Source organism: Sphingomonas sp. P2_B6, from assembly GCF_056404755.1.
In genome coordinates this window covers 57,672-114,411 of record NZ_JBFUDK010000016.1, presented here as the reverse complement: position 1 = coordinate 114,411, position 56,740 = coordinate 57,672, and the positions used below count along the sequence as shown (strand labels likewise).

55 protein-coding genes and 1 tRNA gene (2 of these 56 only partly in view) are annotated in these 56,740 nt (G+C 65.9%); 30 read left to right on the top strand and 26 right to left on the bottom strand.

The features are described from left to right. A protein-coding gene (ispH, locus tag AC1DX5_RS19770; protein WP_465174570.1) for a 4-hydroxy-3-methylbut-2-enyl diphosphate reductase crosses the window boundary here: on the top strand, positions 1-445 show its 3' end. The gene continues 530 nt to the left of window position 1, outside the view; only the last 445 of its 975 coding nucleotides appear in the window; the start codon falls outside the window, past its left edge; it ends in the stop codon at positions 443-445. 9 nt (positions 446-454) lie between these two features. Further along, positions 455-1,600, top strand: coding sequence for an adenosyl-hopene transferase HpnH (gene hpnH, locus AC1DX5_RS19765; RefSeq protein ID WP_465174569.1), 1,146 nt, complete (start codon positions 455-457; stop codon positions 1,598-1,600). Here hpnH and AC1DX5_RS19760 read toward each other — a convergent pair. From AC1DX5_RS19760 to hpnA, 7 genes are all read right to left on the bottom strand, one after another. Beyond that, on the bottom strand, positions 1,520-2,197 hold the full coding sequence (locus AC1DX5_RS19760; protein WP_478016949.1) for a phosphorylase family protein: 678 nt from the start codon (positions 2,195-2,197) through the stop codon (positions 1,520-1,522). The two genes, hpnH and AC1DX5_RS19760, sit on opposite strands and share 81 nt — an antisense overlap. Beyond that, entirely contained in the window at positions 2,194-4,110 is a 1,917-nt protein-coding gene (shc, locus tag AC1DX5_RS19755; protein ID WP_478016948.1) for a squalene--hopene cyclase, read from the bottom strand. Before shc ends, AC1DX5_RS19760 begins: the two co-directional genes overlap by 4 nt. A 202-nt stretch (positions 4,111-4,312) precedes the next feature. Continuing rightward, positions 4,313-5,575 (bottom strand): hydroxysqualene dehydroxylase HpnE, encoded by a 1,263-nt coding sequence (gene hpnE / locus AC1DX5_RS19750; protein ID WP_465174566.1) that lies wholly within the window; start codon positions 5,573-5,575, stop codon positions 4,313-4,315. After that, complete coding sequence (gene hpnD / locus AC1DX5_RS19745) at positions 5,554-6,393, bottom strand: presqualene diphosphate synthase HpnD (protein ID WP_465174565.1); 840 nt, start codon at positions 6,391-6,393, stop codon at positions 5,554-5,556. The genes hpnE and hpnD overlap by 22 nt, the downstream gene beginning before the upstream one ends. Beyond that, positions 6,390-7,229 (bottom strand): squalene synthase HpnC, encoded by an 840-nt coding sequence (gene hpnC, locus AC1DX5_RS19740; RefSeq protein WP_465174564.1) that lies wholly within the window; start codon positions 7,227-7,229, stop codon positions 6,390-6,392. Before hpnC ends, hpnD begins: the two co-directional genes overlap by 4 nt. Then, complete coding sequence (locus AC1DX5_RS19735; protein WP_478016946.1) at positions 7,229-8,362, bottom strand: glycosyltransferase; 1,134 nt, start codon at positions 8,360-8,362, stop codon at positions 7,229-7,231. Before AC1DX5_RS19735 ends, hpnC begins: the two co-directional genes overlap by 1 nt. Beyond that, positions 8,359-9,360, bottom strand: a complete 1,002-nt coding sequence (gene hpnA / locus AC1DX5_RS19730) for a hopanoid-associated sugar epimerase (RefSeq protein ID WP_478016944.1) — start codon at positions 9,358-9,360, stop codon at positions 8,359-8,361. The genes AC1DX5_RS19735 and hpnA overlap by 4 nt, the downstream gene beginning before the upstream one ends. Positions 9,361-9,701: 341 nt before the next feature. On the opposite strand from hpnA, the gene hpnI reads away from it, so the two are divergent. From hpnI to AC1DX5_RS19705, 5 genes are all read left to right on the top strand, one after another. Then, complete coding sequence (gene hpnI / locus AC1DX5_RS19725) at positions 9,702-10,856, top strand: bacteriohopanetetrol glucosamine biosynthesis glycosyltransferase HpnI (RefSeq protein WP_478016942.1); 1,155 nt, start codon at positions 9,702-9,704, stop codon at positions 10,854-10,856. Then, on the top strand, positions 10,853-12,298 hold the full coding sequence (gene hpnJ / locus AC1DX5_RS19720; protein WP_465170315.1) for a hopanoid biosynthesis associated radical SAM protein HpnJ: 1,446 nt from the start codon (positions 10,853-10,855) through the stop codon (positions 12,296-12,298). The genes hpnI and hpnJ overlap by 4 nt, the downstream gene beginning before the upstream one ends. Positions 12,299-12,571: 273 nt before the next feature. Next, positions 12,572-13,438 carry a hopanoid biosynthesis-associated protein HpnK gene (gene hpnK, locus AC1DX5_RS19715; protein ID WP_478016941.1) on the top strand — a complete coding sequence of 289 codons (867 nt, stop codon included), beginning with the start codon at positions 12,572-12,574 and terminating at the stop codon, positions 13,436-13,438. A 10-nt stretch (positions 13,439-13,448) separates the two neighbouring features. After that, on the top strand, positions 13,449-14,354 hold the full coding sequence (locus tag AC1DX5_RS19710) for a ferritin-like domain-containing protein (protein ID WP_478016939.1): 906 nt from the start codon (positions 13,449-13,451) through the stop codon (positions 14,352-14,354). A gap of 20 nt (positions 14,355-14,374) precedes the next feature. Further along, a complete protein-coding gene (locus AC1DX5_RS19705) occupies positions 14,375-15,340 on the top strand; it encodes a lysylphosphatidylglycerol synthase domain-containing protein (RefSeq protein WP_465170312.1) in 966 nt (321 codons plus the stop codon). A gap of 72 nt (positions 15,341-15,412) precedes the next feature. Here AC1DX5_RS19705 and AC1DX5_RS19700 read toward each other — a convergent pair. The 7 genes from AC1DX5_RS19700 to AC1DX5_RS19670 all read right to left on the bottom strand — a co-directional run bounded on the left by AC1DX5_RS19700 (position 15,413) and on the right by AC1DX5_RS19670 (position 23,839). Continuing rightward, positions 15,413-15,489: transfer RNA gene (locus AC1DX5_RS19700), tRNA-Arg, on the bottom strand. Between the two features lie 58 nt (positions 15,490-15,547). Next, a complete protein-coding gene (locus AC1DX5_RS19695) occupies positions 15,548-15,919 on the bottom strand; it encodes a hypothetical protein (RefSeq protein ID WP_465174557.1) in 372 nt (123 codons plus the stop codon). Between the two features lie 4 nt (positions 15,920-15,923). After that, entirely contained in the window at positions 15,924-16,586 is a 663-nt protein-coding gene (gene nth, locus AC1DX5_RS19690) for an endonuclease III (protein ID WP_478016938.1), read from the bottom strand. Positions 16,587-16,599: 13 nt separating this feature from the next. Further along, positions 16,600-17,328, bottom strand: coding sequence for a 4-hydroxy-tetrahydrodipicolinate reductase (gene dapB, locus AC1DX5_RS19685; protein WP_465170309.1), 729 nt, complete (start codon positions 17,326-17,328; stop codon positions 16,600-16,602). A 77-nt stretch (positions 17,329-17,405) separates the two neighbouring features. Next, positions 17,406-18,098, bottom strand: a complete 693-nt coding sequence (locus AC1DX5_RS19680; RefSeq protein ID WP_478016937.1) for a phosphatase PAP2 family protein — start codon at positions 18,096-18,098, stop codon at positions 17,406-17,408. After that, complete coding sequence (locus AC1DX5_RS19675) at positions 18,098-20,413, bottom strand: TonB-dependent receptor (RefSeq protein WP_465170307.1); 2,316 nt, start codon at positions 20,411-20,413, stop codon at positions 18,098-18,100. Before AC1DX5_RS19675 ends, AC1DX5_RS19680 begins: the two co-directional genes overlap by 1 nt. A 237-nt stretch (positions 20,414-20,650) precedes the next feature. Next, entirely contained in the window at positions 20,651-23,839 is a 3,189-nt protein-coding gene (locus tag AC1DX5_RS19670; RefSeq protein ID WP_478016936.1) for a TonB-dependent receptor, read from the bottom strand. Positions 23,840-24,184: 345 nt separating this feature from the next. On the opposite strand from AC1DX5_RS19670, the gene AC1DX5_RS19665 reads away from it, so the two are divergent. Then, entirely contained in the window at positions 24,185-25,156 is a 972-nt protein-coding gene (locus AC1DX5_RS19665) for a hypothetical protein (RefSeq protein WP_478016934.1), read from the top strand. Between the two features lie 89 nt (positions 25,157-25,245). Here AC1DX5_RS19665 and AC1DX5_RS19660 read toward each other — a convergent pair whose 3' ends face one another. After that, positions 25,246-25,395 (bottom strand): hypothetical protein, encoded by a 150-nt coding sequence (locus tag AC1DX5_RS19660; protein WP_478016932.1) that lies wholly within the window; start codon positions 25,393-25,395, stop codon positions 25,246-25,248. Positions 25,396-25,514: 119 nt separating this feature from the next. Between AC1DX5_RS19660 and AC1DX5_RS19655 the strand changes: the two genes are divergently transcribed. Together AC1DX5_RS19655 and AC1DX5_RS19650 are read left to right on the top strand one after the other, a co-directional pair. Next, positions 25,515-25,988 (top strand): hypothetical protein, encoded by a 474-nt coding sequence (locus tag AC1DX5_RS19655; protein ID WP_478016930.1) that lies wholly within the window; start codon positions 25,515-25,517, stop codon positions 25,986-25,988. 199 nt (positions 25,989-26,187) lie between these two features. Next, the gene (locus AC1DX5_RS19650; RefSeq protein WP_478016928.1) at positions 26,188-27,033 is read left to right on the top strand and encodes an acyl-CoA dehydrogenase family protein; all 846 of its coding nucleotides are present in this window, start codon (positions 26,188-26,190) and stop codon (positions 27,031-27,033) included. A gap of 41 nt (positions 27,034-27,074) precedes the next feature. Here the strand turns inward: AC1DX5_RS19650 and AC1DX5_RS19645 are convergent, their stop codons facing one another. The 3 genes from AC1DX5_RS19645 to AC1DX5_RS19635 form a co-directional block, all read right to left on the bottom strand. Continuing rightward, positions 27,075-27,437: a hypothetical protein gene (locus AC1DX5_RS19645; RefSeq protein WP_478016926.1), complete on the bottom strand. Its 363-nt coding sequence runs from the start codon at positions 27,435-27,437 to the stop codon at positions 27,075-27,077. 9 nt (positions 27,438-27,446) lie between these two features. Then, a complete protein-coding gene (locus tag AC1DX5_RS19640) occupies positions 27,447-27,713 on the bottom strand; it encodes a hypothetical protein (protein ID WP_478016924.1) in 267 nt (88 codons plus the stop codon). Between the two features lie 150 nt (positions 27,714-27,863). Further along, a complete protein-coding gene (locus AC1DX5_RS19635) occupies positions 27,864-28,370 on the bottom strand; it encodes a GNAT family N-acetyltransferase (RefSeq protein WP_478016922.1) in 507 nt (168 codons plus the stop codon). Positions 28,371-28,414: 44 nt separating this feature from the next. Between AC1DX5_RS19635 and AC1DX5_RS19630 the strand changes: the two genes are divergently transcribed. The 9 genes from AC1DX5_RS19630 (at position 28,415) to speD (ending at position 36,669) form a co-directional block, all read left to right on the top strand. Beyond that, a complete protein-coding gene (locus AC1DX5_RS19630; protein ID WP_478016920.1) occupies positions 28,415-29,161 on the top strand; it encodes an NAD-dependent deacylase in 747 nt (248 codons plus the stop codon). A gap of 639 nt (positions 29,162-29,800) precedes the next feature. Further along, positions 29,801-30,784: an SPFH domain-containing protein gene (locus AC1DX5_RS19625; protein ID WP_478016918.1), complete on the top strand. Its 984-nt coding sequence runs from the start codon at positions 29,801-29,803 to the stop codon at positions 30,782-30,784. A gap of 6 nt (positions 30,785-30,790) precedes the next feature. Further along, positions 30,791-31,462, top strand: coding sequence for a DUF4178 domain-containing protein (locus AC1DX5_RS19620; RefSeq protein WP_478016916.1), 672 nt, complete (start codon positions 30,791-30,793; stop codon positions 31,460-31,462). Next, on the top strand, positions 31,459-32,772 hold the full coding sequence (locus tag AC1DX5_RS19615) for a DUF4178 domain-containing protein (protein ID WP_478016915.1): 1,314 nt from the start codon (positions 31,459-31,461) through the stop codon (positions 32,770-32,772). Before AC1DX5_RS19620 ends, AC1DX5_RS19615 begins: the two co-directional genes overlap by 4 nt. Beyond that, the gene (locus AC1DX5_RS19610; protein WP_478016913.1) at positions 32,769-32,915 is read left to right on the top strand and encodes a hypothetical protein; all 147 of its coding nucleotides are present in this window, start codon (positions 32,769-32,771) and stop codon (positions 32,913-32,915) included. Before AC1DX5_RS19615 ends, AC1DX5_RS19610 begins: the two co-directional genes overlap by 4 nt. A 15-nt stretch (positions 32,916-32,930) precedes the next feature. Further along, a complete protein-coding gene (locus AC1DX5_RS19605; protein WP_465170298.1) occupies positions 32,931-33,137 on the top strand; it encodes a DUF350 domain-containing protein in 207 nt (68 codons plus the stop codon). Further along, positions 33,130-34,665: a polyamine aminopropyltransferase gene (locus tag AC1DX5_RS19600; RefSeq protein ID WP_478016911.1), complete on the top strand. Its 1,536-nt coding sequence runs from the start codon at positions 33,130-33,132 to the stop codon at positions 34,663-34,665. The genes AC1DX5_RS19605 and AC1DX5_RS19600 overlap by 8 nt, the downstream gene beginning before the upstream one ends. Before the next feature lie 4 nt (positions 34,666-34,669). Beyond that, positions 34,670-36,295, top strand: coding sequence for an FAD-dependent oxidoreductase (locus AC1DX5_RS19595; RefSeq protein ID WP_478016909.1), 1,626 nt, complete (start codon positions 34,670-34,672; stop codon positions 36,293-36,295). 8 nt (positions 36,296-36,303) lie between these two features. Continuing rightward, complete coding sequence (gene speD, locus AC1DX5_RS19590; protein ID WP_465174546.1) at positions 36,304-36,669, top strand: adenosylmethionine decarboxylase; 366 nt, start codon at positions 36,304-36,306, stop codon at positions 36,667-36,669. Positions 36,670-36,688: 19 nt separating this feature from the next. On the opposite strand, the gene era is transcribed toward speD, so the two are convergent. The 4 genes from era to lepB all read right to left on the bottom strand — a co-directional run bounded on the left by era (position 36,689) and on the right by lepB (position 39,723). Next, entirely contained in the window at positions 36,689-37,585 is an 897-nt protein-coding gene (gene era / locus AC1DX5_RS19585) for a GTPase Era (protein ID WP_465170294.1), read from the bottom strand. Between the two features lie 142 nt (positions 37,586-37,727). Then, the gene (locus AC1DX5_RS19580) at positions 37,728-38,054 is read right to left on the bottom strand and encodes a PilZ domain-containing protein (protein WP_465170293.1); all 327 of its coding nucleotides are present in this window, start codon (positions 38,052-38,054) and stop codon (positions 37,728-37,730) included. 128 nt (positions 38,055-38,182) lie between these two features. Continuing rightward, positions 38,183-38,896 carry a ribonuclease III gene (rnc, locus tag AC1DX5_RS19575; RefSeq protein ID WP_465174545.1) on the bottom strand — a complete coding sequence of 238 codons (714 nt, stop codon included), beginning with the start codon at positions 38,894-38,896 and terminating at the stop codon, positions 38,183-38,185. Next, on the bottom strand, positions 38,851-39,723 hold the full coding sequence (lepB, locus tag AC1DX5_RS19570; RefSeq protein WP_478016907.1) for a signal peptidase I: 873 nt from the start codon (positions 39,721-39,723) through the stop codon (positions 38,851-38,853). The genes rnc and lepB overlap by 46 nt, the downstream gene beginning before the upstream one ends. Positions 39,724-39,914: 191 nt before the next feature. Here lepB and pgi point away from each other — a divergent pair, with 191 nt between their 5' ends. The 4 genes from pgi (at position 39,915) to AC1DX5_RS19550 (ending at position 43,460) form a co-directional block, all read left to right on the top strand. Then, positions 39,915-41,414 (top strand): glucose-6-phosphate isomerase, encoded by a 1,500-nt coding sequence (gene pgi, locus AC1DX5_RS19565; RefSeq protein ID WP_478016905.1) that lies wholly within the window; start codon positions 39,915-39,917, stop codon positions 41,412-41,414. 110 nt (positions 41,415-41,524) lie between these two features. Further along, positions 41,525-42,880 carry a glutathione-disulfide reductase gene (gor, locus tag AC1DX5_RS19560; protein ID WP_478016903.1) on the top strand — a complete coding sequence of 452 codons (1,356 nt, stop codon included), beginning with the start codon at positions 41,525-41,527 and terminating at the stop codon, positions 42,878-42,880. A 36-nt stretch (positions 42,881-42,916) separates the two neighbouring features. After that, positions 42,917-43,165, top strand: coding sequence for a type II toxin-antitoxin system ParD family antitoxin (locus tag AC1DX5_RS19555; RefSeq protein ID WP_465174542.1), 249 nt, complete (start codon positions 42,917-42,919; stop codon positions 43,163-43,165). Further along, positions 43,158-43,460, top strand: a complete 303-nt coding sequence (locus tag AC1DX5_RS19550) for a type II toxin-antitoxin system RelE/ParE family toxin (RefSeq protein ID WP_478016902.1) — start codon at positions 43,158-43,160, stop codon at positions 43,458-43,460. The genes AC1DX5_RS19555 and AC1DX5_RS19550 overlap by 8 nt, the downstream gene beginning before the upstream one ends. An 8-nt stretch (positions 43,461-43,468) precedes the next feature. Here the strand turns inward: AC1DX5_RS19550 and AC1DX5_RS19545 are convergent, their stop codons facing one another. Both AC1DX5_RS19545 and acs read right to left on the bottom strand, forming a co-directional pair. Then, complete coding sequence (locus AC1DX5_RS19545; protein WP_478016901.1) at positions 43,469-44,536, bottom strand: AbrB family transcriptional regulator; 1,068 nt, start codon at positions 44,534-44,536, stop codon at positions 43,469-43,471. A gap of 523 nt (positions 44,537-45,059) precedes the next feature. Then, a complete protein-coding gene (gene acs, locus AC1DX5_RS19540; protein ID WP_478016899.1) occupies positions 45,060-47,000 on the bottom strand; it encodes an acetate--CoA ligase in 1,941 nt (646 codons plus the stop codon). A gap of 110 nt (positions 47,001-47,110) precedes the next feature. Here acs and AC1DX5_RS19535 point away from each other — a divergent pair, with 110 nt between their 5' ends. Next, on the top strand, positions 47,111-48,124 hold the full coding sequence (locus tag AC1DX5_RS19535) for an SDR family oxidoreductase (protein WP_478016897.1): 1,014 nt from the start codon (positions 47,111-47,113) through the stop codon (positions 48,122-48,124). Positions 48,125-48,260: 136 nt separating this feature from the next. Here AC1DX5_RS19535 and AC1DX5_RS19530 read toward each other — a convergent pair whose 3' ends face one another. Both AC1DX5_RS19530 and AC1DX5_RS19525 read right to left on the bottom strand, forming a co-directional pair. Then, positions 48,261-49,172, bottom strand: coding sequence for a DMT family transporter (locus AC1DX5_RS19530; protein WP_478016895.1), 912 nt, complete (start codon positions 49,170-49,172; stop codon positions 48,261-48,263). Positions 49,173-49,436: 264 nt separating this feature from the next. Further along, positions 49,437-50,825 carry a helix-turn-helix domain-containing protein gene (locus tag AC1DX5_RS19525; protein ID WP_465174538.1) on the bottom strand — a complete coding sequence of 463 codons (1,389 nt, stop codon included), beginning with the start codon at positions 50,823-50,825 and terminating at the stop codon, positions 49,437-49,439. Positions 50,826-51,051: 226 nt separating this feature from the next. Between AC1DX5_RS19525 and AC1DX5_RS19520 the strand changes: the two genes are divergently transcribed. The 6 genes from AC1DX5_RS19520 to bioB all read left to right on the top strand — a co-directional run. Beyond that, on the top strand, positions 51,052-52,578 hold the full coding sequence (locus AC1DX5_RS19520) for an acyl-CoA carboxylase subunit beta (protein ID WP_478016893.1): 1,527 nt from the start codon (positions 51,052-51,054) through the stop codon (positions 52,576-52,578). Positions 52,579-52,658: 80 nt separating this feature from the next. Then, entirely contained in the window at positions 52,659-53,198 is a 540-nt protein-coding gene (locus tag AC1DX5_RS19515; protein WP_465170280.1) for a hypothetical protein, read from the top strand. Next, positions 53,195-53,614 carry a methylmalonyl-CoA epimerase gene (mce, locus tag AC1DX5_RS19510; RefSeq protein WP_465170279.1) on the top strand — a complete coding sequence of 140 codons (420 nt, stop codon included), beginning with the start codon at positions 53,195-53,197 and terminating at the stop codon, positions 53,612-53,614. Before AC1DX5_RS19515 ends, mce begins: the two co-directional genes overlap by 4 nt. Next, positions 53,614-54,396, top strand: a complete 783-nt coding sequence (locus AC1DX5_RS19505) for an enoyl-CoA hydratase-related protein (protein ID WP_478016891.1) — start codon at positions 53,614-53,616, stop codon at positions 54,394-54,396. Before mce ends, AC1DX5_RS19505 begins: the two co-directional genes overlap by 1 nt. Positions 54,397-54,523: 127 nt before the next feature. Beyond that, entirely contained in the window at positions 54,524-56,665 is a 2,142-nt protein-coding gene (gene scpA, locus AC1DX5_RS19500) for a methylmalonyl-CoA mutase (protein ID WP_478016889.1), read from the top strand. Beyond that, positions 56,662-56,740, top strand: the start of a protein-coding gene (bioB, locus tag AC1DX5_RS19495) for a biotin synthase BioB (protein WP_478016887.1). 1,184 nt of this gene lie beyond the right edge of the window; the window shows 79 of its 1,263 coding nt (coding positions 1-79); its start codon is at positions 56,662-56,664; its stop codon lies off the right edge, out of view. The genes scpA and bioB overlap by 4 nt, the downstream gene beginning before the upstream one ends.

The following is a 56,740-nucleotide window of genomic DNA, read 5'->3' as shown; positions in this document are numbered from 1 at the left end:
CGACACTCGCAGCGTGATCGCCGCGCTCAACGAGCGTTTCGCCGATGTGCAGGGCCCGGACGTGTCGGACATCTGCTACGCCACGCAGAACCGCCAGACCGCCGTGCGCGATCTCGCGCGGGTCAGCGAATTGCTGATCGTGGTCGGGGCCGAGAACAGCTCCAATTCCAACCGGCTGCGCGAGATCGGGGTCGAGATGGGCGTGCCGAGCTATCTCGTCGCCGATGGCGACGGGGTCGATCCGGCATGGCTGATCGGGGTGGATGCGGTCGGCATCACCGCCGGCGCGTCGGCGCCGGACGAGCTTGTCGACGACGTCATCGCCGCCCTGGCCCGGCTGCGCCCGATCGAGGTCTCGCAGCTTGACGGCGTCGAGGAAAATATCGAGTTCAGCCTCCCGCCCGAACTGAGAAACGTAATGCCGCGCGCTGCAGCGGCCGAATAGGACGATCCCATGAGCCTCCCGCTTCCCGCGCTCGCGCGCATCGGCGCCTACACCGTCAGGCAGCACATCAAGGGCGGCCGTTATCCGCTGGTGCTGATGCTGGAGCCGCTGCTGCGCTGCAATCTCGCCTGCCCCGGCTGCGGCAAGATCGACTATCCCGATGCGATCCTCAACCAGCGGCTGAGTTTCGACCAGTGCATGGAGGCGATCGACGAATGCGGCGCGCCGGCCGTGTCGATCGCGGGCGGCGAGCCGCTGCTCCACCGCGACATGCCGAAGATCGTGCAGGGCTATATCGCGAAGAAGAAGTTCGTGATCCTGTGCACCAACGCGCTGCTGCTGAAGAAGAAGATCGACGATTATGCGCCGTCGCCCTTCTTCACCTGGTCGATCCATCTCGATGGCGACAAGGGCATGCACGATCACGCGGTCGACCAGGACGGCACCTATGAGGTCGCGATCGAGGCGATCGAACTGGCCAAGGCCAAGGGCTTCCGCGTCCAGGTCAACTGCACGGTGTTCGACGGCGCGTCATCCGAGCGGCTGGCGGGCTTCTTCGACGAGATGGAGAAGCGCGGCGTCGAGATCACCATCTCGCCCGGCTATGCCTATGAACGCGCGGCCGACCAGGAGCATTTCTTCAACCGCACCCGCACCAAGCAGTTCTTCCGCGACGTGTTCGCGAAGGGCGATGGCGGCAGGAAATGGACCTTCACCAATTCGCCTTTGTTCCTCGACTTCCTCGCCGGCAACCAGAGCTATGAATGCACGCCCTGGTCGATGCCGCTGCGCACCGTCTTCGGCTGGCAGAAGCCCTGCTATCTCGTCGGCGAAGGCTATGTGCAGAGCTTCAAGGAGCTGATGGAAGGCACCGAGTGGGACGATTACGGCGTCGGCAAATACGAGAAATGCGCCGACTGCATGGTCCATTGCGGGTTCGAGGGCACCGCCGCGACCGATTCGATCCGCCACCCGCTCAAGATGTTCATGATCGGCCGCAACGGCGTGCGCACGACCGGGCCGATGGCGCCGGACATCGACATCAGCAACCAGCGCCCGGCGCAGGACGTGCACTCATCGCATGTCGAGCGCGAGCTGGAGATCATCCGCAAGGCCAATCCCAAGGCGGCCAAGCACGTCGCGAACGCGGCGTAAGGCGGCAAAGGCGCGCCCGGCATCGCTGCCGGTGCGGATGAGAGCGGGCAGCTGACGAGGGTTCCGGGCGAGCGAGGCCAGGACCGCGCCGAGCGCCATGCTGCCGTCCGGGCGCATGCCGACCAGCGCGGCCGGTGGAAGTGTGTGGTCAGCGGTGTCGGAGATCGCCCTGATGGCCGCGAAGGGCAGGCCGTGGCGTTCCGCCACGCGGGCGGCGATGTGGGATTCCATGTCGACGGCGAGTGCACCGGTTGCTTCGTAAAGCGCCTGCTTCTCGGCCACGCTCGCAACGATCGTATCGCTGCCGATGATCCGACCCACCTGAGCATCGGTCAGGTGTTGCCGCAGTGCTTCAACAAGATCGCTTCCCCGGCCGTCGCCGGGGAAGTATTCAGCTATAACCAGATCGCCTGCCTTCAGGATCGGATTCAGCGCTCCAGCCAGACCACAGGACAGGATCGCCTGCGCCCCCGACGCAGCCGCCTCCAACTCCCGCTCCAGCCGAGCCGCATTGCCGCCCCCGGCCACCACAACTACCCTCGGCCCACGCAGAATCGCGGCCTCTTTCCGCAAGCCGGTCGCGACCAGGATCGTCACATGCCGTACGCGACCTGGCGCGTGTTGGAGCGCTTCAGGTTGCGATAGCGCGCCATCGCCCAGAGCGGGAAATATTTCGGATAGCCATGATAGCGCAGATAGAAGACCCGCGGGAAACCGCCCCCGGTGTACATCTCCTGCCCCCAGAGCCCGTCGGCTTCCTGGTTCGCCGCGAGCCACTCGACGCCGCGCGCGACCACCGGTGAATCTACTCCACCCGCCGCCATCAGCCCCAGCAAGGCCCAGGCCGTCTGCGATGCCGTCGAGGGCGCCGGCCTATGGCCGGTATAATCGAGCGCATAGCTCTCGCAGTCCTCGCCCCAACCGCCGTCCGCATTCTGGATCCGGGTGAGCCAGTCGACCGCCTTCGCCACGATGGGCTCCTCCGGTGCTAAGCCGGCGGCGTTGAGCGCGCACAGCACCGACCAGGTGCCGTAGATGTAATTGACGCCCCAGCGGCCGAACCAGCTCCCATCGGGCATCTGCTCCTTCGTCAGGAAATCCAGCGCCGCGCGCATCCGATCGCTGTCACGCGACTCCCCCAGTTGCGCGAGCATCGACACGCAGCGCGCGCTCACGTCCGAGGTCGGCGGATCGAGCAGCGCGCCGTGATCGGCAAAGGGCAGGTTGTTGAGGTAGTGATAGCTGTTGTCGGCATCGAACGCGCCCCAGCCGCCGTCGCGGCTTTGCAGCCCGACGGTCCACTCCACGCCGCGATCGATCGCCTCTTTGTCGTCCCGCGCCCTGGCGCGGTCCATCGCCATCACCACCACGGCGGTGTCGTCGAGATCGGGATAATGCGCGTTGTTATACTGGAAGGCCCAGCCGCCCGGACGAACGTCGGGCTTTTCCCCGGCCCAGTCGCCTTTCACGTCAAGCACCTGGAGCGGCTTCAGCCAGTCGAGCCCGCGCCCGGCGCGCGCCTCGGCGTCCTCGCCGCCCGCTTCCAGCATTGCGTGCGCCGCCAGCGCGGTATCCCAAACCGGCGAGACGCAGGGCTGGCAATAAGCCTCGTCCTCGCGGATCACGAGCAGCTTCTCGATCGATTGCCGCGCGATCGCCCGGGCCGGGTGATCCTCGGCATAGCCCAGGCAGTCGAACATCATCACGCTGTTCGCCATCGCCGGATAGATCGCGCCGAGCCCGTCCTCGCCGTTCAGCCGCTCGATCACGAAATCGACACAGGCCTTGATCGCGCGGGCGCGCAGCTTTTTCGGCCACAATCCGTTGCCGGCCTTCAGCACCCGGTCGAGCGCGTTGAAGCCGTGCGTCCACAGCCATTTGGGGTCGGCCGCCTTGGTGCCCGGCCGGACATCCTTACCGGTGTACAGCTCGTCGACCTTAACCCCGAGCGCGTTGCGCGCCACCGGCTGGAGCGCGCCAAGCACCAGCAACGGCACCACCACGGTGCGCGCCCAATAGGACATCTTCGACAGATGGATCGGGAACCAGCGCGGCAGCAGGATCAGCTCCGGCGGCATGGTCGGCACGGTCGACCAGGGCCCGGCGGCGAACAAGGCGAGCTGGATGCGGGTGAAGACATTGACCGCCGCCGCGCCGCCCACCGCGAGGATCGCGGCGCGGGCGTTGGCCATATGCGGCGCATCGACCGGGTCGCCGATCATCTTCAGGGCGTAATAAGCCTTTACCGAGGCGCTGACATCGAACGCGCCGCCGTGGAACAGTCCCCAGCCATGATGCCCGGCCGACTGAATGCGGCGTAGATAGGTCGCGATCTTCGCTTCAAGCACGGCATCGACCGGCTCGCCGAGATAATGGCGCAGCAGGACATATTCGGCCGGGATCGTCGCATCGGCTTCCAGCTCGAACACCCAATGGCCGTCGTCGCGCTGCAGCCCGGCCATTGCGGCGGTTGCGCGGTCGACTGCCGCCTCGACAGTGGCGAGGGACATGGCGTCACGCGGTATTTCGGAAAAGCTCTGATGCATCGTTACGGTTCAGGCTCCTGAGAAATAAACATAGATCCCTTCCCGCTTCCCCGGCGAAGGCCGGGGTCCAGGTGGGGGGCGACGGTGACGAAGCGCAGCGCCTTTTTTCTACGGCCTTCCCACCTGGGCCCCGGCCTTCGCCGGGGAAGCAGGAAAGGGGAAACCATTAGCGTCCCAATGTCCGTCGCGCCACGGTTTCTCCCGAGCGCAACGCGCCCTCGATCGTGGCGGGGAGGCCGGTATCGGTCCAGTCGCCGGCCAGGAACAGGTTGCGCCAGCGCGTCGTGGCGGGCGGGCGCTTGGCATTCTGCTCGGGCGTCGCGGCGAAGGTCGCACGCTTTTCCTTGACGATCTGCCAGGCCGGCATCGGCGCATCCAGGCCGAGTGCGGCGCAGATATCGGCCCAGAAGGTCCGTGCGAGCACTTCGCGGTCCCTGTCGACCAGCCGGTCGGCGGCGCTGACCGTGACAGACAGGCGATCGGGAAAGGCGAACAGCCATTCCGCCGTCCCGCCGAACAGCCCCAGCATCGGTGGCGCGCCGGCCGGGGCGGGCAGGGCGAAATGGCCGTTGACGATGGCGCGGAAGTCGTCTGGCGCCTGGAGCCCGGGCACCAGCGAGGTCGCGACCCAGGGCGGCACCGCCAGGATCACCGCTTCGTCCATGCCCACGGGCTCGATCCCGGCGCCCCAGTCGAGGCCCGTGACGCGATCGCCCTCGACCGCAATCGCACGCAGCCGACGCCCGAGCACCACCGCGCTTCCCCGATTGGCGAGCCAGGCCAGTGCAGGATCGATAAAGGCCGCGCCGAGGCTGGGTTCAGCCACACGGGGACGCATCGCGCGGCCGCCCTTGGCGATCGTCTCGCGCAGGACATTGGCGGCGAGCAGGGCCGAGGATTCGCCGGGCGCCGTGTTGAGCGCCGCGAGCAGCACCGGCTCCAGCAGATGCGACCAGGCGGGGCCGCTCGTGGCGATGCGCTGGTCGATCCGACCCTCGCGGTTCGACAGCAGCTTGGCGAAGGGCAGATAATCGCCGATCCGGCTGCCCGGCACGCGCCGGGCCGGCGCGGCGATCCACCAGGGGAGCGCGCCGTCATTGATCCGCACCGTCCAGCGTTTTTCGCTGGTCAGGTCGTGGAACGTGAAATCGGCATGGTCCGGCCCGCCCAGCGGCGTGGTCGCGCCCACCGCCGATCGGAATCGCGCGACGGCGGGATTGCCCGACAGGACGAGGTGATTGCCATTGTCGATCGTCAGGCCAAGCTGCGGATCATGATAGGACCGGCAGCGCCCGCCCGCCTGCGCCGAGGAATCAGCGATCGACACGGCAACACCCGCGTTGCGTAACGCCACGGCGGCGGAAAGCCCCGCGAGCCCGGCTCCGGCAATCGTCGCCCGGGTGAAGCTCAACGCGTCAGCCACAGCCACGCCACGGTCCAGAGCAGCCCGAGCTTGGACACCTTCACCCGCTGGCGCGGTGGCTTCCAGCCGACCGCCTCGGTCCGCCGCAGCACCTTGGCATAGGCCGCCTCCATCAGGCGCGGCGCGATCAGGTGGCCGCGCGGGCGCGCCACGAGTACTGCGTGTGCCTGTCGGTAATGCTCGTGCGCCGTCGCCGCGAGGGCCCGGCAGGCGGCATCGATCCGGGGATCGGCCACGACCTCCAGCGGCGTGGTGAAGGGAATGCCGGCGGCGGTGATCGCCTCGGCGGGCAGATAGACCCGCCCGATTTCCGCATCCTCGTCCACATCGCGCAGGATGTTGGTAAGCTGCAGGGCGCGGCCGAGATGATAGGCCAACGCGATCCCCGGCGCCTCGTCCATGCCGAAGATGCGCACGGAGAGCCGCCCGACCGCCGAGGCGACGCGGTCGCAATAGAGATCGAGCTCGGCCATGGGTGGCCAGCGAATGTCGCGGTCGACATCCATCGCCATGCCGTCGATCACTGCCTCGAAATCCGCGCGGTCGAGGCCGAAGCGTGTCACCGCCTCGGCGACCAGAACCGCCTGACCGGGCGGGCCACCCGCGTAAAGCGCGTCGAGATCGGCGCGCCACGCGTCGAGGGCCTGCATCCTGCCCTCGCGATTGCCCTGCTGATCGTCGGCGATATCGTCGACCAGCCGGCAAAAGCCGTAGATCGCGTACATCGCCTCGCGCTCGGCCTTGGGCAGCACACGCATGCCGGCATAGAAGGAACTGCCCGAAACCTGCTGTTGCAGGGCGGCGGGGGTGGCGTCCGGGTTCATGCGGCGCGCCGGAACAGGCTGCCGACCGCGGCGCCCGCGGCGAGGAAGCCGGCTTCCCACGACTTGTGATGGACGCGCTCGCTGAGCGGGTCGCGCGTTTCGAGGCGCCCGCACAGGCTGATCGCGAGGCGCTGGATGATCGCGACTTCGGCCGCAAGGCGGCGGTCGGAGATCATCGCCGAGAAGCCGGCGGAGGTGTCGAGCAGCATCCGGGTCTTGCCCACCAGCGAGACGATCGCGGCGCGCAGGCCGGGCGTGGCGCGATCGGCGGCGAGATCCTCGATCCGCGCGCCCGTTTCGGCAAAGGTCTCAGCGGGGATATAGACGCGGTCGAGCGTGCGGTAATCCTTCGCGCAATCTTGGAGATGGTTGATCACCTGCAGTGCGGCGCAGAGCGCGTCGGAGGCGGGCCAGGTCGCGCGATCCTCGCCATGTACGTCGAGCACATAGCGCCCGACCGGCATCGCCGAGAGCCGGCAATAGCCGATCAGCCCGTCCCAGTCAGCGTAGCGCGTGACGGTGACATCGCGCTCGAACGCATCGAGCAGGTCATGCGCATGGACGGGGTCGAGCCGGTGATCGGCCATGACCGTGCGCAGGGCGATCGCCTCGGCAGCACCCTCCGCCTTGCCGTCGAGCCCGGCGCGCATCCGCCCGAGCTGGGCGAGCTTTTCCGTCGCGGGCAGGGTTTCGTGATCGGAGATGTCGTCCGCCACGCGGGCGAACCGGTAGAACGCCATCACCGGCGCACGATGCTCGGGCTTGAGCAGGACCGAGGCGACGGGGAAATTCTCGTCGCGATGTCCCTTGCCCGAGGCGAGATCGGCCGCTTCCATCAGCGCGTCCCCGTCGCCTGAGCGCGGCCTTTCCACATTCCACCACGTCCCCGCATATGCTGCCATGCCGATAGCAAGGTGCAGCCGGCGTAGAAAGCGGCGATCAACGGCAGGGCCACGCCCCAGAGCGGGGAACGGCGATAGAAACGCAGCATCGGCTGGAAGGAGATCGCCATCAGCGCCCAGGCGCTCGCGCCCGCGATCTGGGCCCAGCCGGTACCGGCCAATGCGAGGAGCGGCGGCGCGCCATAGACCAGGGCAAGGCCCATCAGCGTGCCGACCAGCAGCAGCGGCGAATAGCCGAGCTGCGCATAAGCCGAACGGGAGATCATCGCGGCGATCACCCCCATATCGTCATAGGCGCGGATGCTGCGCGAGCGATGCGTAAGGCCAAGCCAGATCGGCCCCTGTTTCTTGAGCAGCGCGCCGAGCGTGCAATCGTCGATCAGCGCGGTGCGGATCGCGGCGATGCCGCCGGCCGCCGCCAGCGCATCGCGGCGCACCAGCATGCACCCGCCCGCCGCCGCGCCGGGCCCGTTCGGGCGATTCACCCGGCCGAACGGATAGAGCATCTGGAAAAAGAAGACGAAGGCGGGGATCAGCGCGCGCTCGGCCAGGCTGGTACAGCGCAGTTCGGCCATCAGCGAGACCAGCGTCAGCCCGCCGTCCTCACCGCGCGCGACCAGTGTGCGGAGCGTGTCGGGTTCGTGCGCGATATCGGCGTCAGTCAGCCAGAGATAGCGCGGCGCGGAGCCGGCATGCTCGACGCCTTGCGCGACCGCCCAGAGCTTGCCCGTCCAGCCCGAAGCGAGCGGCTGGCCGGTCAGCACCTCCAGCGAGTGCCGCCCTTGCGCCGCACGGGCGATGTCGGCGGTGCCGTCGCTACTCGAATCGTCGACCAGGATGATGCGGAAGCGCCCGGGATAGTCCTGCGCGCGCAGGCTGCCGATCGCACGGCCGATCACCTCGGCCTCGTCACGCGCCGGGACGATCGCGACCACCTCGGGCCAGTCGGCCGGGTCGGCCGGCACGCGGTTGGTGTCGCGCTCGCGGGCAAGCCAGAAGCCGCCATGCGCGAAGACCAGGCCGATCCAGATGACGAGGGTCAGGCCGCCGATGACGAGGGCGATCACCGGATCATCCCCGCGTCCCTGAACCACGCGATCGCATCGGTCACTGCCTCTCCCCAGGGCCGGGCGCGATAGCCGAGTTCAGCCTCCGCCCTGGCCGAGGTGAAGAACATATGGTGCTTCGCCATCTTCAACCCGTCGACCGTCAGGAACGGGTCCTTGCCGGTGATCCGCGCCAGCGCCTCATTGGCATAGGCCAGTGGGAAGAGCGGCGCGCGGGGCAGGCTGATCGTGGGCGGCCGGCGCTTCATGATCGCGGCGATGGCGGCGAGCATGTCGGCAAGCTGCACGTCCTGCCCACCAAGGATATAGCGCTCGCCGACCCGGCCCTTCTCCATCGCCAGCAGATGGCCGGCGGCGACATCGTCGACATGGACGAGGTTGAGCCCGCTATCGAGATAGGCGGGCATCTTGCCGTTCGCTGCCTCGACGATGATCCGCCCGGTCGGGGTCGGTCGTACGTCGCGCGGGCCGATCGGCGTGGAGGGGTTGACGATCACTACGGGCAGGCCGCGCTCCGCGACCATCTGCTCGACCAGCCGCTCGGCGACGACCTTGCTGCGCTTATAGGCGCCGACGGCCTGTTCGGGCGTGGCGGCGCGGCTCTCGTCGGCCGGGCCTGCGGGATCGGGCTTCAGCGTGGCGACGCTGCTCGTATAGACCAGCCGCTCGACGCCCGCGGACAGCGCCGCCTCCATCACCGCGCGCGTGCTGGCCAGGTTGTTGCGCACGATCTCCTCCGGATCGGGCGCCCAGATCCGGTAATCGGCCGCGACATGGAACAGGTGGCGCACGCCGCGCATCGCGTCGGCCATCGCGGCAGGGTCGCGGGCATCGCCTTCGACGAGCGTTCCGGGAAAGTCGACAAGATTGGCGCGGGGACTGGTGGCACGTACGAGTCCGCGCACCTGCCGCCCCTGCGCGGCGAGCGCCCGCGCCACCGCCGATCCGACAAAACCCGACACGCCGGTGACCAGCACCGCATCCGAACCCTGGCTCACCCCGCCTCCGCGCGTTTCGATCGCGCTCTACACAGGATGCGCGAGCGGCGATAGGGAGGTGGGATGGTGGATGTGAGAAGGCGGTTACACTTTAATCTCCCTCTCCCCTTGTGGGAGAGGGAAGGGGCCCATCGCTCTTGCGATGGGAAGGGTGAGGGGGACACGCGTAGTTGCGGTTTCGAACCTCACTCCCCCTCATCCGGCGCTTCGCGCCACCAGTTTTGGTCGTCCGGCGGGCCGAAATGCCCCCCGGGCATTTCTAAACCATGCTGGGGGCATGGTTTACCCGTCGGTCGCCCAAAACTCCCACAGGGGGAGAAGGGTTTTAGGCTTTCGCCTGGATGCTAGCTCTCGCCATCATCGGGTGGGTGTTGCTGGCGCTTGGGGCGATCGGCACCTTGTACATGATCGCAGGCACGATCGTGTTCCGACGCTTCATGGCGTCGCAAGCAACACCGCCGCTTCGCACCGACGCCGTAACCCTGCTCAAACCACTCCACGGCGCCGAACCCCGCCTCCTCGAAAACCTGGCAAGCTTCCTCACCCAGGATCATGCCGGCCCGATCCAGCTTCTCTGCGGCGTCCAGCGCGCCGACGATCCGGCCATCGCCGTGATCGAGGCCCTGCGCGCCCGCTACCCGCATATCGCCATCGACCTCGTAATCGATCCCGCGAGCCACGGCGCCAATCGCAAGGTCTCGAACCTCATCAACATGATGACGAAGGCCCGACACCCGATCCTCGTGCTGAGCGACAGCGACATGGTCGCGGCGCCCGATTATCTCGCGCGCGTCCTGGCCGCGCTCGACGCGCCCGATGTCGGCGCCATGACCAGCCTTTATCATGGGCGGGGCGATGCCGGCTTCTGGTCGCGGCTCGGCGCGGCGGGGCTCAGCTATCAGTTCCTGCCGGGCGCCGTGTTCGGCGTCGCGCTCGGTCTCGCGCGGCCGTGCATGGGGTCGACCATCGCGATCCGGCGCGACACGCTCGACCGGATCGGCGGGTTCGAACGCTTCGCCGACGTGCTGGCCGATGATTATGCGATCGGCGAAGCGGTCCATGCGCTCGGACAAAAGGTGGCGGTGCCGCCGATGCTGGTCACCCACGCCTCGGCCGAGCGTGGCTTCGCCGAGCTGTGGCGGCACGAGCTGCGCTGGGGCGCGACCGTGCGGGGTGTCGTGCCGGGCGCCTATATCGGCTCGGTGATCGGCATGCCGTTTCCGCTCGCCCTGGTCGGCGCGGCGCTCGTGCCGGCACATATCGCCGGTCTGGCGATCGCCCTCGCAGCGCTCGTCGTTCGCGCCATCGTCGTGCTGTCAGTCGACCGCCGGACCGGTGCACGCGCCGCACCTTTATGGCTTCTGCCGCTACGCGATTGCCTCACCTTCGCGATATTCGTCGCAAGCTTCTTCGCCGCATCGGTTGATTGGCGCGGACAACGGCTTAGAATGGAGAATGACGGCCGCGTTTCGGCTGATCCGGAGATTCCCGCATGATGCGTACGCTGTTCCTTCAGGCTCCCTCGTTCGACGGTTACGACGGGGGCGCCGGCGCGCGCTATCAGATGAAGCGCGAGGTGAAGTCCTTCTGGTACCCGACCTGGCTGGCCCAGCCGGCGGCGATGGTCGAGGGGTCGAAGCTGATCGACGCGCCGGCGCACGACCAAAGCTGGGACGACATCAAGCATGAGTTCGATGACCGCGACCTCGTCATCCTCCACACCTCGACGCCGAGCTTCGGCCAGGACATCCGCACCGCCGCGCTGATCAAGCAGCATAATCCGAACATCCTGATCGGATTCGTCGGCGCCAAGGTCGCGGTCGAGCCCGACAAGAGCCTTGCCGCGACGCCCCATGTCGATTTCGTCGCGCGCGAGGAATATGATTTCACCATCCTCGAGATCGCCCAGGGCAACCCGCTCGCCACCGTCGACGGCATCACCTGGCGCGCGCCCGACGGCGCGTTCGTGCGCAACAGGGATCGCGCGATCATCGAGGACATGGACGTCCTCCCGATGGTCTCGCCGGTCTACAAGCGCGATCTCAAGATCGAGAAATATTTCGGCGGCTATCTGCTCCACCCCTATGTCAGCTTCTACACCGGACGCGGCTGCAAGAGCCGCTGCACCTTCTGCCTGTGGCCGCAGACGATCAGCGGCCATAATTACCGCTTCCGCTCGGTCCCCAAGGTGATCGAGGAAGTGCAGTACATCCTGGAGAATATCCCCGAGACCAAGGAGATCTTCTTCGACGACGACACGCTGACCGACAATCACGCACGCGTCGAGGAACTGGCGATCGCGCTCGGCAAGCTCGGTTTCGGCAAGAAGGGGTTCCCGGTGTCGTGGAGCTGCAACGCCAAGGCCAACGTGCCGAAAAAGACGCTCGAGATACTCAAGGCCAATGGCCTGCGCCTGCTGCTGGTCGGCTATGAGAGCGGCAACCAGCAGATCCTGCACAATATCAAGAAGGGCCTGCGCGTCGATGTGGCGAAGCAGTTCACCAAGGACTGCCACGAGCTCGGTATCGTCATCCACGGCACCTTCATCCTCGGTCTGCCGGGCGAGACCGAGGAGACGATCGAGGAGACGATCAACTACGCCAAGGAGATCGATCCGCATACCATCCAGGTGTCGCTCGCGGCGCCCTATCCGGGCACCTTCCTGTACAAGCAGGCAACCGAGAATGGCTGGTTCGACAACAGCAACGATCTGCTGACCGACGGCGGCAACCAGATCGCGCAGCTCAGCTATCCGCATTTGCCGGCGAGCGTGATCTTCGACAAGGTCGAGGAATTCTACAAACGCTTCTATTTCCGCCCGTCCAAGATCTGGTCGATCGTGTCGGAAATGCTGCGCGACTGGGACATGATGAAGCGCCGCCTGCGCGAGGGTGTCGAGTTTTTCGACTTCCTGCGGCGGCGTAAAGAGGCGGCGTGAGGCGGACTTGCTCTCAATTGGCGTCATGCTGAACTCGTTTCAGCATCCAACCTGCCACCAGCGAGATGCCCTGTGGGGCACATTGGGTCCTGAAACGAGTTGGAGATTGTACCCCTCCGATATGTTTGCTTCCCCGGCGAAGGCCGGGGTCCAGTTGGGGGAGTCCTGGAATGGTCGCTCCGGCCGTTCCGCTCTGCCTCCCCACTGGACCCCGGCCTCCGCCGGGGAAGAAAAATATACGTCTCGACGGGGTAACTCCCAAACGAGTTCAGGGTGACGCAGCGTAAGGAAGGGAGGCGCACGACAACGAAGCGCCTCATTGTCACCTCCGACGATTTCGGCGCCGCCGTCGCGGTCAACGAAGCCGTCGAACAGGCCCATCGCGGCGGCATCCTGACCGCCGCGAGCCTGATGGTCTCGGGTGACGCCGCCGCTGACGCGGTCGAGCGTGCCAGGGCGATGCCGAAGCTCGGGGTCGGGCTGCATGTCGTGCTGGTGGAGGGGCGACCGACGCTTCCGCCCGAGAAGCTATCCGAACTGGTTGATGAGACCGGGCATTTTCACACCGATATGGTTTGCGCGGGCATTGCGATCTTCGCCAGTCCGACCGCACGGCGCCAGCTGCTCGCCGAGGTGGAGGCGCAGTTCGCTGCCTTCGCCGCGACCGGCCTGCCGCTCGACCATGTCAACGCGCACAAGCATTTCCACCTTCATCCAACGATTGCCTCCGCCATCCTCAAGGTCGGCAGGCGCTACGGCATGAAGGCGGTCCGCGCCCCGATCGAGCCACGCGACATATTGGCCCGGATCGAACCGGGCAGCCGCGGCATCGACGTCGCCCGCCTCTGGGCACTGCTCGTCCGCAAGCGGATGCGCGCGGCGGGCATGGCGGTGCCGGATCAGGTGTTCGGCCTCGCCTGGTCCGGTGCGATGGATGCGGCGCGCGTGCGCGGGCTGATCGCCCATCTCCCCGACGGGCTGACCGAGATCTACACCCACCCCGCCACCGACGATCATTACCCCTCCCACACACCGGGTTACGCCTATCGGGCCGAACTCGCCGCGCTGATCGACCCCCTTGCGCGCGAGGCGATCTCGCGCGACAGGATCGCACTGGGGGGCTTCACCGACTTCGCTTGAGACTTTCGCCATGAACATTGCCAACGGCTTCAGCCACTTCGCCCAGCCCGAGCCGGTTCCCGACGGCCCGATCCGGCTCGGCAGCCGCGAACATCGCGCCCTGTTCTGCCAGACCATGCTCGACACGCACGATCCCTATCGACCTGCGCTGATCGACTGGCCGAAGCTCGAACCCGAGACGCGCGACAAGATCGTCTCGCTGCCGATCTGGGACATCGCCGTCGCGACCGAGGGCCGCGCCGGCATGAACGTGAAGACCTTCGGCGAAGCGATCGGCGATCCGCTCCTGAAAGCCGCGGTCGACATGAACGGCTTCGAGGAGAGCCGCCACAAGATCGTGCTCGCCGACATGGTCCAGGCGTACGGCATCGTCCTGGCGCCTGAGCCTGACTACAAGCGCCCGCGCGATCCCGAATTCGCCTTCATGCGCACCGGCTATTCGGAATGCATCGACAGCTTTTTCGGCTTCGGCTTGTTCAAGCTCGCCAAGGATTCGGGCTTCTTTCCCGAGGAACTGGTCGATACGTTCGAGCCGGTGATGCGCGAGGAAGGGCGGCACATCCTGTTCTTCGTCAACTGGGTCGCCTGGTGGCGGCGCAACATGCCGTGGTGGCGCCGCCCGTTGTTCGAGGCGAAGGTCCTCATCGTCTGGATGTTCCTGATCGGCGAGCGGATCAGCATGGCCAAGGGCATGGGCGACGACAACACCAAGGCGCAGGAGAATAATTTCACGCTCAACGGCTCGAAGGAGCTTGGCGTCGAAGTGACTTTTCCCGAGCTCGCCCGGATTTGCCTTGCCGAGAATGACCGGCGTCTGGCACCCTATGACCCGCGGCTGATCCGGCCGCGTTTCGTGCCGGCGATGATGCGTCTTGCATTGCGGTTCGCGGGTGGGCGCAAGGGAGAGTCCGCCTGAACAATGTCGCTCGCGCGGGCATGCTGCTCGCGACCCTGGCAGGGCTGATCGCCGCGATCTGGGTCTTTGGCTCGATCGGGTTCGGTAGCGTGCTGGCTGCCGCGGGACGGATCGGGGTCGATGGATTCCTGATCTTCTGCGCCTTTTCCATCGCCACCTTCGGTATCCTCGGTGCCGCCTGGCTGGCGGCGGCGCCGGGGGAGTCGCTCGACCGGATCGGCCTGTTCGCCTGGGCGCGCGCGGTGCGGGAGGCGGTGTCGGACCTGCTGCCCTTCTCGCAGATCGGTGGCATCGTCGTCGGCACCAGGACTCTGACGACGGCGGGCATCCCTGCCTCGCGCGTCTATGCGTCCTTCGTGGTCGACATGACGACGGAGATGGGCGCGCAGCTCGTCTTCACCCTGTTCGGCCTGGCGATGATGGTCACCCTGTTCGCGGCGGGCGGCCAGGCGGCGGCGCTCCGCCCGCTCATCCTGGGCGGTACGGGCGTGATGGCCGCGGTGATGGTGATGTTCTTCTTCGCGCAACGCCCCGCGCTCGGCCTGGCGGGGCGGGTCGCCCAGCATTTCCTCCCTGGATCGGTCGTCGCCATGACGGGCATCACTGACCGGTTGCGCGACACCTATGCGCAACCCGGCCGCGTGGCTCTGGCGTTCGCGCTCAACCTTGCCGGCTGGGTCGCCAGCGCAGTCGGCGGCTGGGTGGTGCTGCGCATGATGGGGGCGGACATCTCGATCTGGTCGGCACTGTCGATCGAAAGCCTGATCTTCACGCTCAGGAGCGTGGCCTTCGCCGTCCCGGGCGCGATCGGCGTGCAGGAAGCGGCCTATGCCCTGGCCGCGCCGCTGTTCGGCCTCGCGCCGGAAACGGCGCTGGCCCTGTCGCTCGCCAAGCGCGCGCGCGACCTCGCGATCGGACTGCCGACCCTGATCGTCTGGCAAATCGGCGAGGCGCGGGCCGTGGTGCTGGTATCGCGCAAGGGATAGCGATTCGGGCGTTCCAGACCAACCGCACCGGGACGGGATCTCCGCCGATGCGCAAGAACCAGGGATTTGTGCTGGCGCACCCGACAGGATTCGAACCTGTGRCCTCTGCCTTCGGAGGGCAGCGCTCTATCCAGCTGAGCTACGGGTGCCTGGACGCTGGCGCCTAGCAAAGCGCGGGCGCGCGCGCCAGCCGTTTTGCGCGGGGCGCTATTTCTTGATCAGCTTGACCGGCTGGAACGCGCCCAGGCCACAGGTCGGGCCCCGCATGCCGGATGAGGGGCGGAGGACGGTGATCGTGTCGACCGAGCAGAGTTCGCCGGTATGCGTCTCATAGCCGAAGGTCTCGTCGAAACCGAGGCCAGGGCAGCCATGGGGCAGGGTGTTGCGGTAAACTTGGCCGCCATTCATCTCGAAATCGATCACGGAGTCGCTGCGCACATGAGTCGCGCGGATACGGCTGGTGGTGACGCAATGCTGCGGCTTGCCCGTCGGAGTCGCCTCCGGGACGCGGTCGCGATCCCTGGCCGCACCGGGGGCGGCGAGAGCAACAATGGTCAGGGCGATCAGGATCGTGCGCATCGGATCAGGCCTCCATGGTCGCGGCGCGCTTCGGCGCCGGCGTCTTCGGCTTATAGGCGCACAGATCCGCGACCACACAGCGCCAGCATTCGGGGGTGCGCGCGTTGCACACATAGCGGCCGTGCAGGATCAGCCAGTGATGCGCATGGAGGCGGAAGGGCTGGGGCACGACCTTCTCCAGCTGAAGCTCGACCGCCAGCGGCGTCTTGCCCCGCGCCAGGCCGGTGCGGTTGCCGACGCGGAAGATATGCGTGTCGACCGCGAAGGTCTCCGCGCCGAACGCGGTGTTCATCACCACGTTCGCCGTCTTGCGCCCGACGCCCGGCAGCGTCTCCAGCGCGTCGCGGTCCGCCGGCACCGCGCCGCCATAGTCCGCGATCAGTTTCTCGGAGAGAGCGATGACGTTCTTCGCCTTGGTGTTGAACAGGCCGATCGTCTTGATGTGCTGCTTCAGCGCCTCTTCGCCCAGCGCGACCATCTTTGCCGGCGTGTCGACCTCGGCGAACAGCCGGCGCGTGGCCTTGTTGACGCCGATATCGGTCGCCTGGGCGGACAGCGCGACCGCGACGAGCAGGGTATAGGGATTGGTGTAGTCGAGTTCGGTCTCGGGATGCGGATTGTCCGCCGCCAGCCGCGCGAAGAACTCGACGACATCCGCCTTTTTCAAAGACCCAGCCCCTTCAAAGACCCAGCACCTCGGCCATCTGATAGCGCCCGGCGGGCTGGTCGACGAGCCACAGCGCCGCGGTGATCGCGCCCTTGGCGAAGATCGTGCGGTCCTCGGCGCGGTGGCCGATCTCGACGCGCTCGCCGGTCCCGGCGAAGATCACCTGATGGTCGCCCGCGACCGATCCGCCGCGCACTGAGGCGAAGCCGATCGTTCCTTCCGCGCGCGCGCCGACCAGGCCGGCCCGGTCGGTCACCTTTGCCTCGGCCAGTGTGATGCCGCGCCCCGCCGCCGCCGCCTCGCCGAGCAGCAGGGCCGTGCCGGACGGCGCGTCGACCTTGTGGCGATGATGCGTCTCGACGATCTCGATGTCCCAGTCGGGGCCGAGCCGGGCCGCGGCCTCGCGCACCAGCCGCGCGATCAGCGTGACGCCGAGCGAGACGGTGCCCGTCTGCAGCACCGCGACCCGCTGTGCCGCCTCGTCGATCATCGCGTGATGCGAAGGCTGGAGGCCGGTGGTGCCGACCAGGATCGGCGTGCCCGTCGCGACCGCGGCGGCGAGATTCGCCTCGAGCGCCGAGGGCGCGGAGAAATCGACCAGCACCTCGCACCCTTTGGCGAGCGTCGACGGATCGCCGCCGGCATCGATTCCGCCGGAGATCGTCGCGCCGAGATCGGGCGCGACCCGGGCCAGCGCCTGGCCCATGCGCCCCGCGCTGCCGATGATGCCGATGGTGGTCATGACCCTCTTCCCGCGCCTGATGATTTCCGGCGTCCTTGCCACAGATCGACCGCACTGGGACAGGGTGGCCGGCAAATTTACTCGGCCGCCGCGATCCCCGTCGCGACCAGCTCCCTGCGCGCCGCGTCGAACGCTTTCCGGAAGTGCGGCTCCGCCATCAGCCGCTCCGCGATCAGCAGGCCGAGCATCTGCCCCGCGCTCACATCGCTGCGGAAATGCTGGCCGCAGACGATGCGGCTCTGGCCGTAGCGCGCGGCACGGGCGAGGATCGGTCCGGCCTTTTCGGGCACCAGTCGCGCCAGTGTTTCGCCCATGGAAAAGGCCATGGAGCTGTGTCCGCTCGGATAGCTCGACAGCGGATCGTCGTTGCGCTTGCAGCTCTTCAGCGCCGGATCGACGCTATAAGGCCGCGGCCGTCTGAATTCGTCCTTGCCGCGATCGACCGTCGCCTTCTCGGTCGCACGCACCATGTCGAGCAGGGCGCTGGTCGCGGGCAGCTTCGCCAGGTCGAAGCCGGGGCCGAGCGCCGCGGCGAAGATCGATCCGTTCTTGGTATCGCCGTCGCTACGGGCATCGGCTTCGTCGGCCGGCGACCGCGCCGATTCGATCGCGCGGAGCTCCGCCAGTTCGGCCAGTGCCTGCGGGCTGCCGGCGACGGGCGGCGGCGGCAGCACGCGGACCGGATCGAGATCGCCGAGCAGGGCCGGCGCCTTGTCGGCGGCGGGGGCCGCGGCGGCAAGCGCCGCCACGGCCAGGAGCATCAGCTTCATCAGAAGGTCAGCGTGATGTCGCCGGTATAGGACCGTCCCGTCTGGTAGAAATACTGGTCGAACGGTGCGGTCTTGCCCGTATTGATATTGGTCACCCGCTGCGAATCGAACAGGTTGTTGACCTCGAAGCCGACCCGCACCGGGCCGATATCGTAGCGTGCGGACAGGATCGCGCTGTTATACCCGTTGCTGCGATAGCTGTTGTACACCGGAAGCGCGGTGGCGATGTTGGCGTTGGTCACGGCCGACGGATCGGCGAACCATTGCCGGCCGGTATATTTGTCGATCAGCGAGAAGCGGATCGGCCCGTTCTTGTAGAGAATGCCGGCGGCCGCGGTCCATTCGGGCGCATTGGCGACCTGGAGCTTGGGGCCGCTGGCATTGTCGGTCTTGGCATAGTTGCGCGACCCGTTGGCGAAGACGGCGATGCCGTGCGGCAGGGCATAGGTGACCTGGCCTTCGATGCCCTTGTACTGGACGGCGCCCTGGTTGACCCAGATCACGCCGTCGCTGGCGACCGGCGCGTTGATCGACGCGAACTTGTTGGTGAAGTCGATCTTGTAGACATCGGCATCGATCGAAAGATTGCCGCCGTGATAGACGACGCCGGCCTGATAGTTGGTCGAGCGCTCGGGCTCGACGGTCGAGAGCGCGGGATTGGCGACATAGAGCACGCCCAGCGACGGGGCGAGGAAGCCGCGCGCATATTGGGCATAGACCGCCAGCCGATCGCTGACCGCATAGTTGATCGTGGCGAAGGGCAGGTTGGCGCTATAGGTGTCGCTCAGCTTTTGCGGGATGCGGGTCGTCTGGTTGTACAGCGCATCGATCCGGCGGTTGAAATCGACATGCTTGAAGCCCGGGGTGATCTTCAGCCCTTCGATCGGGCGCAGCTCCAGCTCGACGAATTCCTCGGTGTGGTTGGTGTGGCTGTTCTGGTCGAACTTGATGTTCTGCGGGGTAGTCAGGCCCGAAACCGGATCGATGACCTTCTTCTCGACATAGTTCGGCGCGCCGGTCACCAGGTTGACGTCGCGTTGCTGGCGATAGGTGTTGGACCATTCGATCCACGCGCCCGCGGTGATCGCGCCGAAGCCGAAGTCGATCCGCGTCTTGGCGATGTCGCCGAACATCCGGTACTTGTTGGTCTTGGTATAGCCCGGCACGCCGGGGGCGGTCGTGGCCACGCCATTGACCGGCGTATAGACATTGGCCTTGGCGATGTCCGCGGCGCTTGCGGTCGCGAACAGGGTCACGTCGTTCCCGCTCAGCGTCTCGTTGTCATAGCTGTAGGTATAGGCGCGGTTCTCGAAGATCGAATTGGGCGCGATGGTCGCCTCGAACTTCACCACCTCGAAATCGGTCGTCTTGTGGGTGTGGTTGTAGCCGTAATAGGTCTGCGAATTGGGGTCGTCGTTCAGGCTGAAATTCTTGCCGTATTTCGCGACCTGCGACAACGTCGCGCCGTCCTTGTCGGGCTGGTTGAAGGTATTTTCGTTATAGGTGGCGAGGATCGTCAGCTTCGCGTCGGGGCCGATCGGGATCATCACCTTGCCGAAGACGTTGTTCGACCGGAACGGGCTGAAGGTGCGCGCGCCGTCCGACCCGATATGCTGGCCGCTCAGGACGATCTCGGTGCCGCCGAGCTTGTCGATCGCGCCGCTCTGCGCGACGCCGCGCAGCATCCAGGTGTTGTAGCTGCCAAAGCTGCCCTTGGCCTCGATGCTGGCATCCTCGCGCGTCGCGCGGGAGAACAGGTTGATGTTGCCGCCGAATGTCGCCTGGCCGAGCTGGCTGGCATTGCCGGGGCCGCGATCGACGATCAGCGTCTCGATCGTGTTCGACGGGAAGAAGGTGTTCGAATGGTGCGTCGGATCATTGGTGTCGCCGAACGGCACGCCGTCATAGGTGACGTTATATTCGCCGTCCTGGAAACCGCGGATCTGCGCCTTGGACTCGGACAGGCCCGGGCCGTTGGCATTGCCATAGCCCGAGACGCTGGGGGAGATCAGCGCGATCTGGTTGAAGTCGGAGCTCGCGGGCAGCGAATCCTCGATGAACGAGCGCGAGATCACCGATTGCGGCTGGGTGGTCTGCAGCGAGGCGGTAACCGGCGCGATCTCGTTCGCGCGGGTCGCCGTCACGACAATGTCGGAGCCTTCGGCCAGGTCGGTCTTCGGCTTCTGGTCGGCCGGCGTCTCGTCGGCGGGCGTCGCTGCTGGAGCGGTTTCCGCATGAGCGGCGGTGGAGAGAATCGAAAGCGCAAGCATGCTCACGCCGAGCAGCAGCCGCTGCGGCTTCGTGGAGGTCGACATTGATCTGGTTTTCCCTGACGCCGCCGATCGGCGCGGGGCTGGCCTATGGAGGCAGTGTGACTCTTTTGCTGCGATAACGTTGCGGATCCGTGTCAAATCGCAACATGACAAAGTTTCAATGTTTGTGTCAGGAATCTCGGAATGCGGAACATCATCCGCCCGTCCGGCAGCCGGACGAAAAAAGGGGCCGGCCGATGAACGGCCGGCCCCCGGGGAAGCGCGCCATGCTGCGACGGATCAGAAGCGTCCGCGCAGGCCCAGCATGACCTGGCGGCCCGGGTTGAAATCCGAAAAGGTCGCGTTTTCGAACTGGAAATAGCTGCGCTGACGTTCCTTGAAGATGTTCTGGACGTCGAAGGTCAGCTCCGGCAGCCGCTTGTTGCCGAAGATCTCCCCGAGATCGAGCGAGCTGCCGAAATCCCATTGCTGATATTTGTCGCTGTACAGCGCCGCGGCGGGGATGCCGTTCTGGTTCGTGCCGGAGGAGACGAAGCCGTCGGTGAAGGTGGTCGACAGCCGCGCCGAGATGCCGCCGCGCTCATAATAGGCGGTGATATTATAGGTCGTCGGCGCAATGCCCGTCGCGATCGCCGGCGCCGCGCCCGATCCCTTCTGGTCGATCAGCGTGATATTCGCGCTGAAGCCGAAGCCGTTGAGCCCGAGATAGCGGCCGAGCAGGAAATCGAGCGGCTGCACCCAATTGCCCTCCAGGCCCTTGACCGTCAGCACGCCGCTGGCGTTGACCTGCTGCGTCAGCACCACCGTGGCAGCCCCCGCGCCGCCCCGCGAATTGATCGCGGCTTGCTGGGTCGGCGACAGCGTGTCGAAGGTCACGCCATAAGCGGCCAGCGCGGTAAACGGCACCGTGACGTTGCCGTTGACGGTGAAGCCCGTCACGTCCTTCTGGAAGGCGGCAATGCCGATATAGCCTTCCTGCCCGGTATAATATTCCGCGCCGAAATCGATATTGGTGGAAATGAACGGCTGCAGCGAGGGGTTGCCGACGCTGCCGGTGTCGGCCGACGGGCTGGAGAAGTTGAGGCCGGGCAGCATCGACGATGGGTTGGGCCGGGTCATGGTGCGCGACACCGCCATGCGCAGCACTGCCTTGTCGTCGATATGGAACGCCGTGGTGAAGGACGGCAGCCAGTTCTCGTACTTGGCCTTGGTGTACACGAAGTTCAGGATATTGGGGTAGCAGGATCCGTCGCGCGCATTGCCGGCGCCGGGGCAGGCGGCGGGCAGCGGCCCGGCGCCGTCCGGGTCCTGCGCGTTGCGCGGATCGGAGATGGAGACATAGCCGCCGATCTGCTGGTCGGTCTTCACCCAGCGCAGGCCGGCATTGAAGGTCAGGCGCTCGCCCGCGACCGGCACGTCGCCATTCACTTCGCCATAGAAGCCGAGCGTCTTTTCGCGGACATAGCCGCCGGAGGCGCCGGTGTTCGATCCGGTCGACGGCGGCGACGCATCGTGGAACGCGTCGTAATTGGACGCCTTTTTGAACTTCTCCCAGTCGACCGTGATGAAGCCGAACGAGCCGGGCTGCAGATAGCCCGGCAGCGCGCTGTTCGGGATCAGCGACCCGCCATAGCTGAGCGGGCCGAGCCCGCGCGAGAAGCCGGTGCCGAGCGCGGGATAAGTCGGATATCCTGCCCCCGGTGTCGCCGTGTTGAGACCCTCGCAGGGCGGCTGGGTGTTGGGGCCGGGCACGAACACGCTCGGCCGGTCGCCGCACACCGCGTTCTGGAACGCCTGGGTGTTGTCGGTCGCGCTGATGCTGCGCGAGACATCGTCATAGGCGCTGCCGGCCTTCAGGTTGAGATGCGTGTCGCCCCAGGTCAGGTCGCCGCGCACGCCCTTGGTCTTGGTGGTGCGATATTCGTCCTGGATGTTCACGCGCCCGCCCGGCCAGCCGAACTTGCTCGGATCGTTGAGGTTGATGTTCGACTTGATGTTGGGAATGCCGCCCGCCGTGTTGTCGAATTCGACCGTGACGCCCGAATTGGCGAGCGTGCTGACCAGCACCGTCGGCACCTCGCGGTGGAACTTGCTCCGGGTGTAATTGGCGTTGAGGTTGAATTTCAGCGTGTCGGTCGCTTCCCATTCCACGCCGGGGTTCACGCCCCAATAGCTCGTATCCTCGATGAACGGCCGGTATTCGAGGAAGAATTGCGCGTTGTAATAAGTGCCCTTGGTCACCACGCAGCCGGCCGAACAGTCGCTCCGGTCATAGTGCGTGTTGACCGGGATGACCGCGCCGTTGCGCCCCACCCAGTTCATGTCGATGCGGCGCAGATCGTTGTTCTTCTTGGAATACATGCCGTCGACATAGGCGTGCAGGCTCTCGCCCTTATATTCCAGGCTGCCGATGAAGCTGATCCGGTCCTTGGTGCCGAACTCGGTCACCGGGCGGCCGAGGCGCGGCAGCAGGCCGTTGTCGATCTGCCCGATATTGGCGCCGGGGTTCTGGGCCAGCAGGAAATCCTGGTTGATCACGGTGCCGGCGGCCACGCCGGGGATGCCCGCGTTCGAGGGCACGGAGCCGGGAATGGTGAAGTTGCCGCCGCCGGTGGCGTTGCAGGGCGCGGTGCGGCACTGCGCCGCCGCGATCTGCGCCAGGGTGGGCGTGTTGCCGGCGCCGGCGATGCTCTGCGGCGTGGACAGATTGGGGTTGGTCAGGCCGACCGTCTCGTACCCGTTGACGTTGACCTGGTTGCGCACCCCGGCAAAGCCGACCAGCACGCCGACATCGCCCATCGTCGTGCTGGCGAGCACGGAACCGCGATAGCCCCATTTGCCGCTATTGCTGATATTGGTCGCCTGGCCCGAATAGGTGACGCGGGTGCCTTCGCGATCGAACGGCCGCGCGCTGCGCAGGTTGACGGTGCCGGCGGCACCACCCTCGAGCATGTCGGGCACCGAGCTCTTGTTGACGGTCAGGCTGGTGAACAGCTCGGTCGGGAACACGTCGAGATCGACTTCGCGGTTGGTGCTCTGCGCGCCGTCGCGGCCGGTCGAGGCGACGGCGATCGGCGCGTTGTTGAGCAATACGCGGGTGAAGTTGGTGCCGAGGCCGCGGATCGTGACCTGCAGGCCCTCGCCGGTGATGTCGCGGCTGATCGTCACGCCGGGCACCCGGTTCAGCGATTCGGCGATGTTGGTGTCGGGGAACTTGCCGATATCCTCGGCGAAGATCGCATCCGAAAAGCCGGTTGCGTTCTTCTTTGCCTGAGTCGCGCTCTCCAGGCTGGCGCGATAGCCCTGGACGACGATGTCGGCGCTGGTGTCGTCCTCCTGGCTCACCGTCTGGTCCTGCGCCGCGGGCGGTGACTGCGCCGCCGCTGGTAGCGCGATCATCATCGCCGATAGAGACCCTGCGGCGAGCAGCGTCGTGCGAAGACTATTCTGGCGTTCGTTGGAAATCATCTCACCCCTCCTCGTGCCTCCGCTTCATGTCGGATGGCCGGTCAGCGCCGATGGTAGCGCTATCACGGACTGGTAGTCCGCAGGGCGATTCTTGTCAAGGTAGGACCGGATCGGAACGATATCGCCAAAATGGCTATATCGACCCGGAACGCCGCGATGTCCGCGAGGCGATCACGCCGATCGCAGCGGATCTGGATATTGTTGTGCTTCCCGCCCGAAACAATTGACACTATCAGTGTCAGAAGTCGTCAGCGATATCCGATCCGCCTTTCCCCGGCACCGCCGGCGGAAAGGCGATGGTCGTACGGCATGGTGCCGTCGCGCTGACCCGACGGGAGAGAAAACATGGCCGATGGTTCCACGATTCTGGGTCCCAATCAGCTCGTCACCGGCGTGCGCGGCTGGGCCGGCAGCGAAGTCGTGCTGACCGGGTCGAGCGTGAGCGACGGCGTGACCAGCGCCTTGCTCTATCTCGGCCCGCTCTATCCGACAGACAGCACGGGCATCTGCCTCCTCACCCCCGCGATCCAGGGGCGGGAGGTGACCAGCGCGACCTTCTACGGACCCGACACCTATGTGTTCAATCCGGATCTCGGCAAGGGCCGGGTCCGCGCGGTCGGCAGCTACCAATATGGCGGCGGCAGCGCGCGCAATTGCGGCATGGTCTATCAGGGCACGCCGCAGGGCGATGGCGGCTGGTCGTCGCTCGAGGTGCCGGGCAGCGAGGTCGGCGGACAGACGGTGTGGAACACCATCGCGCACAGCACGATGGGGACTCTGGTGGTCGGCAATTACGACCTGCTCGACGTCCCTCTGTCCGCCAACGCCTTCATCTTCGATATCGCCAGGGGCACGTGGCGGCTGTTCGACTTCCCCGGCTGCACCCTGACCACGGCGTACGGCATCTGGCAGAACGAGATCGGCGGCACGCGCTACACCATCGTCGGCGGCACGCGCGACGGGCGCGGCGTCAACCAGGGCTTCGTCGTCAGCTATGATTCGGTGACGCGCGCGTTCAGCCATTTGAAGCTCTACAGCTATCTCGACCAGCCGCAGCTCGTCACCCATTTCGAAGGGATCGTGGCGACGCCCAAGGGCTTCAACCTTGCGGGCGGCTCGACCGGGTCGCTCGCCCTGTTCGCCTCGATCGAGGTCAATCCCGACGGATCGTTCAGCGAGGCGACCTGGGTGCCCTATGCCTTCCCGGGATCGAGCATCACCACTGGCAACAGCATTTACGACAATGTGCTGATGGGCATTTACGCCGAGTCCGGGGTGTCCGGCGTCCAGAGCTATGTCGTGCCGATCGAGTCATAAGGTCGAAGGCTTCAATCTTAGCTCCATCGCATCGCACGTTGATGAGCCCTGCGCTGGACGCTTTCCCAGATGCAAACGAGATCGCCGCGCTAGTAGAGCGCGTAGATTCCGCTGGCCGACGGCCCGATACCTCTATCGAGCCGCAGCGGCGCACTTGCCTCCAGCTTTTCGACCGTCTGCCCCCGAATCGCACGGTCGAGATTGAACTCGAAGCGATGATCGGAGGGATTCGCGGACACCCCACATCGTGGCGTATCCCAACGCGAGAGTCACGGTTGCGCGGAGCTATTACGGGACACACTATGATGGACCGCCGCCGTGGGCGGCGGCGGTCCAAGGCAGGGTGGGAGTGGGGGCGATGGGCGAGCCGAAGATAGCCAAGCGTGAACTCTACAAAATTTTCCTGGATCGCATGACCGCCGCGATTGCGGCGAACATGCCATTCGAAGCGTCGTGGTATGCTTACGCGATACTCGAAGACCGGCTCGTTTCGATGCTTCGGCAATCGGGGGGCACACTTACCCCGAAGGGAAAACCGATAAGAATGATGGGACCGAAGATCGACGAGCTTCGATCACGAGCGAAGAAGGACGACCTCCTAAAGGCCAACTTTGCGGGCACCGATGGACAGCGGGAGGACTCGGAGCTTTGGAAATGGAAAGACGACCGTGACGCCCTCATGCATGGAATGGCTGCCGGCAATCTTACAATCGACCAAATAGACGCGTTGGTGCTGAAGGTAGCGAGCGAGGGAGCAAAGCTGGCTCGAATGTATGCGGCCGCTGCGGCGCGCCTTAAGAAGCACAGGGGAAAAGCCGTCCCGAAGCCGTGATACGCCACCGCCGCCGAAATAGCAGCCAGCATCAAGCTTGCCGGCGCTATGGCATAACTATTGAGGTGAAGAGCCTGTTCGCCTTGGTCGAAAAGCCGTTTGGCTGAGGATCTGGAAGGGGCGGTCACGGTTTCTCTCGCTGTATCAGCGCTTGCTCGGTCGGCTATCGCGATTCCGATGCAGTCGATATAACGAGGCCATGGAACAGAATGATGTCGAAACCGAGAAGAGAATCAACGCTGAGGCGACTCAGATAATTCGCGACTTGCTCCTGAGTCGAGGGCTCTACGAGAGCGTCGAGATCGAATCTGAGGTGGGAGCGAAAGTTGCCTTATTGCTGCAAAATGATTTGACGACGGGCTTTGATGCGTATTGCACCACCTGCCGCCGCGAGACGATTTTTCGAATTTCACCCAAGACTATAACTGCCGGTGGAACGGGCGGGCGCTATATAAATAACGTTACTGTCCCGAAACTCCGAGCAATACACGCCACCTGCCAACGAAATTGGCAAGTCTATACCTACGTTTTTATTTTTTTGGACAAGACCGTAACGAAGATTGGACAGTCCCCGTCTCTCGCGGACATCGCGTTTGGAGAGCTAAGACTCTTTGACAAATCTCTAGAAGATCAAGATCGTGTCGAGCTTGGAAAAGCTCTCGGGCTATTTGCTCACCGCACTGCGCTTGGAGCGTTCGCATACATGCGGCGTGTTTTCGAACGGATGATAGCAAGAGCGCATGACAGACAGATCGCCGCTGGGGGTCCGATCGCGGGCTTTCCGACCATGCGAATGGATGAGAAGATTGCCGCGCTTAAAAGTGAGCTTCCGGAAAGAGTCGTTCGAAATAGCGCGATATTTTCAGTTCTCAGCCTCGGCCTACACGAACTAACCGAAGAGCAATGCGCGGCCCATTTTCCGGTGATGAAAGCCGTCTTATTTCAGATGCTGGAGCAAGAAGAGCATCGCAGGAAGGCGGCTATAACTGAAGCGCAGACTGACGCAGCGTTAAGTCTAATCCTGTCAAATCCGAAGTGTGACTAGATGATCGCGTCAAATAGCACTACGGTTACTCACCTTACGCCTTATTGCATCTCTGATTTGAATGGAGTAAAGCCCCGAATATCGCCGAGCAGGGATTGAACCTCAGCAAACGACATTGATTTCGTGCTCCATGTCTTTTCGTGAACTATATACTCTTCGTTCTTATTCTTTCCATCGAACGCAGCGTAAAGCTGCTCATTCCCGCTCTCATCGAGATAGGCGACCTTGTGATAGGGGACCTTACCCTCCCCGGTGATGCCGATCCTGACATGTGCGTTGCCGTGCTCCTTCCGGCACGGGGACATAGTGCCGAGCACCGTCGCGACATGGCGCTCAGGCTCAAGCAGGGTATGCCGCACGTCCGCAAGCGTCGCATCGGGTGATATCGGTTCCTTCGTCGCCATTGCGCTCTCCTACTTGTGCTTTTGACGATGATACGAGACGGCGGACGGCGAGATTTCGAACAGCATTGCAATCTCCGCGTTCGTAGAACCGTCGGCAAGCATATCGCTCATGCGCTGGCGACCGGCTTCCGTGAGCTTGCCGTGATTGTCCTTTAAAGAGGGATTTTCGGTGCGCATTTTTTCGAGCGCATCATACAGGCGGTTCCACTTCGTCAACGTGCTCCTGAGATCGTCGCCGATCTCCTCCATTCGCGTGATTATCAGGTTCGGATTCATTGCTCGGCTCTCCTACGATGGGATGAGCGTCTATGAAGGCTGTTGTCGAAATTGTCAACATGATGACGCATTATTGTGGAGCCTCTTGTGCGATCCAGCTGATGCACGAACCGAGTCCAAAAAAGCGCGATTCATCTCTGACACACGACTTCAGAGCCTAGGCGGACGATTCTCACCGCTGCCGATCACCTTGAAATATTGAAGCGCGGCCTCGCCGGAATCCTCGTCCGCGATCTTCTTCGTTGGCCCGCCAATTACTGCTTCTGCTACCTTCTGCGACGCGATGTTCTTCACGCCGATGATTGCCTCAAGGTAAAAATGGACGATGCCGTTTCGGGCCATTCCGGCCGTAAATTCGTCGATCGCGGCTTGGGCGATCGCCTTGCCGAGGCCTCGCTTGCGGAGGTGTTGAGGGACAGCGTAGCCGATCTGATAGACGGGTAGTCCACCCTCATATTCGGCGGGGATGATGATCGCGATTGCGACCACTGAATTGTTCTGCAACCGAGCGTAGGTGATCCGCATCTTGCCGTTTGGCATATCCAGATGGATGAGGATTTCCGGATGAACAGTACCCGGTTGGACCTGCAACATACCGGCCTTTAGCGCAGGCTCGAAGGTCTTGAAGGCGTCCATGGGGTTGACGATCGAAGGCATATTTGGAGCCTCGCACTGTTATGATTCGAGCAGATAGGTAGCGCGTGGGCAAACGCTTTTCCAACATCGTCATCCTGACTGGAGCCGGTATTTCAGCCGAGAGCGGCGTCCCTACATTTCGCTCTAAGTCTGGCATAACCTACTGGGATATATTAGATTCAATGGGCGCTCCGAAAAGCTATCGGGTCGAGGATGTGTGCACGCCCCAGGCGCTCGCGCAGGACCCCGATCTGGTCCACCGTTTCTACGACGCCCGCCGCGCGGCGCTGGCAACGGTCGAGCCCAATGCGGCGCACCGCGCGCTGGCGCGGCTCGATGCCGCATGGCCGGGCGAGCTGCTGATCGTCACGCAGAATGTCGACGATCTGCATGAGCGGGCCGGGGCGACGCGGCTGCTGCACATGCATGGCGAGCTGAACTCGGCGCTCTGCGCTGCCTGTGCGGCACGGACGCCCTGGACCGGCGACATGCCGCCGGGCACGCGCTGCGACACGTGCGGCGCGCCGGTGATGCGGCCCGACATCGTGTTCTTCGGCGAGATGCCGTACGACATGGACCGGATCGAGCGGGCGCTGTCGGATGCCGATCTGTTCGTCTCGATCGGCACCTCGGGCGCGGTCTATCCCGCCGCGGGCTATGTCCAGACCGCGCGCTATCACGGCGCGAAGACGCTGGAGATGAACCTCGAGCCCTCGGCCGGCAGCGGCTATTTCCGCGAGACGCGACTTGGCGCCGCGAGCGAGCTGGTGCCGGCGTGGGTGAAGGAGCTTCTTCATTCCTCCCCAAGCTAGCTTGGGGAGGGGGACCGCCCGCTTCTTCAGCGGGTGGTGGAGGGGTATTGGAGCGAGGCGACGTCTCCGCGCTCAGTGTCGGATCGAATTGGCCCCCCGGAGAATTCTCGAATCTGCGGGGCAGGTTCGCCCTGACACTCCCCTCCACTGCGCAAGCGCGGTCCCCCTTTCCATCTGCGAGGGGGAGGAATGAAGGTCACTCCGCCTGGTCGAAATATGTCGTCGATCGATTCAACCGCGATCCGAATCACTGCACCATGGGGGCTGGCCGGAGAGTGACGAAAATCCGGCGCGCTCTTTCTCATGACGATCGCGGCATCATTGCCTCCTCCGTCCCTGCTACGGCGACCTTGCCCTGTTAACGGCACGGGCCCGCCCTGTTCCGCGAGACGTTCGCCCTGTTATTCAGGAACAGGGCAAACGACCATCAATATTTTGAAATATATGGAAAATATCTCCAACAAAGTTGGAAATAACAGGGCAAGAAAAAATCTTCACGCTGTTCTGCCCTGTTACCGGCCAGGAACAGGGCCAGGTACAGGGAGCGCGGCGCTCGCGCCGTCGGCGGTCCGCGCCAGTCCGTTTTGCGTTTCACCTCCAGGCGAAAGGCCCTAGATTGGCCGCCAAGGGAGTTGGACCATGGGCATATTGGATTTCCTGTCGAAGCAGTTCGTCGATGTGATCGATTGGGTGGACGAGCCCGGTGTGCTCGCCATCCGCTATCCGATGCAGGATCGCGAGATTCAGACCGGCGCGCAGCTCACCGTGCGCGAGGGGCAGAAGGCGTTCTTCTATAATGAAGGCCAGATCGCCGATGTGTTCCTGCCCGGGCTGCACACGCTCGAAACCAGCAACATGCCGCTCCTCACCGCGCTGCGGAACTGGGACAAGGGTTTCGCCTCGCCCTTCAAGTCGGACATCTTCTTCTTCACCTCGCGCGAGCAGGCCGGGCTGAAATGGGGCACCGCGCAGCCGATCACGGTGCGCGACAAGGAATTCGGCCCGCTGCGTATCCGCGCTTTCGGCAGCTATTCCTTTCGGGTCGAGAATGTGCCGGTGTTCGCGGCGAAGCTGCTCGGCACGCTCGAGAAACTGACCGTCGCCGATATCGAGCCGCAGCTTCGCGGTGCGATCACCACGGCGCTCGCCACCGCGCTGGGCGGCGGGGCGATCGCGTTCGTCGACCTCGCGGCTGATCAAAGCGCGATGTCGCAGCGCCTGCTCGCCGCGGTCGAGCCGGCGTTCCAGGCGTGGGGCCTGAAATGCTGCAGCTTCTTCGTCGAGAGCCTGTCGCTGCCCGAGGCAGTGCAGGAGCATCTCGACAAGGCGAGCTCGATGCGCGTGATCGGCGATGTCGATCGGTATGTCCGCTTCCAGACCGCCGAGGCGATCGATACCGCCGCGGCCCAGTCGGGTGGTGTCGCCGGGATCGGCGCGGGTGCCGCGGCCGGCATGGCGATCGGCCAGAGCATGGCGGGCGGTTTCGGCCAGGCCGGCGCGGCGCAGCCGGGCGAGGACCCCTATCAGCAGATCGAGAAGCTCCACCGCCTGATGACCGCCGGCGCGATCACCCAGGCCGAGTTCGACGCGAAAAAGGCGGCACTGCTGGCCAAGATCGGCTGATCCTTCGTGATCGACGCGAATTGCCCCAATTGCGGCGCGGCGGTGCATTTCCGTTCGGCCGATCTGCCGGTGAAGGTCTGCGACTATTGCCGCAGCTCGCTGGTCCGCAAGGGCGACGTCCTGCAGGCAATGGGCAAGATCGCCGAAGTGCCGGAGGATGTCAGCCCGTTGCAGCTCGGCGTGCGCGGCACCGATGGCGGGGTCGGCTTCGAACTGATCGGCCGCGTGCGCTGGCGCTGGACCGATGGCGGCTGGAACGAATGGCTCGCGCTGTTCGATGACGGCTCGACCGCCTGGATCGGCGAGGCGATGGGCCGCTACATGCTGCTCCGCCAGATCGACCATAGCGGTATGCGCACCGGCGCAGTGAGGAGCCTGCGCGACGATCAGGAGATCGAACTCGGCAGCGAGGCGACGATCGACGGAATCGCCTACACCGTCACTGACGTGAAGGAAGCGAGCTGCGCCGGTGGCGACGGCGAACTGCCGTTCAGCACGCCGGCCGGGCTCACCGCGAAGAGCATCGACCTGATGGCGCCTGATGGCCACTGCGCGAGCATCCAGAAGGAGCGCGGCGAGGTGCTGGTCTATGCCGGCCGCTACGTTACGCTGGCCGATCTCAAGGCGACCGGGCTGCGCGCGTTCGAGGGCTGGCCGATGCCGCGGTTCGCCGCGTGAGCGACGCGCTATCGACCGTTCGGGCGCTGTCCTGCACCCAGTGCGGCGGCACGATATCGCTGCGCGCGGCGGGCTATACCGTCAGCCTGATCTGCGAGCATTGCGGCACCACGCTCGACGCGACCGACCCCGATCTGCGCATCATCGCACGGGCAACCGCGGCGATGCGCGTTCCGCTCATCCCGCTCGGCACCCGCGCGGAACTGCGCGGCACGATGTGGGAAGTGGTCGGCTATCTCGAGAAATCGGATGGCGGGGATGGCTGGGCCGAATATCTGCTGTTCAATCCCTATCAGGGCTATGCCTTCCTGCTCGACGACGGGCGGCGCTTCAGCATCGGTTTCCTGCTCGATCGGCTGCCTGGATATGACTGGGGTGCGCTTCAGCTCGACGGGGAAGCCTATAAGCGCTTCGGCACGCGCTATGCGACCTGGGTGAAGTTCGTCGTCGGCGAATTCTACTGGCGCGTCGCCGAGGGCGAGAAGGTCCGGGTCAGCGACTATGTCCGCCCGGGCAAGATGATCTCCTGCGAGGAGAATGACAGCGAGCGGACCTGGACCCGGCTGTTCATGCTCGACTGGGGCGAGGCGGAAAAGGCCTTCGGGATCGAGCGCCGCCGCCGCGAATACAGCACGCCGTCGCCGCACGAGCCCTCGCCCTATCGCGACAAGATGGTCGAGGCGGTGATCCTCGGCGTGATCGCGGCGGTCACCCTGTTGCTGATCGCGATGATGGGCGGCGGATCGACCCGGGCCGCGAGCGCCGACATGCAGGTCGCGATCGGCGGCGCGCCCGTCACTCAGGTCGTCCGCGGGATCGAGCTTCCCGGGCGCAATACCGCCGTCCGCATCGACGCCCGCGCGAACCAGCTCGACAATAGCTGGATCGAGCTCGATTATTCGCTGGTCAACCGTCGCACTCAGCAAAGCTTCGATGCCTCGACCGTGGCCGAGCGCTATAGCGGCCGGGACAGCGACGGCGCCTGGAGCGAGGGGGACACCACGCCGGCCATCAAGCTGTCGAGCATTCCGCCCGGGATCTATGATCTGGTCGTCGAAGCGAGTGGCCATCGCTGGGCGCCGGGCGGTAGCGGCAGCTCCTTCACGGGCAACGTCGGAATCTTTTCCGGCCTGGCGGCCCAGGACTCGGTGGTCCCCGTCGAGATCTACGTCGCACGCGGCGGCATGTTCGGCGGCAATGTGCTGCTCGGGCTGATCCTGCTGCTCCTCTGGCCGGCGTTCGCGATCTTCCGGCATTTCAGCTTCGAAGCGCGGCGGCTGAGCCCAGTCGCCGAGGATGACGACGAATGAGCAAATCCTCGATCCTTTACGGCCTATTCTGCCTGCTGGTCGTCGGCGGGTTCACCTATGCGACGATGAACGGTTTCTCTCCCTTCGCCCAAGGCGGCACGCGCGGGTTCGTGCGCACTGCCTATGGCCCCACCCACAAATAGCGAGAAGGGTATCCCATGCTCACCACCGCAGTCCTGCTGGCCACCCTCGTTTACGCAGGCATCGGCCTGGTCATCTTCGTCCTCGGCTTCTGGCTGTGGGATCGGGTGACCCCGGTCGATCTGTGGGGCGAAGTCTGCAAGGGCAATATCGCGATCTCCATCCTGGCGGGGTCGGTCGCGATCGCGCTGGCGATCATCATCGCGGCGGCGATTCATGGATGACGGCCCGGCCGGGGATTTTGCCCGGCCATCGCGCCTCGGTGCGGCGCTACTGGTTTCCGCCTTCGTCGTCGCCACCTGCGGGCTGATCTACGAGCTGCTCGCCGGCACCCTGGCGAGCTATCTGCTCGGCGACAGCGTCACGCAATTCTCGATCGTCATCGGCACCTATCTGTTCGCCATGGGCATCGGCTCCTGGTGCTCGCGCTATGTGAAGCGCGACGAACTCGCCGTGTTCGTCCGGGTCGAAATCCTGATCGCGGCGATCGGCGGGGCCTCGGCAGCGGTGCTGTTCCTGCTGTTCGACCGCGTCGCCGATTTCCGCATCCCGCTCTACGGCCTGGTGCTGGTGATCGGCGCGCTGGTCGGCCTCGAAATCCCGCTGCTGATGCGCATCCTCAAGGACCGGCTGGAATTCGGCGATCTCGTGTCGAAGGTGCTGACCTTCGACTATGTCGGCGCGCTCGCCGCCTCGCTGCTGTTTCCGCTGCTGCTCGTCCCGCAGCTCGGGCTGATGCGCACGGGCTTCCTGTTCGGCCTCGCCAATGTCGCGGTCGCCATCGCGCTGATCCTCATGCTGCCGGGCAAGCGTCGCCTGCGCACCGAGCTGATCGTCGGCATCCTGGTGGCGGTCGGGCTCGCGACAGGGTTCATCGTTTCCGAAAAGCTGCAGCGTGCGGCCGAGGTCGGGGTTTACGGCGATCCGATCCTCTATGCGGCGTCGACGCCCTATCAGCGCGTCGTCATCACCAAGCGCGCGGGCGACCTGCGGCTCTATCTCAACGGCAATCTGCAATTCTCCTCGCGCGACGAATATCGCTATCATGAGGCGCTGGTGCATCCGGTGATGACCCGGGCGCACAACCCGCGCGACATCCTGGTGCTCGGCGGCGGCGATGGGCTCGCAGTGCGCGAGATCCTGAAATATCCGGGCGTCGCCTCGGTCACGCTGGTCGATCTCGATCCCGAGATGACCAGCCTGTTCCGCAACAGCGCGATGCTGTCGGCGCTCAACCATGATGCGTTCCACTCGCCCAAGGTGCACGTGATCAATGCCGATGGCTTTCGCTGGCTGCGCGAGAACCAGCGGCGGTTCGATGCGGTGTTTGTCGATTTCCCCGATCCGACCAATTTCGCGATCGGCAAGCTCTACACCGTCAGCTTCTATCGCGAGCTGGCCAGGGCGCTCGCTCCGGGCGCGGTGGTCAGCGTGCAGAGCACCTCGCCCCTCGTCGCGCCGCGCGCTTATTGGACAGTCGCGACCACGCTCGAGGCGGCGGGCCTGATCACCCGCGGCTATCATGTCTATGTGCCGAGCTTCGGCGAATGGGGCTTTGTGCTCGCCTCGAACGAACCGATCGGCCGGCCCGGGCCATTGCCACAGGGCCTGCGCTTTCTCACGCCGCAGACGGATGCGCTCGCCTTCACCTTCCCGCCCGACATGGCACGCCGTGCGGTGCCGGTGAACCGGCTCGACAACCAGGCTTTGGTCCGCGAGTTCGAGGCCGAGTGGGCCGTGTACGAGGGCTGACGGCATGGCCGTATCCCGCCGCACCCTGATCGCCGGCTCGGTCACCGCCGCTGCGGCGATCGGCGCTGGAGCCGTCGCGTGGCAGGCGCGCGACAAGCCCATGCCCGGCACGCTGAGCGGCGCCGATTTCACCCGGGGCCACCGCCTGCGCGACGGTGCGACCTTTCCGGCGCCGAAGCGCGAAATCCACACCGGCATCGCCATCCTCGGTGGCGGTGTCGCCGGCCTGTCCGCCGCCTGGGCGCTGGCGGAGACGGGCATGACCGATTTCCGCCTGATCGAGCTCGAGGACCGCGCCGGCGGCAATGCCCGCTCGGGCCGCAACGCCGTCTCCGCCTATCCGCTCGGCGCGCATTATCTGCCGATCCCCAATGCCGAGGCGAAGGGCGTGGTGCGGCTGCTCGAAAAGCTCGGCATCGTCACCGGCCATCAGGACGGCAAGCCGTTGTTCGACCCCTATCAGATCGTCTCCGATCCCGACGAACGGCTGCTCAACCTCGGCAAGTGGCAGGAAGGGCTGATCCCGACGGTCGGCCTGACCCCCGCCGATCGCCACGACCTCGACGCCTTCTTCGCCGCGATGGCCGCCTATCGCGATCGTCGCGATGCGCAGGGCCGCCCCGCCTTCGCGCTGCCGATGGCCTTCAGCGCGCGTGACCCCGATCTTCTGGCGCTCGACTTGCTCAGCTTCACCGCATGGCTCGACCGGAAGAACTGGCGCTCGCCGATCCTGCGCGGCCATGTCCGCTACGCCTGCCGCGACGATTACGGCACCGAGCCCGATCAGGTCTCGGCCTGGGCCGGCATCCATTATTTCGCCGGCCGGCGCGGCATCGCCGCCAACACCGCCGGCGATACGGTGCTGACCTGGCCCGAGGGCAATGGGCATCTCGTCGGGCGCATGGCGCAACGGCTCAAGGCGCAGATCGATTGCGGCCGGATCGTCCATCGCGTGCGGCCGGCGGCGGCGGGGGTGGAGATCGATTGCTTCGACGTTGCGTCCGGCGAGTCCGTGCGGGTGATCGCCCGCAGCGCGATCCTCGCCACGCCGCATTTCGTCACGCGCCGGCTGCTGCTGCCCGGTGCGATGGCGGAGGGGCAGTTCGGCTACGCCCCCTGGATCGTCGCCAATGTCACGGTCGATCGCCCGCCCGCTGGCAACGGCTTCGAGCTTGCCTGGGACAACGTGTCCTGGACCAGCCGATCGCTCGGCTATGTCGTTGCGACGCATCAGTCGCTCGGCACCGTGCCCGGGCCGACCGTGCTGAGCTGGTATCTGCCGCTGTCCGACATGGCCCCCGCGGACGCCCGCCGCGCGCTGCTCGACCGTCCGCTCGACTATTGGCAGGCCATGGTCCGCGACGATCTGCTCCAGACCAACCCCGACCTCGAAGGCGCGATCTCGCGCATCGATGTCTGGCGCTGGGGCCATGCGATGATCCGCCCGGTGCCCGGCTTCTTCTGGAGCGGCGCGCGCGAGGAAGCGGCCAAGCCGCGCCCGCCCCTGTTCTTCGCCCATTCGGACCTGAGTGGCCTCTCGCTGTTCGAGGAGGCGCATTATCGCGGCACCCAGGCGGCACAGGACGCGATGGCGCATCTGGGCATTCCCTATGAAGACATGCTGATCTAGGAACGCACGTGGATTACAGCGGGACGCATCTCCTCGCCGACCTGTTCGGCTGCACCGGTCTCGACGATATCGATCGGGTCGACGCCGCGCTTCGGAACGCCGTCGTGGCGGGGGGCGCGACCCTGCTCGACCTTCGGCTCCACGGGTTCGGCGCGGGGCAGGGGGTGACCGGCGTGGCGTTGCTCGCCGAATCGCATATCTCGATCCACACCTGGCCCGAGCGCAACTACGCCGCGGCCGACATCTTCCTGTGTGGCGGTCGGCATGATCTGGACGCGGCCCTGGCGGCCCTCTCCGCCGGTCTGGGGGCCGAACGCTGCGAGGAGCAGCGCATCGCGCGCGGCTTCAGCCTCAGCGACGTGATGAACCGATAGAAGCGGTTCGGCGCAAGGGTCACTCCACCCAGTCGAGCCCCATCTCGCGGTAGATATCCCGCTCGTCATCCCAGCCGGGCTTCACCTTTACGTGCAGATAGAGATGCACCGGGCGGCCCATGATATTGCTCAGCTCGGCGCGGGCCCGGGCGCCGATCTCCTTGATCCGCGCGCCGCCCTTGCCCAGCACGATCGCACGCTGGGTCGGGCGCTCGACCAGGATCTGCTGGTGGATCTCGACGGAGCCGTCCTCGCGTTCCTTATACTGCTCGGTCTCGATCGCGCTGGCATAAGGCAGCTCGGCATGGAGCTGGAGATAGAGCTGTTCACGCGTCACTTCGGAGGCAAGGCTGCGCTCGGTCGCGTCGGACACCTGATCCTCGGGGAAATGCCACGGCCCCTCCGGCATCGCCTTGGCCAGCACCCGCTTCAGCTCGGGCAAGCCATCGCCGGTCGAGGCGCTGACGAAGAAGGTTTCGGCGAAATCGACGATGCCGTTGAGCTTCTCGGCGTGGAGCAGCAGCTTCGCCTTGTCGGCCAGGTCGACCTTGTTGAGGATCAGATATTTCGGCTCGGCGCGCGACGCGATCGACTCCGCGATCGGGATCACCTTGGGGCCGAGCCCGCCCTTGGCGTCGACCACCAGAGCGATCACGTCGGCGCCTTCGGTCCCGCCCCAGGCGGCCGAGACCATCGCCCGGTCGAGCCGGCGCTTGGGCTCGAAGATGCCGGGCGTGTCGACCAGCAGCAACTGGGTCTCGCCCTCGATCGCGACACCCATCAGCCGGGCGCGCGTCGTCTGCGCCTTGGGGCTGACGATCGCGACCTTCTGGCCGACCAGCGCGTTGACCAGGGTGGATTTGCCGGCATTGGGCGCGCCGAGCACGGCCACGAGGCCGCAATGTTGTTCAGTCATCTAAACCTCAGGTGATCAACGTCCCGACCGGGGCCGGGGCGAATGGGAAGCACCACCTGTACCCCTTGCGTCGGGTTTTGTCGAAGCCCGCTGAACCGGCGCTTCGGCGGCCCGGGCAACCGCGCAGGCGGACGCCCGCCGGTCAGGCGATGATCAGCCCCCGCATCGTCTCGCGCGGCAGGGTCTCGTCGAAGCGGCAGCCGATCCGCCCGTCCGAGCACCAGATCACCGTCGCGGCCATCGCCGTGCCGCCATTCAGCCTGAGCAGCAGGCGCTCGCCCGGTGGATGCTGGACCGGCGACAGGATGCGGCAGCCATAAGGCGAAACGTCGCACAACATGGCATGAGACGGCTTTCCGCGGTGCGCCTGCGTCGTCACGCGGGTGACCTGCACGGGGTGGCGCGGCGCGGCGCGGCCATCGAGCGACGCCGCCTGCACGGTGCGATACTGGGTTGCCCTCGACGCCATGTTGTCCCCCCGCCCTTGGCGCGGGGATACGCGGCGTTGGTAAGCAAAGCGTTAAGGCCTGGGCAGGGATGGCTGCGGGCCAGGTATCGTTCCGGCCCTTTGTCGGCAGCGGTGCCGGCGCCGCGCGGCTAGCCGGTCAGCTTCTCCAGCAGCGCCGCCGCCGCCGCGGTTTCCGCTTCCTGCTTGGAGCTGCCGGTCGCGGTCGCCTCGGCCAGCGCGCCGATCGAGGCCTTGACCGTGAAGCGCGGCGCATGGTGCGGGCCGGACCGGTCGACCACGTCATAAGCGGGCGTGCGGCGGTTGTTCGCCGCCGCCCATTCCTGCAGCGCGGATTTGGGATGTTGCGGCGCCGCCGCGCCCTGGGTCTTTACCCGGTCGCCCCAGGCCTTGCGGATCGCCTTGCGCGCCGGCTCGAGCCCGGCATCGAGATAGAGCGCGCCGATCAACGCCTCCATCACGTCGCCAAGGACATTGTCGCTGTCGGCGGCGCCGTCGTCGCGCGCCTGTTTGCCGAGCTTGAGCTGCGTGCTCACGCCGACGCTGCGCGCCACGTCGGCGCAGACCGCGCCCGTCACCAGCGCGTTCAGCCGCTTCGACAGCGCGCCTTCGGGCTCGCCGGGAAAGGTCTCGAACAGCCATTCGGCCATGACGAGGCCGAGCACCCGGTCGCCCAGGAACTCGAGCCGCTCGTAATTCGCCGCGGCCTGGCTGCCATGAGTCAGCGCGCGTTCGTACCCGGCCAGGTCGCGGGGCTTGTGGCCGAAACTTTCCTTGATCCAGTCTGAGAGCGCTCCGCTCAAAAGCCTTCCCCGATCCTCGACCAGCGCGCCGCGGAGAACCATGTCCAGGGCAGGAACCAGTTGGCGGAGCCGTCCGTGGAGAAGAAGGTCACGACCGCCTTGCCCTCGATCCGGTCCATCGGGACATAGCCCATGCCGCTCGGCTGGCCCGGCAGCGCATCGGCGGGGGCGGGGAAACGGCTGTCGCCGCTGTCGTCGCGATTGTCGCCCATGACGAAGACGCGACCCGCCGGCACCGAATAGAGCCCGGTATTGTCCGCCTCGTCATTCTCGCCGCGATCGAGCACCATATAGGACTTGCCGTTGGGCAGGGTCTCGCGGAACTGCGGATAGCGGCAGATCGGTTTGCCGTTACGGCCATTGTCGAGGAATTCGGACGGGCATTCGCTGCCCGCCGGATAATTGGGCGTGATCGGAAGAGTGAAGTCGGCGACCGGATCCTTGGGGATCGCAGTGCCGTTCAGGATCAGCTGGCCGTGGCGCATCTGGATCGTGTCCCCGGGCAGCCCGATCACGCGCTTGATCACGTCATGGTCGCCGGTCGGATCGCGGAACACCACCACGTCGCCGCGTGTCGGATCGCGGCCGAAGATGCGCCCCGGGATCAGCGGCACGCTGAGCGGCAGCGAGTGGCGCGAATAGCCGTAATTCCATTTCGACACGAACAGATAGTCGCCGATGTAGAGCCGCGGCAGCATGGATTGCGACGGGATGTTGAACGGCGAGAAGATGAAGCTGCGGAAGATCAGCACCGCGATGACCAGCTTCACCAGGAACAGGATGGTGTCGCGGGTTTCCGACCTGGGCTTGGGCGGCGTGAGGGTCGCGCCGGGGGCGGGGTCGGGTGCGGGCATGTCGGTATCGGCCATGCGCGGCGGTTTGCGGTGGCGGGGGCGAGGCGTCAAGCCGGGCCGTGCCGGGACAGGGCTCGAGAGCGGGAGAATGAGGGGGGCCGGCACGCTCGGAATGGGGCGCCCGGCGAAAAAGACTGGTGGGTTCGAGGTGGTATAATGCGCGCCGCGCGCTTACCTGACGGCATCGATTAGCGGAGATGTTTTCCATGGTTGCAGACTGGACCTCGATCGAAGCCTTGCCCTCCCCCCGGCTGGAGGCGTTGTTCGCCGACGATCCGGACCGGCTGAAGAAGCTCAGCCTGGACGTCGCCGGCCTGCATTTCGACTGGTCCAAGACTCACCTGACGCCCGAGGCGATCGCTGCTTTCGAGGCGCTGGCCAGGGCGCAGGACCTCGCCGGCAAGCGCGAGGCCCTTTTCGCGGGCGAGATCGTCAACGTCACTGAAGGCCGCGCCGCCACCCACACCGCGGAGCGCGGCGAGGGCAAGGCGGAGGATGTCGGCCTGGCCATGACCTTCCATGCCCGCATGCGCGCGCTGATCGACGCGATCGAGGCCGAGGCGCTCGGGCCGATCCGCCATGTCCTGCATGTCGGCATCGGCGGCTCGGCGCTTGGGCCCGACCTGCTGGTCGATGCGCTCGGCCGGGAATCCGGGCGATACGACACCGCGATCGTCTCGAACGTCGACGGCGTCGCGCTCGAGGAAGCGTTCGGCCGCTTCGATCCGGCCGCGACCCTGCTCGTCATCGCCTCCAAGACCTTCACCACCACCGAGACCATGCTCAACGCGGAAAGCGTGCTCGAATGGATGCAGGAAGGCGGCGTCGAGGACCCCTATGGCCGCGTCGTCGCGCTGACGGCCTCGCCCGACAAGGCCGTCGAATGGGGCGTGGACGAGACGCGCGTGCTGCCCTTCATGGAATCGGTCGGCGGGCGCTATTCGCTCTGGTCGTCGATCGGCTTTCCTGCCGCGTTGGCGCTGGGCTGGGACTGTTTCGAGCAGCTGCTCGACGGTGCCGCCGAGATGGACCGCCATTTCCGCCTTGCCTCGCTCAGCGAGAACGCCCCGGCGCTCGCGGCCTTCGCCGATCTTTATTACACGCAGGTCCGCCACGCCGAGACGCGCGCGACCTTCGCCTATGACGAGCGGCTGCGGCTGCTTCCTTCCTATCTTCAGCAGCTCGAGATGGAATCGAACGGCAAGGGCGTGACCGTGGACGGCCAGCCGCTTGGCCGGCCGAGCGCGGCGATCACCTGGGGCGGCGTCGGCACCGACGCGCAGCATGCGGTGTTCCAGCTGCTCCACCAGGGCACGCACCTCGTGCCGGTCGAGTTCGTCGCGGTGATCGAGCCGGGCGACAGCCTGGCCGAGGACCATCACCGCCAGTTGCTGCTCAACGCCTTCGCGCAGGGCGCGGCGCTGATGAAGGGGCGGGCCAACGACAAGGACCCGGCCCGCAGCTATTCGGGCGACCGGCCCAGCTCGACTATCCTGCTCGACGATCTCGATGCCCGCACGCTCGGCGCGCTGCTGGCCTTTTACGAGCAGCGCACCTTCGTGAACGCCGTGCTGCTCGGCATCAACCCGTTCGACCAGTTCGGGGTGGAGCTGGGCAAGGAAATGGCCAAGGCAGCGGGAGAAGGCGGGCAGACGTTCGACGTCTCCACCGAGGACCTGATCAAGCGGGCATTCGGCGAGAGCTGAACCTCGACCCACCAACATCCGTTCGGGCTGAGCTTGTCGAAGCCCTGTTCTTCTTGAAAGCGGATGGAGAACAACAGCCCTTCGACAAGCTCGGGCGAGCGGAGATTATGATGGCTGACGCCAAATACGACTACGACCTTTTCGTCATCGGTGCCGGCTCCGGCGGCGTCCGCGCGTCGCGCGTCGCGGCGGCGCACGGCGCGAAGGTCGCGGTCGCCGAGGAATATCGTGTCGGCGGCACCTGCGTGATCCGCGGCTGCGTGCCCAAGAAGCTGCTCGTCTATGGCGCGCATTTCGCCGAGGACCTGGCCGATGCGCGGCGTTTCGGGTGGAACGTGCCCGACGACTGCGCTTTCGACTGGAAAGTGCTGACCCGGAACGTGCTCGACGAGGTCGACCGGATCAACGCCGCCTATACCGACACGCTGACCAACAACAAGGTCGAGATCATCGCCGAGCGCGCGACGATCACCGGCCCGCACGGCATCCGGCTGGCGAGCGGGCGCGAGGTCACGGCGAAGACCATCCTCGTCGCGACCGGCGCGACCCCCTCCGTGCCGGACTGCCCCGGCAGGGAATATGGCATCACCTCGAACGAGGCCTTCCATCTCGACGCGGTGCCGAAGCGCATCCTGATCGCCGGCGCCGGCTATATCGCCAACGAGTTCGCCGGCATCTTCCACCAGTTCGGCGCGCATGTGACGCTGATCAACCGGACCGACGTGATCCTGCGCGGCTATGACGAGCAGATCCGCGACCGGCTGCTGCAGATCTCGATGATGAAGGGGCTCGAATTCCGCTTCCACGCCGATTTCCAGGGCATCGAGAAGATGGACGATGGCTGCCTGAAGGTGAGCATGTCAGGCCATGAGCCGATCATCGTCGACTGCGTGATGTTCGCGACCGGGCGCGACCCCAATACCGCCGGCCTGGGGCTGGAGACGGCGGGCGTCGAGATCGACGCCAAGGGCGCGATCGTGGTCGACGACGACAACCGCTCGACCTGCGACAGCATCTATGCGGTGGGCGACGTGACCAACCGCATCCAGCTGACCCCGATCGCGATCCGCGAGGGCCAGGCCTTTGCCGACACGATGTTCGGCAACAAGCCGACCCGGGTCGATTACGAGAATGTCCCCTCGGCGGTGTTCAGCCATCCGCCGATGGCCGGCGTCGGCCTCACCGAAGGCCAGGCCAAGATGAAGTTCGGCTCGGTCAAGGTCTACACCTCGGACTTCCGCCCGATGAAGAACGTCCTGGCGGGCCGCAACGAGCGTGCGCTCTACAAGATGGTCTGCGACAGCGAGACGGACAAGATTCTGGGGCTGCACATGATCGGCCCGGATGCGCCCGAGATCCTGCAGGGGGCCGCGATCGCGGTGAAGGCCGGGCTGACCAAGGCGGCGTTCGACGAGACCGTCGCGCTGCATCCGACCATGGCGGAGGAGCTGGTGCTGATGCGCTAGTTGTCAATCTTAGCGCAAGATCGTATAAAGCGCGTCATGGCACAGATGAATATCTCGGTCCCCGATGCGCTCAGGCAATGGGCGGAGCAGCGTGTCGCCGAAGGGCGATATGCCAGTACCAGCGACTATATTCGCGACCTCATGCGCCGCGACCAGGACGCGGCGGCTGAGCTGGCCTGGTTGCAAGGCGAGATCGACAAGGGCATTGCATCAGGGCTTGATCCTCGATCCCATTCGCAAATCATCCAGGACATTCGCACCAAATATCTAAGCGAAGATGGCTGAGCTTCGGCTCACGCCAGAGGCCAATGCCGATCTGGAGGACATCACCCTCTACAGCCTCGATCAATTCGGGCGCGCGACGGCGGCCAGATATTTAAGCGCCTTCGAATCGGCATTTGAGATTCTCGAACGCTATCCGGAGTCAGGGGGCGTCTATGCCGGTATCGTGCCGAATGTGCGATGGACGCGCTGCGGTAGTCACCGCATCTTCTATCGTGTCGAGGAAGATATCGTCACGGTCGTGCGCGTTCTCCATTCCGCCCGCGACGCGAAGCTGGCCTTCAGCAGTCAACACTGACCTGGCCTTCAGCCCACCGCCTCGCCCTGCCGCCGCACCGCGAACCGCGCCAGTGCCGGCCCCAGGATCACGCAGGCGAAGAAGCGCAGCGCCTGGAGCGCCATCACATAGGGCACGTCGACCCTGGCCGAGGCCGCGATGATCGCGACCGAGTCCATGCCGCCGGGGCTGGTCGCAAGATAGGCGGTGATCGGATCGATGCCGCCGAAATGCGCGAGCAGGAAACCAATGCTGGCGGAAATGCCGATCAGCAGCAGGATCGACAGCAGGATGCGCGGCAGGGCGCGGGCGGCGGCGCGGACGATCTCGCGGGTGAAGTGCAGCCCGATGCGCCAGCCGACGATCGCATAGCTCGCCGCGAGCAGCCAGCCCGGCAGATCGAAGCGCACCAGCCCGGCGATGTTGAGCGCCGTGCCGAGCAGCATCGCGCCGATCATCGCGCCGGCCGGCAGCTTGAACCGCACGCCGAGCCATCCGCCGATCGCGGCGATGGCGAGCGTCGCGGCAAAGGCGACCGGGTCGATCGGCGGGAACCAGTCGGCGGTCGGGCTCTCCATGCCGCCATGCGCGCCGACCAGCGCCGCGACGATCGAGGCGGTGCCCGCGACGCACACCACGCGGCTATAGGTCATCACCGCGACCAGCCGCCATTCCGCGCCATAGGATTGCGCCATCAGCACCATCGCCGCCGCGCCGCCGGGCATGCAGCCCCACACCGCCACGCTGGGCGGGAGCCAGCCGAGCCGTCCGACCAGCAGGCCGATGCCCACGCCGACGCAAAGCGTCGCGGCGGTGACGGCGAAGAAGACCGGCCAATGCTCGATCACGGTGCTGACCGTGCCGGCGGTGAAGGAGCGGGCCACGAGCAGCCCGACGAGCGCCTGCGCCGCCTGGAAGGAAAGCGGCGGGACGGTGACGCCCTGGCCACGCGTCGCGAGCAGGATCGCCGCGATCATCGGGCCGAGCAAAAGACCCGCCGGCAAGCGCAACGCCTCCAGCACGCCGGCGAACGCCGCCGACAGCGCCAGCAGCAACGCCCAGCGGACAAGGGGCGGACCCGCGCCGGCCTCAGCCATGCCGGCCGATCGGAACGGTTGCGCGGGCGGGCGGGTGCATGCAGGCCTCGTACGGAGGGAAGACGGCGTTCCTCTCGCCCCGTACGCGGCGCTTGTCCAGCCGGTTCAGGTCACTCGGGATCCTTGCCAGCGGCCAGTGACTTTCGCTGTTCGGGGCGGATAACAGCGAAATAACAGGGAACGAATTTTTCTTTCCCTGCTATCGGGCGGATCTTGGGTCAAATCGCCCCAATTAATCCTGTAGTATCAAAGGGATGATTGGTACTTCCCTGTTATTCAATAACAGCGAACCGGGGTCGCAGGAACAGTGAAACCCAGCGCCCGAACAGGGAGCCGGCTTCGACAATCTCCGGACGATGCGAAAGAGCGGGAACGGCGTTACACACCATATCCGCCGCCACCTTGTGACGATTTTTCGGAAGATTGAATCGATCGCATGGGATGCCCCGTTCGGCCGGTTCAGGCGGCGACCACGTCCCGTTCAGTGACATGGGCCTTCAGCCGGTCCCAGCCGAGCCGATGGCTACTTGACCCTATTCGCCACCAGATCATCCACCACCGCCGGATCGGCCAGCGTGCTGGTGTCGCCCAGGCTGGACACGTCGCCCTCGGCGATCTTGCGCAGGATGCGGCGCATGATCTTGCCCGAGCGGGTCTTGGGCAGGCCCGGCGCGAATTGCAGCGCGTCGGGCGCGGCGATCGGGCCGATTTCGGTGCGGACCCATTTGACCAGATCCTTGCGCAGCTCGTCCGACGCGGTCTCGCCCGAATTGAGCGTGACATAGGCGTAGATGCCCTGGCCCTTGATGTCATGCGGCATGCCGACCACCGCGGCCTCGGCGACCTTGGGGTGAAGCACCAGCGCCGATTCCACCTCGGCGGTGCCCATGCGGTGGCCCGACACGTTGATCACGTCGTCGACCCGGCCGGTGATCCACCAATAGCCGTCCTCGTCTCGCCGCGCCCCGTCACCGGTGAAATATTTGCCGCGATAGGTCGTGAAATAGGTCTGGAAGAAGCGATCATGATCGCCCCAGACGGTGCGCATCTGCCCCGGCCAGCTCTTCGCGATGACGAGATTGCCCTCGGTCGCGCCATTCAGCACATTGCCCTCGGTATCGACCAGTTGCGGGTCGACGCCCGGCATCGGCCGGGTCGCGCTGCCCGGTTTCAGGTCGGTCGCGCCGGGCATCGGGGCGATCATCGCGCCGCCGGTCTCGGTCTGCCACCAGGTGTCGATGATCGGGCAGCGGCCCTCGCCGACCACATCGTGATACCAGCGCCATGCCTCGGGATTGATCGGCTCGCCGACCGTGCCGAGCAGCCTGAGCGAGGCGCGGCTCGTCCTGCTCACATAATCGTCGCCCTCCTTCATCAGCGCGCGGAGCGCCGTGGGGGCCGTGAAGAGCGTGTGGACCTTGTGGCGATCGATCACCTGCCAGATGCGGCTGGCGTCGGGCCAGGTCGGCAGGCCCTCGAACATCAGCGTCGTCGCCCCGTTGGCGAGCGGGCCGTACAGGATATAGCTATGGCCGGTGACCCAGCCGATATCGGCGGCGCACCACCACACGTCTCCGGCGCGGTAATCGAACGCCAGTTCATGCGTGAGGCTCGCCCAGAGCAGATAGCCGCCGCTGGTGTGGAGCACCCCCTTGGGCTGGCCGGTCGAGCCCGAGGTGTAGAGGATGAACAGCGGGTCCTCGGCGCCCATCGGCTCGGGCGGACAAATGGCGGACTCGTCCTTCGCTGCGTCATGATACCAGACGTCGCGGCCCTCGCGCATCGTCACGGCACCCCCGGTCGCCTGCACCACGATCACGGTCCTCAGCGCCGGCGCACGCTCGGCGGCGGCATCGACATTCGCCTTGAGCGGAATGCGCTTGCCGCCGCGCCGGCCTTCGTCGGCGGTGACGACGATCGCGCTGTCGCAATCAGTGATGCGCCCGGCCAGCGCCTCGGGCGAGAAGCCGCCGAACACCACGGAATGGATCGCGCCGATCCGCGCGCAGGCAAGGATGGCGAAGGCCGCCTCCGGGATCATCGGCATGTAGATGGTGACGCGATCGCCCTTCTTCGCGCCCTGGCCTTTCAGCACATTGGCGAAGCGGCAAACCTCGGCATGGAGCTCGCGATAGGTGAAGCGGCGCGGCTCCTCGCCCGGCTCGTCTGGTTCCCAGATCAACGCGGTCTGCTCGCCGCGCTTCGCGAGGTGCCGGTCGAGGCAATTGGCCGCGACGTTCAGCCGGCCGTCGGCGAACCACTGGATGTGGAAATCCTTTTCGCCGAACGACCAGTCGCCGGCGATCTCGGGCCGCTTGATCCAGTCGAGCCGGCGTGCCTGTTCGAGCCAGAAGCTGCCCGGATCGGCAAGCGAGCGTCCATAAAGCGTCTCATATCCGTCCGCGTCGAAGCGTGCGCGCTTCGCCCATTCGGGTGGTACGGGATAGAGCGTCTGATCGGACATGGCGTTCTCCTGCGCGCTCTCTTTGCCGCGAGAAGGAGCGATTGCAAGCCCGGCTTGGCGGCCCCTCCGTTTCGATGGTAGACCCGTCCTCCACGGGAGGGGACAAGCACATGACGGGCACGATCCTGGTCACGGGCGGCAGCGGGTACATCGCCGGCTATCTGATCCGCCAGCTTGCCGCCGAGGGGTGGACGATCAATGCCACGGTCCGATCGCTGAAGCGTGAGGCCGAGGTGCGCGCGGCGCTCGGTGTGCCGGGATCGTCGATCCGTTTCTTCGCCGCCGACCTCACGGACGATGCCGGCTGGGCCGAGGCAGTCGCCGGGTGCAGCCATGTCGCGCATGTCGCCTCGCCCTTTCCGCTCGCCGCGGCGAAGCATGAGGACGAGCTGATCGTGCCGGCGCGCGAGGGGGCGCTCCGGGCGCTCCGCTTCGCGTCGGAGGCGGGTGTTTCGCGCTTCGTGATGACTTCTTCGGTCGCGGCGATCGCTTATGGGCACCCGGGGGACCGGACTTATACCGAGGCGGACTGGACCGACGTGACCGCCCCCGGCGTGAACGCCTATGCCAAGTCGAAGACCATCGCCGAGCGGGCGGCGCGCGACTGGGTGGCGCAGCAGGGCGGGGCGATGCAATTCTGCACGATCAATCCGTCAGCGGTGCTCGGGCCCGTGATGAGCACGGATTATTCGACCTCGATCGAATTCGTGAAGCGGCTGATGGACGGTTCGGTGCCGGGCTTTCCGCGGATCGGACTGGCGGTGGTCGATGTGCGCGACCTGGCCGACCTGCACGTCCGCGCGTTGACCGCGCCCGACGTGTCGAATGAGCGCTTCATCGGGTCGGGCCGGTTCATGATGACGCGCGAGATCGGCGAGGTGCTGCGCGCGCGGCTCGGGCGAGAGGCGCGCAAGGTGCCGACACGCGGCATCCCCGATGTCGTCCTGCGCTTGATGGGGCTGTTCGACAGCGGCGTGCGACAGATCGTCGGCGAGCTCGGACGCACAAGGGCAGTGGATTCGAGCCATGCGCTTGAGGTGCTGGGCTGGAAGACGAGGCCCGAGGAAGAATCGATCGTCGACACCGCGCGCAGCCTGATCGATCGGGGGATATTGAAGGTTTGAGGGCGGGCTTCCCTCCTCGTTCCCCGGCGAAGGCCGGGGCCCAGTCGGGAAGGCTGAAGTAACGGCACGCAACGCCAATCAGAATCGTCCCCCGACTGGGCCCCGGCCTTCGCCGGGGAACGAGACGAGAAAGGGTTCAGCGCGCCTTCCCCACGATCGCCGAGAGTGCAATCCCGGCGACGATGAAGGTCATGCCCCAGAAATGGAAGGCGTGGAGCGCTTCGCCCAGCAGCAGCGCCGCGAGTAGGGCGCCGAACAGCGGCATCAGCGTGATCATCTGCCCGGCCCGCCCCGCGCCGATCATGCCGACCGCGCGATTGTAGAGGAAATAGGCGAGGATCGACGGCAGCACCGCGACATAGGCGAAGGCGCCGAAGGTCGCCGGACGCCAGCGGACCGCGTCGCCGCTCAGCCATTCATGGGCCGCGAGCGGCAGCATGGCGAGCGCGCCGATCGTGAAGGTGACGATGAGGAAGCTCAGCGGATCGACCTCGGGCCGGAGCCGGAGCAGCACGGTGTAGAGCGACCAGACCAGGCTCGCCGCGAGGATCAGCGCATCGCCCGCGCCGAGCCGGAGATGGAGCAAGGTGTCGATATCGCCCGCCGAGACGACCCACGCGACGCCGATGGTCGAGGCGATCACGCCGAGGATCTGCAGCGCCCGCGCCCGCTCGCCGAAGAAGAGGCGGCCAAAAAGCACGACCAGTGCGGGGATCGCGGCCTGGATCAGCATCGCATTGGTCGCGGTGGTGTGGTGCAGGCCGGAATAGAGAAAGGCGTTGAACGCGGCGACGCCGAGCAGGCCGAGGACCAGCACCTCGCGCCACTGCGCGCGCAGCGTCGTGGCGTCGGCGCGGAGGCGTCTCCACGCGAAGGGCGTCAGGATCATCGCCGCGCCGGCCCAGCGCACCAGCGCCAGGGTGAAGGGCGGAATATCGTCGCGGACCGCGCGGCCGACGATCGAATTGCCGGCCCAGAGCAGCATGACGATGGCGAGAAAGAGATGGGCGCGCAACAGGGCGGAGGGTGCGGCGGTGGTGGATTGCATGGGGGCCGTTATCGCATGGGCACTCGTTCGGCCAGATGGCGGTAGGCCGTTTTCCCCAAACGTCATGCCGGACTCGTTCCGGCATCCATCGTGCCGCGCGTACAACGGGTGTGGTGTGTGCGGGACGATGGACCCCGGGACAAGCCCGGGGTGGCGGTTTGGAGTGGCACCCCTGCTCTTTCTTTCGACTGTGGAAAGAAGAACGGCCCTTCGACAAGCTCAGGACGACCGGAGAGGGATAGTCGGCGGGATCTCGCCCCGGGCCTACACCACCCGGTACGGCACGGTGCCGCGCAGGTCCGGGTCGACCGCGATGTCGCGGTCGGCGGGCGGGAAGGCGCGCTGGTCGCAATCGTCGCGTGGGCAGAGCCGGCAGGAGATGCCGATCGGGATCGGCGGCGCGCTCCGGTCGAGCGCGTCGGCATAGACGAAGTCGGCGGCATGCTCCGCCTCGCACCCCAGGGTCACGGCATAGCGGCGCGGACTGCGGGTGAAGCTGCCCGAGGGTTTCACCAGCCCCTTGGCCATCGAGACATAACGCACACCATCGGGCGTTTCGGCATGCTGGACGAGGATCCGGTCGGGGATCGCGACGGCCTCGTGCACGATCCATAACGGGCAGGCGCCGCCGAAGCGGGCGAATTGCAGCCGGGTCGCGGAGTGCCGCTTGGTGATGTTGCCGGCCATGTCGACCCGGCAGAAATAAAAGGGGATGCCTTCCGCACCGGGGCGCTGCAGCGTCGACAGGCGGTGGCAGGCCTGTTCGAAGCTGACGCCGAAGCGGCGGCACAGCCGGTCGATGTCATGGCGCATCTGGCGGGCCGTCGCGCGGAACCGGGCATAGGGCATGGTCAGCGCGCCGGCGGCGTAATTGGCGAGGCCGATGCGCAGCAGGTTGCGCGCCTCGACGCTCGATACCGATGCGCCATCGACGATCTCCTGGATGGCGTCCGCGAAGTCGATCGCGACGAGCTGGTGGGCGATCAGGAAGCGGCGGCTTTCGGGCGGCATCGCGCCGTTGAGCGTCAGCCTGCCGCGCTGGCGGTCGAGCGCGCGCAGTGGCGCCGCTTCGTCCGGGGTCGTGACGATGGTGACACCGTGGTCGGCGAGACGGGCGACCAGCGCCGCTTCGCCGGGGCCGAGCTGCTCCGCCAGCGCCTCGGCGGCGCGGTCTAGCGGGTCGACATAATTGCCCGCGATATGAAACCAGTCGCGCACCGCTTCCCATGGCATGCGCGCGCCCGCATCGGAGATGCCGGAGGTCATGCTTTCCTCCACCATCTGCAGCCGTTCCTCGGCGGCGCGCACCGCGGCGTGGAGCGCGATGATGCGGTCGGCGATCTCGGGCCGCTCCTCGGCGAGCCGCTCGATCGCCTCGGGCGGCGGGGCCGGGGGCAGAGCGGGATCGGCCAGCGCGGCGGCCAGGCCGGTGAGGCGCATGGCCGGCGCGTCGCTCTCGATCAGCGCGCCGGGATGGCGGCGGCGCAGGGCGGCGGTCACAGATGGGGTCAGTGGCCGGTCGCCGCTTTCGAGCTGGGAGAGATAGGAAACGGAAATGCCCAGCCGCGCGGCCATCGCCGCCTGGTTCAGGCCCGCCGAGCGGCGCAGGGCGCGAAGCTGTTCGCCGGCATAGAGGCGTGGGGTGCGGGGCAAATTCGGGCTCCGGTCAGGTGCTCTCTTCCGTTCGCCCTGAGCTTGTCGAAAGGCTGTTCTTTCTTCGAGAGGCAAGAAGAAAGTACAGGGCTTCGACAAGCTCAGCCCGAACGGCGATGGGGATGGTTCAACTACTTCGCAAACGGCTTGTTCGCAACTTCGCAAATTCACATTTGCAAAACGCCGTGCACCTTGAAAGAGAGGCCCACCCATTCCGGAGTAGTGCATGCCGTCGACGATCGAGGAGCTTGAGCGCCGGCGCGAGGCCGCCCGCATGGGCGGTGGCGAGAAGCGGATCGCCGCGCAGCACGCCAAGGGCAAGCTGACCGCGCGCGAGCGGCTCCAGGTGTTACTCGATGAGGGCTCGTTCGAGGAGCTCGACATGTATGTCGAGCATAATTGCGTCGATTTCGGCATGCAGGATCAAATCGTTCCGGGCGACGGCGTCGTCACCGGATCGGGCACGATCAACGGCCGGCTGGTGTTCGTGTTCAGCCAGGACTTCACCGTGTTCGGCGGGTCGCTCAGCGAACGGCACGCGCAGAAGATCTGCAAGGTCATGGACACCGCGATGAAGGTCGGCGCGCCGGTGATCGGCCTGAACGATTCGGGCGGCGCGCGCATTCAGGAAGGCGTCGCCTCGCTCGGCGGCTATGCCGAGGTATTCCAGCGCAATGTGCTGGCCAGCGGGGTCGTCCCGCAGATTTCGCTGATCATGGGGCCTTGCGCGGGGGGCGCCGTCTATTCCCCCGCCATGACCGACTTCATCTTCATGGTGAAGGATAGCTCCTACATGTTCGTCACCGGCCCGGATGTAGTGAAGACCGTTACAAACGAGATCGTCACGCAGGAGGAACTGGGCGGAGCGGTGACGCATACCACGAAGTCGGGGGTCGCTGACGTGGCCTTTGATGACGATATCGAGGCGCTGCGCGCGGCCCGCGACTTCGTGGACTTCCTTCCCGCCTCGAACCGCGAGGCAGTGCCCGAGCGGCCGAGCTCCGACCCGTGGGACCGGGTGGAAGAGAGCCTCGACTCGCTCGTCCCGGCATCGGCCAACCAGCCCTATGACATGCACGAGCTGATCCGGAAGACCGTCGACGAGGGCGATTTCTTCGAGATCCAGCCGACGCATGCAGCGAACATCATCATCGGCTTCGGGCGGATCGAGGGACGCACCGTCGGGTTCGTCGCCAATCAGCCCATGGTGCTGGCCGGCTGCCTCGACATCAATTCGTCCAAGAAAGCCGCGCGCTTCGTGCGGTTCTGCGATGCGTTCGAGATCCCGATCGTCACCTTTGTCGACGTTCCGGGCTTCCTGCCGGGGACCGCGCAGGAACTGAACGGCATCATCAAGCACGGCGCGAAGCTGCTTTTCGCTTATGCCGAAGCGACCGTGCCGAAGATCACCGTCATCACGCGGAAAGCCTATGGCGGGGCCTATGACGTCATGGCGTCGAAACATCTGCGCGGCGATCTSAACTATGCCTGGCCGACSGCCSAGATCGCGGTGATGGGCGCGAAGGGCGCGGTCGAGATCATCTTTCGCGGCAGGAGCCGGGAGGAGATCGCCGAGCGCACCGCCGAATATGAGGCGCGCTTCGCCAACCCGTTCGTGGCGGCGTCCAAGGGCTTTATCGACGAAGTGATCCAGCCGCATTCGACCCGGCGGCGCATCGCGCTCGGCCTGCGCAAGCTGCGCGGCAAAAGCCTCGAAAATCCGTGGAAGAAGCACGATAACATACCGCTCTGACGCGAGGCCGATATGGGGCGGTTGCGCTCAATACCGGCTTGCGCGCAGGGTAGGATGCTCAACAAACGACAGGTGACGCGATGATCCTTTTCCTGACCATGGCTCTTCAGGCAGCGGCGCCGGCCGCGGCGGTGCCCGCCCCCGTGGCACCCTGGACTCCCCGCATGAAGGTCGATCCGGCGACCGGCGCGCAATCGGGCTCGGTCTCGGTCTCCTCGGTCGAGGGTAAGGGCCGGCTGGTCGTGCGCTGCGACCGGCGCGCCGACAATGTCGTGTCGATCCAGTTCATCCCGACCCTGCCCTTCGCGGCGGCCACGCCGCGCCCGGTGTCGATCCAGGTCGACGGGGCCGCGCCGCTGGGCGCCAATTGGGATTTCCCGGGCAGCGGGACCTATATCGCCGACGACCAGATCGTGACGACGCTGACCAGCGCGATCGCGCACGCCAAGCTGATCAAGCTGCGCGTGATCGATCCGATGAACAACCCGATCGATGCGAGCTTCGCCGGCCCGCCGAGCGAAGCCCCGGTCAAGCAGGTGCTGGAGGCCTGCGGCTATGTCCTGGGCCAGGCGCCGGTACGCGCGCCGACGCCCGCACCCAAGGCCGCGCCGGCGCAATGATCATCGGTCGCCTCAACCATGTCGGGGTGGCGACGCCGTCGATCGCGGCGGCGATCCCCTTTTATCGCGACGTGATGGGGGCGACCCGCATCCATGAGCCGTTCGATTTGCCGGCGCAGGGCGTGAAAGTGTGTTTCGTTGACACGCCCAACACGCAGATCGAGCTGATCGAGCCGTACGACGCCACTTCGCCGATCAACGGTTTCCTCGAGAAGAACCCGGCGGGCGGGCAGCATCACCTTTGCTACGAAGTGCCCGACATCCTCGAAGCCAAGGCCTGGTTCGAGGCCAAGGGCAAGCGCGTGCTCGGCGAGCCGCGCATTGGCGCGCATGGCACGCCGATCTTCTTCGTCCACCCGAAGGACATGGGCGGCGTGCTGACCGAGATCATGGAAACGCCGAAGGGGGATCATTGATGGCCTATGAGCATATCCTGAGCGAGCGCCGCGGCGACGTGCTGGTGCTCACCCTCAACCGCCCCGACCGGCTCAACGCGGCGCCGCCGGCGATGTTCGACGAACTGCGCGCGGCGCTGGGCGCGCTGGACGGCGCGCGGGCAGTGCTGTTCGCGGGCGCGGGGCGTGCTTTTTGTTCGGGCGCGGATGTAGGGGGCGGGGCGCTCGGCGCGGACAATCCGGGCGAGGCGACCTATCAGGCGCTGACCAACCATTATAACCGGACGATCGAGGCGGTCGCCGATCTCGGCGTGCCGGTGGTCAGCGCGGTGCGCGGGCCGGCGGCGGGGATTGGGTGCAGCCTCGCGCTCGCCGCCGATTTCTGCGTCGCGAGCGAGACCGCCTATTTCCTCCAGGCCTTCGTCAATATCGGCCTGGTGCCCGATGGCGGCGCGAGCTGGATGCTGCCGCGCCTGATCGGCAAGGCGCGCGCGACCGAGATGATGATGCTCGGCGAACGCGTGCTTGCGGCCAAGGCCTATGACTGGGGCATGATCCACAAGGTGACGGCAGACGACACCCTCGATGCCGAAGCCTTCGCGCTGGCCGAGCGGCTGGCGGCGGGGCCGACGGTCGCGCTCGGCCTGATGCGCCGCGGCCTCGCCCATGCGCTCGAGGTGGATTACGCCACCGCGATGGTGCGCGAGGCCGAGAACCAGCGCGCCGCGCGCGGGTCGGCGGATTCGATGGAGGGCGGCATCGCTTTCCTGCAGAAGCGCAAGCCGGCGTTCCGGGGGGCGTGATGACGCGCGACCGCCCATTTTCCACCGTTCGCCCTGAGCTTGTCGAAGGGCTGTCCTTCTTTCTTCGGTCGCAAGAAAGGGCGGGGCTTCGACAAGCTCAGCCCGAACGGGATTTTGGACTTGGGCGATGACCGAAAAGCCTAATCTCGAATCCTGGCAAGCCGCCGCCGCGAAGGAGGTGAAGGGCAAGGACCTGACCTGGCAGACGCCCGAGGGCATCGCGGTCAAGCCGCTCTACACGGCCGAGGATGTGGCCGATATCGACCCCGGCCTGCCCGGGTTCGCGCCCTTCACGCGCGGGGTGCGCGCGTCGATGTATGCCGGGCGGCCCTGGACGATCCGGCAATATGCCGGTTTCTCGACAGCCGAGGCGTCCAATGCCTTTTACCGCCGCAATCTCGCCGCCGGGCAGAAGGGCCTGTCGGTCGCGTTCGATCTCGCCACGCATCGCGGCTATGACAGCGATCATCCGCGCGTGACGGGCGATGTCGGCAAGGCCGGCGTGGCGATCGACACGATCGACGACATGAAGATCCTGTTCGACGGCATCCCGCTCGACAAGATGTCCGTCTCGATGACGATGAACGGCGCGGTGATCCCGATCCTCGCTTTCTTCATCGTCGCGGGCGAGGAGCAGGGCGTCCCCCAGGAGCAGCTGGACGGCACGATCCAGAACGACATCCTGAAGGAGTTCATGGTCCGCAACACCTATATCTACCCGCCCGAACCGAGCATGCGGATCATCTCGGACATCATCGGCTATACCTCGCGGCACATGCCGAAGTTCAACTCGATCTCGATCTCCGGCTATCACATGCAGGAAGCCGGGGCGACGCAGCTTCAGGAACTTGCCTTCACCATCGCCGACGGGCGCGAATACGCGAAGGCCGCGATGGCCTCGGGGCTCGATCTCGATGCGTTCGCCGGGCGGCTGAGCTTCTTCTTCGCGATCGGCATGAACTTCTTCATGGAAGTCGCCAAGCTGCGCGCGGCGCGGAAACTCTGGCACCGGGTGATGACCGACCTCGGTGCGAAGGATGAGCGCTCCAAGATGCTGCGCACGCATTGCCAGACATCGGGCGTGTCGCTGACCGAGCAGGACCCGTACAACAACGTCATCCGCACCACGATCGAGGCGATGGCGGCGATGCTCGGCGGCACGCAGAGCCTGCACACCAACGCGCTCGACGAAGCGATCGCGCTGCCCACCGACTTCTCCGCCCGCATCGCGCGCAACACGCAGATCGTGCTGCAGGAGGAGACCGGCATGACCCATGTCGTCGATCCGCTTGGCGGCAGCTATTATGTCGAGAGCCTGACGCAGGAGCTGTTCGACAAGGCCTGGGAGATCATCGAGCGGGTCGAGGCCGAGGGCGGCATGGCGAAGGCTGTCGCGGCAGGCTGGCCCAAGGCGATGATCGAGGAAGCCTCGGCCGGGCGTGCGGCGCGGGTCGACATGGGCGAGGACGTGATCGTCGGCGTCAACAAGTACAAGCTGGCGGAGGAGGATGCGATCGACATCCTCGACGTCGACAATGTCGCGGTGCGGGAATCGCAGATCGCGCGGATCAGGAAATCCAAGGCCGGCCGTGACGAGGACAAATGTCGGGCAGCGCTCGACGCGCTGCGCGAAGGTGCCGCCGGCACGGAGAATGTCCTCGGTCTCGCGGTCGAATGCGCGCGGCAGCGGGCGACCCTGGGCGAGATCAGCCAGGCGATGGAGGATGTGTTCGGGCGCTACGGCACCAATCCGACGCCCGTTTCCGGCATCTATGGCGGGGCGCACGAGTTCGATCGGCGCTGGCTCGGGCTGCTCGACGGGGTCACGTCGCTGACGCATCGCATGGGGCGCAAGCCGCGCCTGCTCGTCGCCAAGATGGGGCAGGACGGGCATGATCGCGGGGCGAACCTGGTGAGCTCGGCATTCGGCGATCTCGGCTTCGAGGTGGTGCCGGGGCCGCTGTTCCAGACGCCGAAGGAAGCCGCCGATCTCGCCATTGCATCCGATGTCGACGTGGTCGGCGCTTCGTCGCTGGCGGCGGGACACAAGACCTTGATCCCGGAGTTGATCGGCCATCTGCGCGACGCGGGCCGGGGCGATATCAAGGTGATCGCGGGCGGCGTGATCCCAGCGCAGGATTACCAGTATCTGCGCGATGCCGGGGTGCAGGGGATTTTCGGGCCTGGCACCAATCTGGTGAATGCGGCCGGCGAGGTGTTGAAATTGCTGGGGCATAATTTGCCCCCGATCGAGGAAGCTGCTGAATGAACGTGTTGGTTGCCACTCCCAGTCCGTTCGCTTCGAGCGAAGTCGAGAAGCCGGCTCTGGACGTTGCGCAGGGTT

Bases quoted from the DNA above. Each gene is read 5' to 3' on its own strand.
- hpnH (WP_465174569.1), top strand. From the start codon at position 455: ATGAGCCTCCCGCTTCCCGCGCTCGCGCGCATCGGCGCCTACACCGTC.
- shc (WP_478016948.1), bottom strand. From the start codon at position 4,110: ATGTCCCTCGCCACTGTCGAGGCGGCAGTCGACCGCGCAACCGCCGCA.
- hpnD (WP_465174565.1), bottom strand. From the start codon at position 6,393: ATGAACCCGGACGCCACCCCCGCCGCCCTGCAACAGCAGGTTTCGGGC.
- hpnC (WP_465174564.1), bottom strand. From the start codon at position 7,229: ATGGAAGCGGCCGATCTCGCCTCGGGCAAGGGACATCGCGACGAGAAT.
- hpnI (WP_478016942.1), top strand. From the start codon at position 9,702: ATGCTAGCTCTCGCCATCATCGGGTGGGTGTTGCTGGCGCTTGGGGCG.
- hpnJ (WP_465170315.1), top strand. From the start codon at position 10,853: ATGATGCGTACGCTGTTCCTTCAGGCTCCCTCGTTCGACGGTTACGAC.
- AC1DX5_RS19710 (WP_478016939.1), top strand. From the start codon at position 13,449: ATGAACATTGCCAACGGCTTCAGCCACTTCGCCCAGCCCGAGCCGGTT.
- AC1DX5_RS19705 (WP_465170312.1), top strand. From the start codon at position 14,375: ATGCTGCTCGCGACCCTGGCAGGGCTGATCGCCGCGATCTGGGTCTTT.
- AC1DX5_RS19695 (WP_465174557.1), bottom strand. From the start codon at position 15,919: ATGCGCACGATCCTGATCGCCCTGACCATTGTTGCTCTCGCCGCCCCC.
- dapB (WP_465170309.1), bottom strand. From the start codon at position 17,328: ATGACCACCATCGGCATCATCGGCAGCGCGGGGCGCATGGGCCAGGCG.
- AC1DX5_RS19680 (WP_478016937.1), bottom strand. From the start codon at position 18,098: ATGAAGCTGATGCTCCTGGCCGTGGCGGCGCTTGCCGCCGCGGCCCCC.
- AC1DX5_RS19675 (WP_465170307.1), bottom strand. From the start codon at position 20,413: ATGTCGACCTCCACGAAGCCGCAGCGGCTGCTGCTCGGCGTGAGCATG.
- AC1DX5_RS19670 (WP_478016936.1), bottom strand. From the start codon at position 23,839: ATGATTTCCAACGAACGCCAGAATAGTCTTCGCACGACGCTGCTCGCC.
- AC1DX5_RS19665 (WP_478016934.1), top strand. From the start codon at position 24,185: ATGGCCGATGGTTCCACGATTCTGGGTCCCAATCAGCTCGTCACCGGC.
- AC1DX5_RS19655 (WP_478016930.1), top strand. From the start codon at position 25,515: ATGGGCGAGCCGAAGATAGCCAAGCGTGAACTCTACAAAATTTTCCTG.
- AC1DX5_RS19650 (WP_478016928.1), top strand. From the start codon at position 26,188: ATGGAACAGAATGATGTCGAAACCGAGAAGAGAATCAACGCTGAGGCG.
- AC1DX5_RS19645 (WP_478016926.1), bottom strand. From the start codon at position 27,437: ATGGCGACGAAGGAACCGATATCACCCGATGCGACGCTTGCGGACGTG.
- AC1DX5_RS19640 (WP_478016924.1), bottom strand. From the start codon at position 27,713: ATGAATCCGAACCTGATAATCACGCGAATGGAGGAGATCGGCGACGAT.
- AC1DX5_RS19635 (WP_478016922.1), bottom strand. From the start codon at position 28,370: ATGCCTTCGATCGTCAACCCCATGGACGCCTTCAAGACCTTCGAGCCT.
- AC1DX5_RS19625 (WP_478016918.1), top strand. From the start codon at position 29,801: ATGGGCATATTGGATTTCCTGTCGAAGCAGTTCGTCGATGTGATCGAT.
- AC1DX5_RS19610 (WP_478016913.1), top strand. From the start codon at position 32,769: ATGAGCAAATCCTCGATCCTTTACGGCCTATTCTGCCTGCTGGTCGTC.
- AC1DX5_RS19605 (WP_465170298.1), top strand. From the start codon at position 32,931: ATGCTCACCACCGCAGTCCTGCTGGCCACCCTCGTTTACGCAGGCATC.
- AC1DX5_RS19600 (WP_478016911.1), top strand. From the start codon at position 33,130: ATGGATGACGGCCCGGCCGGGGATTTTGCCCGGCCATCGCGCCTCGGT.
- AC1DX5_RS19595 (WP_478016909.1), top strand. From the start codon at position 34,670: ATGGCCGTATCCCGCCGCACCCTGATCGCCGGCTCGGTCACCGCCGCT.
- era (WP_465170294.1), bottom strand. From the start codon at position 37,585: ATGACTGAACAACATTGCGGCCTCGTGGCCGTGCTCGGCGCGCCCAAT.
- AC1DX5_RS19580 (WP_465170293.1), bottom strand. From the start codon at position 38,054: ATGGCGTCGAGGGCAACCCAGTATCGCACCGTGCAGGCGGCGTCGCTC.
- rnc (WP_465174545.1), bottom strand. From the start codon at position 38,896: ATGGTTCTCCGCGGCGCGCTGGTCGAGGATCGGGGAAGGCTTTTGAGC.
- lepB (WP_478016907.1), bottom strand. From the start codon at position 39,723: ATGGCCGATACCGACATGCCCGCACCCGACCCCGCCCCCGGCGCGACC.
- pgi (WP_478016905.1), top strand. From the start codon at position 39,915: ATGGTTGCAGACTGGACCTCGATCGAAGCCTTGCCCTCCCCCCGGCTG.
- gor (WP_478016903.1), top strand. From the start codon at position 41,525: ATGGCTGACGCCAAATACGACTACGACCTTTTCGTCATCGGTGCCGGC.
- AC1DX5_RS19555 (WP_465174542.1), top strand. From the start codon at position 42,917: ATGGCACAGATGAATATCTCGGTCCCCGATGCGCTCAGGCAATGGGCG.
- AC1DX5_RS19550 (WP_478016902.1), top strand. From the start codon at position 43,158: ATGGCTGAGCTTCGGCTCACGCCAGAGGCCAATGCCGATCTGGAGGAC.
- AC1DX5_RS19545 (WP_478016901.1), bottom strand. From the start codon at position 44,536: ATGGCTGAGGCCGGCGCGGGTCCGCCCCTTGTCCGCTGGGCGTTGCTG.
- acs (WP_478016899.1), bottom strand. From the start codon at position 47,000: ATGTCCGATCAGACGCTCTATCCCGTACCACCCGAATGGGCGAAGCGC.
- AC1DX5_RS19535 (WP_478016897.1), top strand. From the start codon at position 47,111: ATGACGGGCACGATCCTGGTCACGGGCGGCAGCGGGTACATCGCCGGC.
- AC1DX5_RS19530 (WP_478016895.1), bottom strand. From the start codon at position 49,172: ATGCAATCCACCACCGCCGCACCCTCCGCCCTGTTGCGCGCCCATCTC.
- AC1DX5_RS19515 (WP_465170280.1), top strand. From the start codon at position 52,659: ATGATCCTTTTCCTGACCATGGCTCTTCAGGCAGCGGCGCCGGCCGCG.
- mce (WP_465170279.1), top strand. From the start codon at position 53,195: ATGATCATCGGTCGCCTCAACCATGTCGGGGTGGCGACGCCGTCGATC.
- AC1DX5_RS19505 (WP_478016891.1), top strand. From the start codon at position 53,614: ATGGCCTATGAGCATATCCTGAGCGAGCGCCGCGGCGACGTGCTGGTG.
- scpA (WP_478016889.1), top strand. From the start codon at position 54,524: ATGACCGAAAAGCCTAATCTCGAATCCTGGCAAGCCGCCGCCGCGAAG.